Genomic DNA, 55750 nt, shown 5'->3' with positions numbered 1-55750 from the left:
GCGGCGTTTCGGGTCTTCGTTGCATGGCACAGGGCACGGGACACGGCGAGAATGGAGGTCGCGATAGATCGCCCGAGGAAGCTGCGCTTTCCGAACGGCTCGGAAATCTTGATCAGCGGTTGTCCGAATTTCGCGGCCGCCACGTCAAGACCGAGCAACCCGCAGGTGACGGTGAAGACAGAGCGGCCAGAGCCTCGGCGATGGCGCTTGGTTTCCGGTTATCGTCGGAGTTGGTCGCCGGGGTCGTTGTCGGAGCGGGGATTGGCTGGGGGTTCGACCGCTTACTGTCGACGTCGCCTTTCGGGTTTATCGTGTTCCTGCTGCTGGGCTTCGTCGCCGGCGTGGTGAATGTGGTGAGAACGGCGGGCGCGGGTCAAAACAGGCGCGGTGGTTCGTAAGCTGTCCCACCAGAACAGGAATGATCGTGCCGGCTTCGCCGGTACGGGCCGGCCCGGCCGGCAGACCGAGACCCGCCGGCATTGCCCGGCAGACCAAGAGATGCCGCGCTGATGAAAATCGACCCGATCCACCAGTTCAACATCGAGCCTCTCTTCACCCTGGGCCATATCGGCAATCATACGATCGCCTTCACCAATTCGTCGCTGTACATGCTGGTGGCGGTCGCGATCATCTCGCTCCTGATGCTTGCCAGCGGCACGCAGCTGGTCCCCGGGCGCCTCCAATCGGTCGCCGAGATCTCCTACGAGTTCGTCGCCTCGACCATCCGCTCGACCGCCGGCTCGGAAGGCATGAAGTTCTTCCCGCTGATCTTCTCGCTGTTCATGTTCATCTGCGTCTCGAACCTGGTCGGCATCATCCCCTACACCTTCACGATCTCGAGTCATCTGATCGTGACGGCAGCGCTTGCGCTCCTGGTCTTCTTCACCGTCCTGATCTACGGCGTCGCCAAGAACGGCCTGAAGTTCTTCTCGATCTTCGTGCCGCACGGGGTCCCAGGCTACATCCTGCCGCTGGTGATGTTCATCGAGATCCTGTCGTTCTTCCTGCGGCCGGTCTCCCACAGCGTCCGTCTGTTCGCCAACATGCTGGCCGGCCACATCGCGCTGAAGGTGTTCGCGGGCTTCGTCGCCATGCTCGGCTTCTCGCTCGGCGCCCTCGGCTGGGTCGGCGGCGTGCTGCCGCTGGCCCTCACGGTTGCGCTGTACGCGCTCGAGATTCTGGTCGCGTTCCTGCAAGCCTATGTGTTTGCGATCCTGACCTGCATCTACCTCAACGACGCCATTCATCCGGGACACTGAGCGGTCCGGGGAATTTCCACCCACAACCCAATCTTTCCTCCAAGGAGTCTAAAATGGATCCGGCAGCAGCAAAACTTATCGGCGCGGGCATCGCATGCATCGGCATGGGCGGCGCGGGCGTCGGCGTCGGCGTGATCTTCGGCAACTACCTCGCCGCAGCCGTTCGCAACCCCTCGGCAGCTCAGGGCCAGTTCGGCAATTTGATCTTCGGCTTCGCCGTGACCGAAGCGCTCGGCATTTTCTCGCTGCTGATCGCGCTGCTGCTGCTGTTCGTTCCGCTCTGAGGACGACGTTTTTCGCGCCGTTCCATCCCGATGGGGCGGCGCGTGTGACAGCAACAGGAGAACTCCGTGGCTGAAAGTCATGGCGGCGCAAAAGGTCCGGCGGCGGGCGCTCACACCGAGGCTGACGGTGGTCACCACGGTGGCGGGTTTCCGCCGTTCGAGAGCAGCAACTACGCTTCACAGCTGGTGTCGCTCGCGATCTTCTTCGTCCTGCTTTACGTGATCGTGTCCAAGCTCGCGCTGCCGAAGGTCGGCGGTGCGATCGAAGCACGTCAGAACAAGATCGAGGGAGACCTCGCCGAGGCGCAGAAGCTGAAGGACCAGTCCGAAGCTGCGCTGAAGGCCTATGAAACCGAGCTCGCTTCGGCGCGCACGCGTGCACAGGCGATCGGCAATGAATCCCGCGACAAGGCGAATGCGCAGGCGGAAGCCGAACGCAAGACGCTGGAAGAGCAATTGGCGGCCAAGCTCGCCGGGGCGGAAAAGACCATCGCCTCGACCCGCACCACCGCCATGAGCAACGTCCGCGGCATCGCGGCCGATGCGGCAGGCCAGATCGTGCAGCAGCTCACCGGCATCGTTCCGGATGCTGCGTCGGTCGGTGCTGCCGTCGACGCATCCTTGAAGGGTTAGTTCGAGATGTTCTTCGATCCTGAAACCTGGGTCGCCATCGCCTTCGTGATCCTGATGGTCGTGTTCGGCTATCTCGGGGTCTTCAAGTCGGCGATGACCGCGCTCGATCACCGCGCCGCCCGCATCAAGGCGGAGCTCGACGACGCAACGCGCCTCAAGCAGGAAGCGGCCAAGGTGCTCGCCGACTACAAGGCGCGCAGTGCCACTGCCGAGCGCGAAGCTGCCGACATCATCGCCAATGCCAAGGCCGAAGCCGAGCGCATCGCCGCCGACGCCAAGGCGAAGATGGAAGACTTCGTCGCCCGCCGGACCAAGACCGCGGAGAGCAAGATCGCGCTCGCCGAGGCCCAGGCGCTGGCCGATGTCCGCGCCGCAGCCGCGGAAGCCGCCGTCCAGGCCGCCTCCACGATCCTGTCGCAGTCGGTCAAGGGCCCGGTCGCCGACGATCTGCTCGCCAAGGGCATCACCGAAGTCAGGCAGAAGCTGAACTGAGCGGTTTCGCCTTCACCAATCAAAGGCCGGCGCGATGAGCGCCGGCTTTTTTGTTGGCCTGGAAGACTCTCGTGTCCCGGACGCGGCGCGGCATGAAATGACGCGCCGCTATGCGCTGCGCCGCGTCCGGGGCGCGAGCCTGCTACTTCTTCTTCCCTCGTCCCTTCGGCTCGGGCGAGAGCGCCTGCGGATCGAAGCCGACATAGAAGATGTAGGAATCGGCGGTCGCAGCTGACGGCACCGGATAGGACATATCCTCCACGACGAAGGTGAAGGGCACACTGCCGCCCTCGGTCATATCGACCATGGTCCGGTAGGCCTTCGAGGCAATCACCTTCTCGCCAACGCCGCCCTGCACGACGGCGATGCGCAGGGGCACCTCGACGGAGGCGGGCGCACCGGCCGGGCCGGCGATGACGCGGCCCTGGATGCCGATCCGCGCCGTGATGCCAGCGCTGCTGCGCGAACATTCGCGCGCCATCTTGGTGATCGAAGCCTGGAAGCGGATTTCATTGCCAACGGCCGGCTTGCCGCTCGCCCCAACCGCGTAGGTCGAAGCTCCCGCGCGCACCGTCACCTGCGGGCAATCGAGGTCGTCTTCGGCCGGCTGACCGGGCGCAGGCGCCGGCTTGGGCTCGGCCGGCGCGTCGGACTTGCCGCCGAACAGGCTCTTGAAGCGGTCGGTGAATGACTGCGCCGCGGCCGGCGAAACCGCTGCGAACGAGACCGACAATGCCACCGCGATCACCGGCATCCGCCGCAGCACATTCCACGATGACCGAAGCTGCTTCCCCATCAAAGCCCGTACTCCATGACAAAATTCCCGGCCGATCGCCGGCAGGCCCGCGGGTTATATCGTCAAAATCGGCGAACCCAAGGCAGCAAACGAAGCGGGACCAAAGAGACTTTGGTCACATGAACGAATGGGGCTCAGCCGCGGAAATCCTCGTGCAAGAGGCCGAACAGCAAATGGTCCTGCCAGATTCCGTTGATGCAGAGATAGCGGCGCGCCAGCCCCTCGCGGGAGAAGCCGCATTTCTCCAACACCCGGATCGACGGCGCATTGGTCGGGATGCAGGCCGCCTCGACGCGGTGCAGGTTGAGCTCGCCGAACAGCGTCGGCAGGAGGACCCGCAGCGCAGCCGTCATGTAGCCGCGATGGGCATGGGATTGCCCGACCCAATAGCCGATGGTGCCGGCCTGCACGATACCGCGCCGCACATTGGCCAGCGTGATGCCGCCGACCATGGCGCCGTCGAGCTCGCGGAAGACCAGAAAGGGATAGGAACGGTCCGCGGCGATGTCCTCGGAATAGCGGCGCAGACGGCGGCGGAAACCGGAGCGGGTGAGATCGTCCGACGGCCAGATCGGCTCCCAGGGCGTCAGGTAGTCGCGGCTGGACTCACGCAGATGCGCCCATTGCAGGAAATCGGACATCTGCGGCGCGCGCAACAACAGCCCGTTGCCGCGCGGCGCGAGGGCGGCGGGTCCACTGGACGGCAGGCGAAACAGGGCCATGGTGATGCTTCCCGGGGGCAGATCAGCCTGCGCGCGGCTCCTAATGCAACCGCGCCTTGGCGCGTGCCCGGGTCAATCCTTCCGCAAAAGACACCGCCGTGTCCAGACCCCTGCCACTGCCCAATGCGACAACCGCAGGGCGGCTCCGCGAAAGCAGCGCACGCGCCGCGTCCCGGGTCGATTCGACGCTGACGGCATCGATCCGGCCAACCAGTTCCTCGACGGTCTGCGGCCGCCCATAGGCCAGCACATGACGGGCGAGCTGCTCGGCGCGGGACGAGCAGCTTTCCAGCGCCATCAGCAGACCCGCCTTCATCTGTGCCTTGGCCCGCGCGATCTCGGCCTCGGTCAGGGTCTCCACCGAATCATTCATGATGTCGACCACGACCTCCATCATCTCCGGCGCATCGGCCGGATCGGTGCCGGTGTAGAGCCCGAAGAAGCCGGTGTCGGTATAGGGCGCGTGGAACGTGTAGATCGAGTAGCAGAGGCCGCGCTTCTCGCGCACCTCCTGGAACAGCCGCGACGACATTCCGCCGCCGAGGATGTTGGTGAAGACCTGAAGCGAGAACAGCGACAGATCGCTCTGCGGCACGCCTTCCAGCGCCAGCGTCAGATGCGCTTGCTCGAGCTCGCGATGCACCACCTTCGCGCCGCCCTTGCCGAACTGCGCGGTTTGCGGCTTCGGGCCGGGCGTCCCCTCGAAACTCGCAAAGCGCTTCTCGGCCTCGGCGACCACCTGCTTATGATCGACCGCGCCAGCCGCAGCCACGACCATGTCGGGCCCGCGATAATGCGTCGAGAGATAGTCGCGCAGCATGTCGCGGTTGAAGGCGCGTAGCGTCTTCGCCGTGCCGAGCAGCGAGCGGCCCATCGGCTGGTCGGGATAGCAGAGCTCGTTGAGATGCTCGAAGACGACGTCGTCCGGCGTATCCTGCGCGGCACCGATCTCCTGCACGATGACGTTCTTCTCGCGCTCCAGCTCGTCGGGCTCGAAGGCGGGATTGGCGAGGATGTCGGCGAGCACGTCGAGCGCCAGCGGCACGTCGGCCTTCAGCACCCGCGCATAATAAGACGTGGTCTCGGTCGAGGTGCCGGCGTTGAGGTCGCCGCCCACCGCTTCGATCTCCTCGACGATCTCGCGCGAGGAGCGCTTGGTCGTGCCCTTGAACGCCATGTGCTCGAGCAGATGCGAAATGCCATGCTCGTTCGGCTTCTCGTCGCGCCCACCGACGCCGGCCCAGACGCCGAGCGCCGCAGTCTCGAGGTGAGGCATCTTGTCGGTGACGACGGTCAGGCCGGAGGCAAGCTTGGAAATCTCGACACTCATCCGGCAACTCCCTGCTTTGCGGCGCGGCTGACCGACAGCACGAACCGCTCGATCTCGGCCAGGTCGTTCTTCACCACCTTCATGTGTTCGGATTTGGTCATCAATCCGTCGAGCCAGGCCGGCAATTGCGGCCGCTGGCCGCAGGCCGCCTCGACTGCGTCGGGGAATTTGGCCGGATGGGCGGTCGAGAGCACGATGCTCGGCACCCTGGTGTCGGTGGTGTCGCGGTCGGCGACAGCAAGCGCTACCGCGGTATGGGGATCGACCAGTTCGCCTGCCTCGCGCCAGCCGGCACGGATCGCAGCCGCGGTCTCGGTCTCGTCGGCGCGCCCGGCGTCGAACTCCTCGCGGATTGCGGCCAGCGTCGCATCGGGCAGCACGAAACGTCCTGACTGCTTCAGCGAATCCATCAGACGGCGCACGCCCGCCGCATCGCGCCGGCCGGCCTCGAACAGCAGCCGCTCGAAATTCGAGGAGATCTGGATGTCCATCGACGGCGACGCGGTCGCGTGCACCTCGCGTACCTCATAGATCCCCGTCTTCAGCGTGCGCGCCAGGATGTCGTTGACGTTGGCGGCGATGCGCAGGGTCCGCACCGGAAGACCCATGCGCTTGGCCACATAGCCGGCAAAGATGTCGCCGAAATTGCCGGTCGGCACGACGAAGTCCACCGCGCGCGCCGGTGCGCCGACGGCAACGGCAGAGGTGAAATAGTAGACGACCTGGGCGACGATGCGCGCCCAATTGATGGAATTGACGCCGGACAGCGAGGTCGCATCGCGGAAGCGATGGTTGTTGAACATTCCCTTCACGAGCGCCTGGCAGTCGTCGAAATTGCCCTCGACCGCGAGCGCATGGACATTGGCCGCGCCCGTCGAAGTCATCATCCGCCGCTGCACCTCCGAGATGCGGCCGTGCGGGAACAGCACGATGAGGTCCACGTTCGCGAGGCCGGCGAAGGCCTCGACCGCGGCGCCGCCGGTATCGCCTGACGTCGCGACCACGATGGTGGTGCGCTGGCCGCGCTTGGCGAGCACGTGGTCCATCAGCCGCGAGATCAGCTGCATTGCCACGTCCTTGAAGGCGAGCGTCGGGCCGTGGAACAGCTCCAGCACGAACTGGTTCGGCGAGATCTGGCGCAGCGGCACCACCGCCGGATGGCGGAAGGTCGCATAGGCTTCGTTTGCCATGCGGCCGAGTTCGGCGTCGGTGATCTCACCGCCCGCGAAGGGACGAATCACCTCGACCGCGACCTCCCAATAGGGACGGCCGAAGAAGCCGGCGATGGTCTCGGCGGAGAGCTGCGGCCAGGTGGTCGGCACATACAGGCCGCCGTCCCGGGCGAGCCCGGTCAGCATCACGTCGCAGAAGCCGAGTTCGGGGGCCTCGCCCCGGGTCGAGATATAACGAGTCAAACTGCCCTCCAAAGGCAGGCCGAGCCGAAGCGCGATCCGTAAGCCTTTGATTTCACGAAATTACTTATTAACAGCCAGAGGCTTTGGGCCACCATAAAGTGTTTTGTGGCATCGGGAAACCGCTTCCCTCCTGCACATCTGCCCAGCAAAAAAGGGCTGCGGTGGCGCCGCAGCCCTCTCTTGGAAGGTCTGTCGTTGATGTGTGCAGACCGGTTTGCCTCTTTCGGGCCGCCGCCCGTTGAACTTTGTCAGCCAAAGCTTTCGTCGCCCGTCACGAAATCGTCAAGGGCGAAAACAACAGAAGCAAGACAATGTTCCTGTTTTTCCCGAAGAGCCCGTGCTCTTTTGGGCTCGTTCTCGCGGATCCGCTCCGCCGATTGCCGTTTTGTCCCGATCCGTGCGGTGCCGGCGGCGTCAATCCATCCCGATTTCCACCGCGATCCTGATCAGGTCGGAATGGTTCTTGGCCCCTAACTTCTGCTTGAGCAGAGACGTGGTGTTGGCGACCGTCTTGTAGGAGATGCCGAGCGCCTCCGCGACCTCGACGATCTTGTCACCGCGTCCGAGCAGGCGGAGAATTTCGAGCTCCCGCGGCGTCATCTGCGAAGCCGGGTTGGCCTTGATCGCCGCGCCTGAGAACGTCACAGCTTCCGCGAGCTGCGGTGAGATGAAATTGTCGCCTGCGACCACCTTGCGCACCGCTTTCAGCAGGATTCTGGGATCGTCGCCTTTGGAGACATAGCCCTGCGCCCCGAGCTCGACTGCCCGCACCACGAAAGCCGGATCGTCGTTCATGCTGAACATGATGATCTTGGCCTCGGGATCGTCCTTGCGGATGCGCCGCATCAGCTCGAAGCCGGAGACATCGGGCAGGCTGATGTCGATCACGGTGACGTCGGGCCGCTTGCTGACATAGGCGCGATGCCCGGATTTGGCGTCCGTCGCCTCGTCGATACGGATTGAATGGTCCGAAGCGAACAGGGTGCGGCAACCGGACAGCACCACGGGATGGTCGTCGACGATCAGGACCCGGGTCCCCGGCTTGGCGGTATCTTGCATTCGCGCACTCGCTTTCTTTGACTCATAAACCGGCGGGAACAAATGGAAAGAGCAAATCCCGCCGATGCGCGTTAGAATTGACCTAATGTGGCAACGACTCTCGTTCAGAACCCAACTGTTTCTTCCGCTCGGGGCGAGCTTCCTGGCGGCCCTGATCCTGGGCGGCATATTGCTGCAGGTATTTGCGACCGGTCAGCTGGCCGACGAGAACGAGCCGGCTCGACGTTCGACCAGGATCATCTCAGCCGCGCTCAACAACACACTGAGCGCCTCGGACAATCCGCAGAAGACGCTGGACGCCTTCGTCCAGTCGCTGGATACCTCCTCCGATATCCAATTCCGTCGCGTCGAAGAGGGTCCTTCTCCCACTCCAATCGACGACCCGCGCAACCTTAAGCTGGTGCCACGCTGGTTCATCAACCTCCTGACCATACCGGACATGGATGCTGCCTCTCCCGTCGTCATCGATGGCAAGCACGTCGGCGATCTCGTGTTCCTGCCGGACCTCTCGGCCGACCTGTTCGAGAAGTGGATCGGCTTCCTTGCGCTGGCCAGTTTGGTCACCATGCTGATGGTGCTCACCGGTACCATTGCGTATCTGTTTGCGGGATCGGCCCTACGCCCGCTGCAGAATCTCGGGCAAGGGCTTACGCGGATGCGGCGCGGCGACTACGCGACGCCAATCCCCGTCGGAGGGCCGCCTGAGATCCGGCAAAGCTGCGAGGAAGCGAATGCTCTGGCCGCAACGCTCGCACAATTGAGCCAGGACAATCGCGACCTGTTGCACCGCCTGGTATCGCTCCAGGACGACGAGCGGCGCGATCTCGCCCGCGAATTGCATGACGAACTCGGACCGCTGCTGTTCAGCATCCGCGCCGGTACGATCGCGCTGATCGACGCTTCGCCGCCGGTGGGACATCTCGGCAATTCGGCCGAGCAGGTGCTGCAATCGGTCGAGGCGCTCCAGCAGACCAACCGCCGCATCCTGGATCGGCTGCGGCCGCTCTACATCGAGGAGCTGGGCCTTGCGACCAGCGTGCAGACGCTGCTCCGGAACTTTCGCAAGCAGGCACCGCATATTGTCCTGACGGATACGATCGATCCGGATCTCGACGTGATCGACGGGCCGATGGCTCGGACCATCTATCGGGTCATCCAGGAGGCACTGACAAACGTGCTGCGCCACGCCCATGCCAGCAGCGCCCATGTCCAGGCGACCGTCAGCGGCGAGGCGCTCGTGATCGAGATTTCCGACGACGGCGGCGGCTTTCCCGCCGACAATATGTTCGGCCGTGGCCTGACCGGCATGCATGAGCGCGTCCGCGCGCTCAGCGGATCGCTGTCACTGCTGCGCGTGGATGAGCGAACCTATGTCCGCTGTCGCCTTCCGGCCCAACCGGCGCGCGAGGTGCCGGTCGGCGGCTGATCGCGCTCGGGATCGTTGTTCGAGCATAATCTTTTCGGAAAACCGCTTCGCACTTTTCCGGATCATGCTTTAGCAGGCACAGCAACCATCATGCGCGTTCTGTCGCGCCGGCTCGCAAAGTGTGCTGCGGATCTTGCCTTCCGGGCTGAAGCGAAACGACGCGCGAATGCGCAGCGCGCCGGCGACGGAATATTCGAGATCGACGCCATGGGGCACTGGGCCGATCTCCTCCAGCCCGAAACCCGCCAGGGAGAAGGTGTTGAGCCGCGGCTGCCAATAGGCCTTGAGCTCGCTCCGGCCGCGATAGCACTGCGCGCCGTTACAGGTGCATTCGACCTGGGCATCGTCCGCATAGAGGTCGAGCAACGTCGCAAGGTCACCCTTCCGGCAGGCGTCCACCCAGTCGACGACAATCCCCATCTGATCGAAATCGCTCACGCCGCAATCCTGTCTACCGCGGGAAAACCACCAGCGGCTTAGGACCACACTCGTGAATGTGCGCTGAATAATAAACCCCGGGCGATACCGGGTTCCCCTCGGGGACCCTGGAGGAGCTCAGCTCTGCCGCCGGCCTTTTGCCCACACGGCGAAGGCGATCAGCAGGGCGCCCGCCAGCGTGAACCAGGTGATGGCATATTGCAGGTGATCGTCCTTCAGGTGCACGTCGAGCGGCCCCGGGCGTGGAATGCCGTTTTCGGGCGCTGGCTGCTCGAGGTCGACATAGAACGGCGCAACCGCGCCCCAGCCGAGCGCGCCTGCGATTGCCAGATGATCGCGCACGAACCAGAGCCGCTTGCCGCGGTTCTCCGCCGGGGTCAGCCAGCCGGGCGGCTCGGGAAAGCGCAGATAACCGGTGAGCGCGACCGGCTGCCCGGTGACGAGCTTCTTCACCGCGCGATCCTCGACGCTGCGGTCCTGCATGGTGTTCTCGACGAAGCCCGCATCGATCACGACCGTCTCACCGCTGGCAAGCCGCGCCGGCAGGAACGCCCAGGTGCCCGGGCCGGAGGCGTCCTTGCGCACTGCCGAGCCGGAGGAATAGACCATCGCATCGGGCAGGGCTGCGTAGGTCGCGGTGAAGCTGACGCGTCGGAATTCATCGCGCGCGGGATTGAGTGCAGCCCATTGCGCCGGCGGCGGCAGCGCGATGGGCGCCTCGGCCAGACGCTCGGTGAGCGCCGCGATCAGTTCGTGCTTGGCCGTTCGCCGCTGCAATTGCCAAACGCCGAGCGCGACGAAGACGGCCGTCAGGAACAGCGTGAACAGCGCGAAGCCGGCCACGCGGGGCTTGCGCGCAGGCTCGTTCATTTCGCGCGGTCGACCAACCGGCCCGGCGCCGCCTTGTGGTGGAATTGCAGCGCGATCAGCAGCGACTTCATCGCACGCAGCGGCAAGAGCGTGGTGGCCAGGATCAGCGGCAACCATAGCACCGCATGCAGCCAGTACGGCGGCTGGTATTTCACCTCGACGATGAGTGCGGCCGCAACGACGATCCCACCGGCCAGCATGATGATGAAGATCGCCGGACCGTCGCCGGCATCGATGAAGGCGTAGTCGAGACCGCAGCGGTCGCAGGCGGGCGCGAGCGTCAGGAAGCCCGCGTAGAGCTTGCCCTGGCCGCAACGCGGGCATCGGCAGGCAAGTCCGCGGAGCGCGCTTTGCAGGACGGTGGTTTCAGGCTCGGGCTTGCCGGCGGTGTCGGTCATGATGGCGGACTCTATCACAGTTTTCGCCGAAGCTTCCGGCGGCCCAAAATCGAAAGGGCGGCCCTGCGGCCGCCCTTCCTGATTTCATCGTCGCGGCTCAGTGCGCGCCGTGGGCCATTGTCTCGGCGCCGTGTCCCCACACGTAGATGCAGAGGAACAGGAACAGCCAGACCACGTCGACGAAGTGCCAGTACCAGGCCGCGAACTCGAAGCCGAGATGCTGCTTCGGCGTGAAGTGGCCCGCGTAGGCGCGGATCAGGCACACCAGCAGGAAAATGGTGCCGACCAGCACATGGAAGCCGTGGAAGCCGGTCGCCATGAAGAAGGTAGCGCCATAGACGTTACCGCCGAACGAGAACGCCGCGTGGCTGTACTCATAGGCCTGCACGCAGGTGAAGAGCGCGCCGAGCATGACGGTGAGGATCAGGCCGTATTTCAGGCCCTGACGGTCGTTCTCGAGCAGCGCGTGGTGCGCCCAGGTCACTGTCGTGCCCGAGGTGAGCAGGATCAGCGTGTTGAGGAGCGGCAGATGCCACGGATCGAACGTCTCGATGCCGTGCGGCGGCCAGGTACCCGGCACGGCGCAGGCGCCAGCCGCGGTACCGAGGCCGCAGCCGAACACGGCGTCGCGGGTGGCGTGGACGGCGTCGGCCGGAAACAGCGCAGCGTTGAAATAGGCCCAGAACCAGGCGACGAAGAACATCACCTCGGAGGCGATGAACAGGATCATGCCGTAGCGGTGATGCAGCTGCACGACGCGGGTGTGGTCGCCCTTGTACTGGGCTTCCTTGATCACGTCGCCCCACCAGCTCGCCATGGTGTAGAGCACGCCCACGGTGCCGACACCGAACACGATCGGCGCGGCCGAGAACATGTGATGCATCCAGGAGATCGCGCCGACCGCCATGATGAAGGCCGAGAGCGAACCGACGGCCGGCCACGGAGAGGGATCGACCAGGTGATAGTCGTGATGCTTGGTGTGCGCCGTTGCCATTTGCGGTCTGTCTCCTCAATCCGGTGCCTTGTCAGGCACCCTCGTTTCCGACCCTTCCGAGCGCGAGCCCGACGATCAGAGATTTCCCTTGCGCTTGTCGTCTTCGCCCGATGCCAGCGGCTTCACCACCGGATCCTTCACCGGATAGAAGGTGTAGGACAGCGTGATCGTGTTCAGCCCGTCGTTCTCGTGGTCGCTGGCGATCGACGGATCGACGTAGAACACGACCGGCATCTCGCGCTTCTCGCCGGGCGCCATGGTCTGCTCGGTGAAGCAGAAGCAGTTGATCTTCTGGAAATACGAACCGACCGTCAGCGGCGCGACATTGTAGGCGGCCTGCCCGGCCGTGGTGCGCGCGGCCTGGTTGGTCACGGTATAGAAGACGGTCGTGACCTCTCCGATATTGACCTCGATCTCGTTCTGCTCCGGCTCGAACTTCCAGGGCAGGCCGGGCGCGACGTTGGAATCGAAGCGCACCGAGATCTTCCGCGCGATCGGGCCGGTGGCCGGCGCGGAGGTCGCCACCTGGGTCGTGCCGTTGAAGCCGGTGGCACGGCAGAACCAGTTGTAGAACGGTACCGCCGCGTAGGAGGCACCGACCATCAGCACGACCACGCCGCCGCAGATCGAGGCGACCAGCGCGTCGCGGCCAAGGCCCTTTAAAGGCCAACGCCCCTTGCTGGCCGTCCGGCTCTGATCCCGCGATATGGTCGACCGGTGATCCATGTTTCCTACATCGGCCGCACGAGAACGGCCGGTCCCTTGACCATGGTGACGGCGAAGAACAGCACCACGAGCACGCCCAGTGCCAAAGCGATGGCAATGGAGCGCTGACGACGGCTCTTCTTCTGCGCCTCGGTGAGGACGATTCCGTCTGTCTCAGGTTTGTCGGCCATCGCTGTGATCATGCGCCCCCAACCATAGGAGCCAGTGCCCGGAACACGACCTCGGCCAGCAGGGTGGCGAACAGCACGAACAGATAGAGGATCGAGAAGGCAAACAGCTTGCGGGTCGCGCGCAGCGATTGGCTGCGCTCACGGCGTACATAGACGTTGATCGCGAGCGCCAGCATGCCGGCCCCCAGGATCAGCGAGACGATACCGTAGACCGCGTCGAAATAACCGAGCGCCCAGGGCGCGGCGGCGACCGCGATCAGCACGATGGTGTAGAGCAGGATCTGCAGGCGCGTCGCATCGGGACCGGCGACGTTGGGCAGCATCGGAATGCCGGCGCGCGCATAATCGTCGGAGCGGAACAGCGCCAGCGCCCAGAAGTGCGGCGGCGTCCAGAAGAAGATGATGGCGAACAGCAGCAGCGGCTCGACGTCGACGGTGCCCGTCACGGCGGCCCAGGCCACCACCGGCGGCAGCGCGCCGGCGGCGCCGCCGATCACGATGTTCTGCGCGGTCCAGCGCTTCAGGCCCATCGTGTAGATCACGACGTAGAAGAAGATGGTGAAGGCGAGCAGCGCGCCCGCAATCCAGTTGACGAGGATGCCGAGCGTCATCACCGAGAAGAAGGAAAGCGTCATGCCGAACGCTATCGCCTCGGGTCGGGTGATGCGGCCGCGCGGAATCGGCCGGTTCTGCGTGCGCGACATCTTGGAGTCGATGTCGCCTTCGAGCGCCATGTTGAGCGCGCCGGAGGCGCCGGCGCCGACGGCGATGCAGAGCAGCGAGGTGAACGCGAGCACGGGGTGGAAGTGTCCCGGCGCCATCGCCATCCCGACCAGCGCGGTGAAGATCACCAGCGACATCACCCGCGGCTTCAACAGCGCGATATAGTCGCCGACCTCCGCCTCGGAGATGCGGGGACTGATGTCGAGGGCGTTGTGGTCGAGGACGGACACTAAATTCAACTCGCTTCGTTATAGAGCCGCGGCGCCCGTCATGGGCGCCGCGGGAGATTGCTTACTGCACGCGGGGCAACACTTCGAACTGGTGGAACGGCGGCGGCGAGGGCAGCGTCCATTCCAGCGTGGTCGCGCCCGCACCCCAGGGGTTGTCGCCCGCCGGCACCTTTTTCGCGAAGGCTTCAATCACGCAGTAGAGGAAGATCAGCACGCCGAAGCCCGAGATGTAGGAGCCGACCGACGAGATCAGGTTCCAGCCCGCGAACGCGTCGGGGTAATCGACATAGCGGCGCGGCATGCCCGACAGGCCGAGGAAGTGCTGCGGGAAGAACACCAGGTTGACGCCGATAAAGGTGACCCAGAAGTGCGCTTTCGCGAGCCACTCATTGTACATGTAGCCCGACATCTTCGGGAACCAATAGTACCAGCCGGCGAAAATCCCGAACACCGCGCCGAGCGACAGCACATAGTGGAAGTGGGCAACGACGTAGTAGGTCTCCTGGAGAACGCGGTCGACGCCGGCATTCGCCAGCACGACGCCGGTGACGCCGCCGACGGTGAACAGGAAGATGAATCCCACCGCCCAGATCATCGGTGCCCGGAACTCGATCGAGCCGCCCCACATGGTGGCGATCCACGAGAAGATCTTCACGCCGGTCGGAACCGCGATGACCATCGTCGCGGCGACGAAATAGGCCTGCGTCGCCGAGGACATGCCGACGGTGTACATGTGGTGCGCCCACACCACGAAGCCGATGCCGCCGATCGCGACCATGGCGTAGGCCATGCCGAGATAGCCGAACACGGGCTTGCGCGAGAAGGTCGAGACGATCTGGCTGACCATGCCAAAGGCGGGCAGGATCAGGATGTACACTTCGGGGTGACCGAAGAACCAGAACAAATGCTGGAACAGCACGGGATCGCCGCCGCCGTCGGGGGTGAAGAACGTCGTGTGGAAATTACGGTCGGTGAGCAGCATGGTGATCGCACCGGCGAGCACCGGCAGCGAGAGCAGCAGCAGGAACACCGTCACCAGGATCGACCACACGAACAGCGGCATCTTGTGCAGGGTCATGCCCGGCGCGCGCATGTTGAAGATCGTGGTGATGAAGTTGATGGCGCCGAGGATCGAGGAGGCGCCCGCCAGATGGAGCGACAGAATCGCGAAGTCGACAGCGGGGCCCGGATGGCCGGAGCTCGACAGCGGCACGTACATGGTCCAGCCGGCGCCGACACCGTTGGCGCCCGGCTCGCCCTCGACGAAGGTCGACATCAGCAGCAGAGCGAACGAGGCCGGCAGCAGCCAGAACGAGACGTTGTTCATGCGCGGGAACGCCATGTCGGGCGCGCCGATCATCAGCGGCACGAACCAGTTGCCGAAGCCGCCGATCATCGCCGGCATGACCATGAAGAAGATCATGATCAGGCCGTGAGAGGTGACGAACACGTTATAGGTGTGCGTCTCGTGGAAGATCTGCACGCCCGGATACATCAGCTCGGCACGGATCGCGATCGACATCGCGGCGCCAATGACGCCGGCGATGACCGCGAAGACCAGGTACATCGTGCCGATGTCCTTGTGGTTGGTCGAATAGACGTAGCGGCGCCATCCGGTCGGATGGGCATGCTCGTCATGTCCGTGGGCGTGATCGCCGTGTGCCGCTGCGCTCGTTGCCATTTTCAAATCCTGCCTTGCGTCCCGTTCGGACCCTGGAAGGTCCGGCCTTTATGTCGCTTTCAATCTCTCAAGCCACGCCCCGACGCTTATTGCGTCGGGCCGGCCGCGGAGGCGTAGGTGCTGGCGCCGCCGCTCGCATATTTCTTCTTCGCCGTCTCGACCCAGGAGGCGAACTCCTGGTCCTCCACGACGCGAATCGCGATTGGCATGAAGGCGTGGTCCTTGCCGCAAAGCTCCGAGCACTGGCCGTAGAACATGCCGGTCTTGGTGGCCTTGAACCACGTCTCGTTCAGCCGCCCCGGAATGGCGTCGATCTTGACGCCGAAAGCCGGCAGCGCGAAGGCGTGGATGACGTCGGCGCCGGTGACCTGGACACGAATGACCTTGTTGACGGGCACCACCATTTCATTGTCGACGCCGAGCAGGCGGGGCTGCTTGTCCTGAGCCATCAGCGAGTCGAACTCGAACTTGCCGTTGTCGGGATAGGCATAGGACCAGTACCACTGCTTGCCGGTCGCCTTGATGGTGATGTCCGCCTTCGGCACGTCGAGCTCGAGGAACAGAAGCCGGAACGACGGCACCGAGATGCCGACCAGGATCAGCACCGGAACGAGCGTCCAGGCCACCTCGATCAGCGTATTGTGCGTGGTCCGCGACGGTACCGGATTGGCCCGCGCGTTGAACTTGACGACTACGATCACGAGCAGCGCCAGAACGAACAGCGTGATCAGCGTGATCAGCACGAACAGGAAATTGTGGAACCAGACGATGTTGTCCATCACCGGGGAAGCAGACTGCTGAAGCGTCCACTCCCACGGCGCCGGTTGCCCGAGCTCGGCGAATGCCGCACCGCCCGTGGCCAGCGTCAGACCCGCCACGGCCAATCCCAGCAACTGCCGGCCCATCGGGCCCATCGACATCCTCATGCCGTTCGCGCTCCCCTTACGAAATCACCCCGAGTGCGCCGCCCTATGTCCGGGAAACGCTTGTTCGATCCGCCCGCCTGACAAACCGCCGCGCAAGAATACCTCTAAGAGGAATTGGGGCCAGATCGCTAGAACGCCGAAATCAAGCCTCTCAAACCATAATTCTTGATCTATCGCAATGCAGTCTTGAGCCTGATCTGCCGGCGATCACCCGCAGGATATTTCCTAGCAAGATCAGACAAAAATGCCGTTTCCCGGGATGCTGCCGCTTGACAGCGGAATTGCCCGCGGTAGGCACTGGCAGATGGCCGTGCAGGAACCTGATTCGTGCGGGCGGCGGCGGCGTGGAATTTGCTTGGGAATCGCCTTCAAGACGCCGTCATTCCCGTATCAGTCCGCCAGACCAGTCCGCCGAGCGCGAGCGACCCAGGCGAGCAGAGGGACCGACCCGATGGGGCTTTCGAAATCCATGGCATGGCCGGCTACAAGGCAGGCTAACCGCCTCCCGGCGTTGGCCGCCCTGCTGGCTGCGCTCGCCCTCCTGGCACTTCCTGGCCATGCCCATGCGCAGGGCGCGGTCCGCTCCGTGCATGGCGACTGGCAGATTCGCTGCGACACGCCACCGGGCGCCCAGACCGAGCAATGCGCCCTGATCCAGAGCGTGGTCGCCGAAGACCGCTCCAATGCCGGCCTGACCGTCATCGTGCTCAAGACCGCCGACCAGAAGAGCCGGCTGATGCGCGTGGTCGCCCCCCTGGGGGTCCTGCTGCCCTCCGGGCTGGGGCTGAAGCTCGACAACCAGGACGTCGGCCGTGCCGGATTCGTCCGCTGCCTGCCCAACGGCTGCGTCGCCGAGGTCGTCATGGACGACAAGCTGCTCGGCCAGCTCCGCGCCGCCAAGACCGCGACCTTCATCATCTTCGAGACGCCGGAAGAAGGCATCGGCTTCCCACTCAGCCTGAATGGGCTCGGCGAGGGGTACGACAAGTTGCCGTAGGGCGGGACGGACCTAATAAATCTCCAGACATGCCGCGTTATTATCGACCTCGAAGGCCTGAATGGTCTGGACGTGTCGACGAAGCAGATCGGCAATCGCCGCCGTCGATTGATTGCCACTCCGGAGCCAAATGACCTTGGGAGGAGAGCCCAACAGACCTGCCATCCCGGCGAAATCGACGTCCTGGGTCACAATCAGAAAGTCATTTGCCTTTGCAAACTCCCAAAGCACACGATCAGTCGCTTCGGAGAGTCCGTGAGACCGGGGCATGAGCGGAATCCGGAAAAAGATCGGCCATCATCTGGCAAAGTCTGAAGCTGAGATTCTGATCGAACAGCAGCCTCATATCCGGGCGGTCACCAATCGCCTCTCGCGGTCAGCGGCATAAGCCAGGCAAGCGCGGATATCGTCCTCGGTCAATTCAGGGAAATCATCGAGGATCTGAGCATGGGACTGACCGGCAGCCAGCCAGCCGAGCACATCCGCCACGGTGATCCGCATGTGGCGGATGCACGGTCGCCCTCCACGCTTACCGGGTTCAATCGAGATGATGTCTCGGTAATCCATGGATATAGGGTAGCATCGATCCGCACCGGATGCAGCACCCCCCTCGACGCCTCATCCCATCCTATCGTTTCGGTAATGTGACGCCCCGCCCCCTCGCGGAACCGGCTGGAAACCATTATCTTGCCCCACATCTTCCGCTAATGGACGGACGCATGACCAATCCTGCCACGACCTCCCTGCTCGACCGTGCCAATCTCGACCGCGACCAGATTCGCAACGAGGTGGCGCGCGGGCTTGCCGGCGCCGACGACGGTGAGCTGTTCCTGGAATACAGCCAGACCGAAGCGCTGATGTTCGACAACGGGCGTCTGAAGCAGGCGACCTACGACACCTCGCAAGGCTTTGGCCTGCGCGCGGTCAAGGACGATGCGGTCGGCTACGCGCATTCCTCCGACGTGTCGCTGCCCGCGCTGATTCGCGCTGCGGACGCGGTCGCGGCCGTGCGCGGCGGCTATTCCGGCAGCTTTGCGGCGCCACCCCCACGTACCAATGTGCGCCTCTATGGCGACGACAATCCGCTGGACGCGCCGGGTTTCGAGACAAAAGTAAAGCTGCTCGCCGAGATCGACGCTTACCTGCGCGACAAGGATCCGCGGGTGCGGCAGGTCAGCGTGAGCCTCGGCGCAACCTGGCAGGTGGTCGAGATCCTGCGGCCCGACGGCGAGAGCTATCGCGACATCCGCCCGCTCGTGCGCGTCAACGTCTCCGTTGTCGCCGGCCAGGGCGATCGCCAGGAGAGCGGCAGCAAGGGTTATGGCGGCCGCGCCGGCTATGCCGAATTCATCGAGAGCAAGAATTGGCGCGGTGCTGCCGATGGCGCACTGCGCGAGGCGCTGGTCAATCTGGAATCGATCCCCGCTCCCGCCGGCGAGATGGACGTCGTGTTAGGAGCCGGCTGGCCCGGCGTGATGCTGCATGAAGCCGTCGGCCATGGCCTCGAGGGCGACTTCAACCGCAAAAAGACGTCGGCATTTGCCGGCCTGATGGGGCAGCAGGTTGCGGCCAAGGGCGTCACCGTGGTCGACGACGGCACCATTGCCTCACGCCGCGGCTCGCTGTCGATCGACGACGAGGGCACGCCGACCAATCGCACCGTGCTGATCGAGGACGGCATCCTGGTCGGCTACATGCAGGATCGCCAGAACGCGCGCCTGATGAACATGAAGCCGACCGGCAACGGGCGCCGCCAGGGCTATGCCCATGTGCCGATGCCGCGCATGACCAACACCTACATGCTCGCGCGCGACCGCGATCCGGCCGAGATCCTCGCCTCGGTGAAGAATGGCGTCTTCGCCGCGAATTTCGGCGGCGGCCAGGTCGACATCACCTCGGGCAAATACGTGTTCCAGTGCACCGAGGCCTACAAGATCGAGAACGGCAAGCTGGGCGCGCCGCTGAAGGGCGCCATGCTGATCGGCAACGGGCCGACCGACCTGCACCGCATCCGCATGATCGGCAACGACCTTGCGCTCGATACCGGCATCGGCACCTGCGGCAAGAACGGCCAGGGCGTGCCGGTCGGCGTCGGCCAGCCGTCGCTGCTGATGGAACGCATCACGGTGGGTGGAACGGGCGCATGAGCGTTGAAGAAAATGTCACTGTCACCGCCACGCGGAAAAGCAGCGGCTGGGGCGGGCAGCTGGTTCAGCTCGCCGGTATCGTCGCCGCCGTCTTCATCGCCAAGGGCGCGCTCGCCGAGCCGTTCTACGTGCCGTCGGGCTCGATGGAGCCGACACTGCTGATCGGCGATGCGCTGCTCGCCTCGAAATTCCCCTATGGCTACGGCACCTCGTCACTGCCGATTCAGATCAGCCTGCCCGAGAGCGGCCGCGTGTTCGCGGAGACGCCGAAGCTCGGCGACGTCGTGGTGTTTCGCTGGCCCGGCGATCGTTCGCAAGCCTGGGTCAAGCGCGTCGTGGGTCTGCCCGGCGATCGCATCCAGATGCGACAGGGCCAGCTCTTCATCAACGACCGCCCGGCCGAGCTCAAGCCGGACGGCGTCGGTGCGGCCGAAGACGACAATGGCGGCAGCGAGCCCGCCTACCGTTATGTCGAGAAGCTGCCGAACGGCGTCTCGCACCTGATCTTCAAGATGCGCGACAACGGTCCGCTCGACAATACACAGGAAGTGACGGTGCCGGCCGGCCATCTCTTCGTGCTCGGCGACAACCGCGACAACTCCGCCGACAGCCGCGTGCCGCTGCGGTCCGGCGGCGTCGGCCTGTTGCCGATCGACAATCTGATCGGCCGTGCGGATGCGGTGCTCGGCTCCTGGGATCTCGGCATGCGCGGCCAGCCGGTGTGGACCTGGCTCTCCGGTTTCAGGATGGCACGGTTCTTCACCGCGGTGCATTGAGGCTCCTCGCCGAACGATGGATCGTGACGAATTCCTCGCGCTCGCGCTGAGAAATCCCGCCAACGCCACGATCATCGACGAGCTGGCACGGCTTGCGTTGCCCGACGCATGGCTGGTCGCAGGTTGCCTGGTGCAGACCGTGTGGAATGTGCTCACCGGTCGTGCGATCAGTCACGGCATCGCCGACTACGACGTGTTCTATTTCGATCCCGATACCTCCTGGGAGGCGGAAGACGCAGTGATCCGCAGGCTGCATGAACAGCTTGCGGGCCTCGACGCCAAGGTCGAGATCCGCAACCAGGCGCGTGTGCATCTGTGGTATCCCGGCAAGCACGGCCTGCCCTATCCACCCCTGACGCGCTCGACAGACGGTATCGACCGCTTTCTCACGGAGAATACGCAACTGGGCATCCGACCCGCGGGTGGGGATTTCGACGTCTATGCGCCGCACGGATACGACGACGTCGAGAGTGATCGTGCGGCCGAATCGGGCGCAGAATTTTTCCATCCCTAACTACGAGGCGAAGGCGGCGCGATGGAAGGCGCTGTGGCCGGAGATCACGGTGATTGCGGCGGAGTGATATCTCGACCTTACCTACGGCACCTTGGCTACCGCACCACGCCTGACGTGAACCCCGCTTTCCGGCGCGGCGGCTTGATTTCCTTTTTCAGGAAGCAGCGCGCTTCGCGCCCGGTGTAGCCGGGGCGGGCATAGGTGAAGGCGCGGCATTTGTTGTCGGCGGTGCATGCAGCCCTGCAGGCCTCGACGCCGTCCCCCTCCTTCAGTTCGAAATTGCGCAGATCACCGCCGGGACGGTCGATCGACGTCTCCACGCCCTCGACCCGCGGCTCGATCACGCCGGCGCCGCGCACACCGGAGATGCAGCAACTGCCCGGCACGCGCGTCGGCACGGTGTTCTTCAGCCAGCACACCGCCGAGCCGCCCTCGACGTCGGGATAGCTGAAGCTCCACGAGCGGCAGCGGCGATCACGCTCGCACAGCAGCGCGCAATCCTCGGGATCGCCTGAGGCGACCGGTGCGCTGAAATAGTCGCCGCCGGGCCGATCGAACGCAGTCTGGGCGCGCACCGGCACGCTCGCACATGCGAGCGAAAGCAGCGCGGCACATGCCACGACGCTGGCCATGACGGCCCCGGACAGGTGGCCCTTCCACATCGGAACGCTTTCGAGTTATTGACGACGCTCAGGTTTTTCCAGCCGGTCATTTGATCGCCGCAAACCTGTATGGGCGATGAACGGCTGCAACCCGGTCGGCTACCGGCCTAAAGCATGATCCGGAAACGTGCGCAGCGGTTTTCCGAAAAGATCGTGCTTAAACAACAGCCTAAAGCGCGATGGCGATTCATCCTGATCGCATCGCGCTTTAGAACGCGTATTCCGCGTAGGCCGGTTCCACCGAGCCCTTCCAGGGGCCGTTGAACTTGTCCAACATTTCCTCGGCAGGCGTCCGCCCGCAATCGATGATGCGGTCGAGCGGCTCCAGATGCCGCGTTTCGTCGCGGCCGAGTTGATCGATCCGGCCGCGCCGGCGCAGGCCCGCATGTGCCAGAACAAGGCATTCCCTGGCGATTTCGAACAGATAACGGTCCTTGATCCGCGCCTTGAAGCCGAAGCGCGGCACGTCGTCGCGCAGGGCCTGACGCTCAGCCGCGCTCCAGTGCTTGACGATCTCCCAGGCGGCATCGAGTGCGACATCATCATAGAGCAGCCCGACCCAGAACGCCGGCAGCGCCGGCAACCGGCCCCACGGACCGCCGTCGGAGCCACGCATCTCGAGATAACGCTTGAGCCGCACCTCCGGGAAGATCGTCGAGAGATGGTTGGCCCAGTCCGACAGGGTCGGACGCTCGCCGGGAAGGTTGTTGTTGCGGCCGTCGAAAAACGCGCGGAAGGAGGAGCCCGACACGTCGATGTACTCCTCGCCGCGCTTGACGAAATACATGGGCACGTCGAGCGCGTAGTCGACATAACGCTCGAACCCCATGCCGTCCTCGAATGCCCACGGCATCATGCCCGACCGCGCATTGTCGGTGTCGCGCCATATCTCGGAGCGGAAGGAGAGGAAGCCGTTCGGCTTGCCTTCGGTGAACGGCGAATTGGCGAACAGCGCGGTTGCGACCGGCTGGAGCGCGAGCGAAACGCGCAGCTTCTTGACCATGTCGGCTTCGGAGGAGAAGTCGAGATTGGTCTGCACTGTGCAGGTCCGGTACATCATGTCGAGGCCGTACTGGCCGACCTTCGGCATGTAATTGGTCATGATCTTGTAGCGGCCCTTGGGCATCATCGGGATGTCCGCGCGCGACCAGGACGGCGTCATGCCGAGACCGAGGAAGCCGATGCCGAGCGGCGTTGCGATCTCGCGCACCTGCGCCAGATGCGCCATCACCTCGCTTTGGGTCTGGTGCACATTCTCCACCGGCGCGCCGGAGAGCTCGAACTGTCCGCCGGGCTCGAGCGAGATCGCACCGCCGCCGGTGACGTCGTAGAGGCCGATGATGTTGCCCTGCTCCATGATCGGCTCCCAGCCGAGCAGAAGCTTCATGCCTTCGAGCAACGCACCGATGCCGCGCGCGCCTTCGTAAGGCACCGGACGGTGGCCATCGAGCGTGAACGGCGTCTTCTCGTGCTCGGTGCCCATGCGCCATTCAGATGGCGGCTTGCATCCTTCCTCGAACCACGAAACGAGCTCGTCGCGCGATTGCAGCGGCGTCATATCGATCTGGTCTCGCGCCATATCAAACTCTAATCAAAGGCGCTTCGACCGAACGCGCGCGGGGGTGATGGGATCGTCCGCGAGCCACCGCGGGCGCAGACGTGCTGGTTTGCCGCGCGGTCATCGCGACGACGTGCTTTCGTTGACGTTGGCGACGGGGGGCAGTTTCATCTCGCCGCACGAGCAGCCCAAGCGGTCAAGCAGTCCGCTGAGCTTGACGGCATCGGCATCGGACAGTTTGGAACCGACGTATTTCTCGATCGCGGCCGAATAGGCGCCCCACATCCGCTTCTGCAACTCGCGGCCGGCTTCCGTGATCTCGACGAACTGGCCGCGCTTGTCGATCTTGCATTCGCGCCGCGAGGCGAGGCCCTCGTCGACCAGGCGGTCGATCAGGCGCGAGGTGGAATATTGCGGGATCAGCATCTGCCGTTCAAGCTCGACCGGCCGCAGCTCGCCCGAGGGTGCCCGCGACAATTCGAGCAGCGCGTCATACCAGGCCAACGGCGGGAAGCCGGCCTTCTTCAGGTCCTGCTCGACGCAATCGAGCACGCGGCTCTGCACCCGCATCAGGCGGATCCAGGCGGAGGTCGCCTCGGTCGATGGTTTGCGTTTCATGGTCCCGCTCAAGCTCGTTGCCTGTCTCTTACCTCATTTGATGCAGCTGCATCAATCTTGACTATTCCAAGCAGATGCATGTAATCGCTGTTTCGGCCGAACCAAGCTTCAGAGAAGGAAATTCCATGAAACTGTATTATTCGCCCGGCGCCTGCTCGCTGTCCCCCCACATCGCGCTCCTGGAAGCCGGCCTGCCCTATGAGCTGGTCAAGGTCGATCTCCGGGCCAAGAAGCTGGAAAATGGTGAGGATTATCTGAAGCTGAACCCCAAGGGCCAGGTCCCTGCGCTGGGCCTCGACAGCGGTGAGATCGTGACCGAAGGTCCGGTGATTGTCCAGATGATCGCCGACCAGGCACCAGCCAAGGCGCTGGCGCCGGCCCACGGCAGTTCCGAGCGCTACAAGCTGCTGGAGTGGCTGAATTTCCTCACGTCCGAGGTGCACAAGAGCTTTGGTCCGCTGTTCGCGCCGGCCCTGAACGACGAAGCCAAGGCCTTCTTCAAGGATCGCGTCATGGGCAAGCTGAAATATATCGACAGCCAGCTTGCCGGCCGCGACTACCTCATGGGCAAGCAGTTCACGGTGGCCGACGGCTACCTCTTCACGATGCTCACCTGGGGCGAGCGGATGAAGTTCGACCTCTCGGCCATGCCTGATCTTGCCGCCTACCAAGCCCGCGTCGCGGCCCGCCCGCAGGTGCAGGAAGCACTGAAGAAGGAAGGACTGGCACAGGCGAAGTGATTATTCTTCGTTGTTCCGGGGCGTCGCGACGCGGCGACCCCGGAACCTCGCGGTTGTTGAACGACGGATCGAAACCGATCGAGATTCCGGATCAGTCCGCGTTGCGGACTGTCCGGAATGACGTGTTGTGTCAGGCCGCGGCCTTGTTCGGCGCGAAGCGGCCGTAGAAGGTTTCGCCCTTTGCCGCCATCTCCTCGAGCAGCTTCGGCGGCGTAAAGCGCGAGCCGTATTTCGCCTCCAGCTTGTGGCAGAGCTCGACGAAAGTCTTCGTGCCCATGAAGTCGATATAGGACAGCGTGCCGCCGGTGAACGGCGCGAAGCCGAAGCCGAGGATGGAGCCGACATCCGCCTCGCGCGGATCGGTGATGACGTGGTCCTCGACCGTGCGCGCGGCTTCCACGGCCTGCACCACCAGGAAGCGTTGCTTCAGCTCCTCGATGTCGAGCGTGTCAGGATCGAGCTGCTTCGGCTGCAAGGCCGAGAGGCCCGGCCACAGGCTCTTCTGGCCCTTGCCCTTCTCGGGATAATCATAGAAGCCCTTGCTGTTCTTGCGGCCGAGCCGGCCCTGCTTCTCGACCATCTCCACCATCAGCTTCTTCTGATCGGGGTTGATGGCGTTGGGACCGAGATCAGCTTCCGTCGCCTTCATGATCTTGAGGCCGAGGTCGAGCGCGACTTCATCCGACAGCGAGAGCGGGCCGACCGGCATGCCGGCCATCTTGGCGCAGTTCTCGATCATCGCCGGCGGCACGCCTTCGAGGAACATCTCGTTGCCTTCGGCGACGTAGCGGCCGACGCAGCGGTTGGCGAAGAAGCCGCGGCTGTCGTTGACGACGATCGGCGTCTTGCCGATCTGCCGGACGTAGTCGAGCGCGGTCGCAAGCGCGACATCGCCGGTGTTCTTGCCGAGGATGATCTCGACCAGCATCATCTTCTCGACCGGCGAGAAGAAGTGAATGCCGACGAACTTGCCCTGGTCCTTGAAGCTTTCGGCCAGCGAGGTGATCGGCAGCGTCGAGGTGTTGGACGCGAAGACCACGTCCGGCTTCAGATATTGCTGCGCCTTGGCAAACGTCTCGGCCTTGACCTTGCGGTCCTCGAACACGGCCTCGATAACGAGATCGACGTCCTTCAGCGCGGCATAGTCCGCGGTCGGCGTGATGCGCGCGAGCAGCGCTTCGGCATCCGCGGGCTTGGCGCGGCCCTTCTTGATCTGTTCCTCGATCACTTTCTGCGCATGCGCCTTGCCCTTGTCGGCGCTCTCCTGGTCGCGGTCGATCAGGACGACCTCGAGGCCGGCACGCGCCGAGACGTAGCCGACGCTCGCGCCCATGAAGCCGGCGCCGATCACGGCGATCTTCTTCGCCTTGGTCGGCGGCACGTCCTTCGGGCGGCGCGCGCCCTTGTTCAGCTCCTGCATCGACAGGAACAGGCTGCGGATCATCGCGGCCGCTTCCTTCGAGCGCAGCACGGAGGTGAAGTAGCGCGACTCGACGCGTAGCGCGGCGTCGATCGGCAGCTGCAGGCCTTCATAGACGCAGCTCATGATGGCGCGCGCGGCCGGATAATTGTCGTAGGTCTCGCGGCGATAGATCGCGTTGCCGGCGGGGAACATCATCATGCCGGCCTTGGAGAACACCGGGCCGCCGGGCAGCTTGAAGCCCTTCTCGTCCCAGGGCGCGACGGCCTTGCCGCCGCCCTTGATCCAGTCCTTCGCCGCCTTGATGAGATCCGCGGCAGGAACGATGGCATGGATCAGGTTCAGCGCCTTGGCCTTCTCCACCGTGACAGGATCGCCCTTGAGCAGGATCGTCATCGCGTCCTGCGGCGGCACCAGGCGCGGCACGCGCTGCGTGCCGCCGGCGCCCGGGAACAGGCCGACCTTGACCTCGGGCAGACCGAGGCGGGTCTTGGGATTGTCCGCGGCGACGCGATAGTGGCAGCATAGCGTGATCTCGAAGCCGCCGCCGAGCGCGAGGCCGTTGATCGCAGCCGCCCACGGCTTGCCGGAGGTTTCGATCGAGCGCAGCACCTGCGAGAAACGACGGCTCTGGTCGAACAGCATCTGGTTCGCGGCCGTTTCGCCCTGCTCTTTGAACACCTTGGCATAGGCCTGGTTCATGCCTTCGAGCATCGACAAATCCGCGCCGGCGCAGAAGGCCTCCTTGGCGGAGGTGATGACGACGCCCTTCACCGCGGCATCCGCCGTGGTCGCCTTGACGATCGCGTCGAGCTCGCTGGTCGAGGTCTCGTCGAGCACGTTCATCGAACGGCCCGGGATGTCCCAGGTCACGAGCGCGATGCCGTCTGCGTCGGTCTCGACCCTGAAGTTCTTGTACGACATATTGGTTGCTCCTCGGTGCCGCAGCCGATGCCAGGCGCGGCGGGTGATGGTGATCTCGCAGGGTGGGTTAGCCGAAGGCGTAACCCACCCTACGGCAGCTCGTTACACGCGCTCGATGATGGTCGCGGTGCCCATGCCGCCGCCAATGCACAGCGTGACGAGAGCGGTGGATTTGTTGGTGCGCTCGAGCTCGTCGAGCACGGTGCCGAGGATCATCGCACCGGTGGCACCAAGCGGATGGCCGAGCGCGATGGCGCCGCCATTGACGTTGATCTTGGCGTTGTCGATGTCGAACGCCTGGATGTAGCGCAGCACGACCGACGCGAAGGCCTCGTTGAGCTCGAACAGGTCGATGTCCGACTTCTTCATGCCGGAACGCGCGAACAGCTTTTCGGTGACGTCGACCGGGCCGGTCAGCATCATCGCCGGCTCCGACCCGATATTGGCAAACGCACGGATCTTTGCGCGCGGCTTCAAGCCGTATTTCGCAGCCGCCTCCTTGCTGCCGAGCAGCACGGCGCCGGCGCCGTCGACGATGCCTGAGGAGTTACCGGCATGGTGCACGTAATTGACCCGCTCGATCTCCGGATGCGACTGCACCGCGACACCGTCGAAGCCGCCCATCTGCGCCATCATCGTGAACGAGGGCTGGAGCTGCGCCAACGACTGCATCGTCGTCGAGGGACGCATGTGCTCGTCCTTGGCGAGAATGGTGAGCCCGTTGATGTCCTTCACCGGGACGATCGACTTGTCGAAGCGGCCTTCGTCCCAGGACTTCGCCGCGCGCTGCTGGCTCTGCACGGCGTAGGCGTCGACGTCGTCGCGGGAGAAGCCGTATTTGGTGGCGATCAGATCGGCCGACACGCCCTGCGGCATGAAATAGGCCGGCACCGCCATCGAGGGGTCCATCGGCCAGGCGCCGCCGGAAGCGCCGATGCCGACGCGGCTCATGGATTCGGCACCGCCGCCGATCACCAGCTCGTGCTGGCCGCTCATCACCTGCGCGGCGGCAAAGTTCACGGCATCGAGGCCGGAGGCGCAGAAGCGGCTGATCTGGACGCCGGGCACGGCTTCGCCGAGACCGGCCTTCAGCGCGGCGAAGCGCGCGATGTCGGAGCCGGCCTCGCCGACCGGATCGACCACGCCGAGCACGACGTCATCGACGGAATCCTCAGGCAGGTTGTTGCGGTCCTTCAGCGCCTTCAGCGGCACGGTCGCAAGCGCAAGCGCCGTGACTTCGTGCAGCGCACCGTCGGCCTTGCCGCGGCCGCGGGGGGTGCGAACGTGGTCGTAGATGAATGCCTCAGGCATGACGCCCTCCTGATGTGATGTTCGATACGATTGGGAGCAGGCAGCGGAAGCAGGCTCAGAACGCTTCCGCCGGCAATTCCATGATGGTGGCGCAGCCGGCCTGGATGCGCGCGAGATTGGCCGCGGTCTCCGGCAGCATCCGCTCCATGAAGAAGCGGCCGGTGACGAGCTTGGTGGAGAGATAGGGCGTCGCCCCGCTCTCGGCAATCTTGGCATTGGTCACCTTCGCCATCTTCGCCCACATGTAGCCGAGCGCGACAAAGCCGAAGAGGTGCAGGTAGTCGGTTGCGGCAGCACCCGCATTGTCCGGCTTCGCCATCGCGTTCTGCATCAGCCAGGTGGTGGCCTGCTGGAGATGGCCGAGCGAGGCCGAGAGCGGGGTGATAAAGGGCTTCAGCGCCTCGTCGCTGCCGTTCTCCTTGGCGAAGGCCATGACCTCGCCGAAGAAGGCCATGATGGCGCGGCCGCCGTCGCGCGGCAGCTTGCGGCCCACGAGGTCGAGCGCCTGGATGCCGTTGGCGCCCTCATAGATCATCGCAATACGCGCATCGCGCACGAACTGCTCCATGCCCTGCTCGGCGATGTAGCCGTGGCCGCCATACATCTGCTGCGCCTGCACCGCGTTGGCGAAGCCGTACTCGGTGAGGAAGCCCTTCAGCACCGGGGTCATCAGGCCCATGTGATCATCGGCAGCCTGGCGGTCCTTCGGGTCTTCCGAGCGATGGGCGACGTCGCTCTTCAGCGCGGTCCACATCACGAAGGCGCGCGCGGCCTCGTTGAAGGCGCGGATCGAGAGCAACGTGCGGCGCACGTCGGGATGCACGATGATCGGGTCGGCCTGCTTGTCCGGCGCCTTGGCACCGGTGAGCGAACGGCCCTGGATGCGATCCCGGGCATAAGCGACCGCGTTCTGATAGGCCACTTCCGACTGCGCGAGGCCCTGCACGGCGACGCCGAGCCTGGCCTCGTTCATCATCACGAACATGCCCTGCATGCCCTTGTTCTCTTCGCCGATCAGCCAGCCGGTGGCGTTGTCGTAGTTCATCACGCAGGTCGAATTGCCGTGGATTCCCATCTTGTGCTCGATCGAGCCGCAGACGACGCCGTTGCGCTGCCCCACCGAACCGTCGGCATTGACCAGGAATTTCGGCACCACGAACAGCGACACGCCCTTGATGCCGGCGGGCGCACCCTCGACGCGGGCGAGCACCAGGTGGATGATGTTGTCGGCCAGATCGTGCTCGCCGGCCGAGATGAAGATCTTGGTGCCCGTGATCTTGAAGCTGCCGTCGGCCTGACGCACCGCCTTGGTGCGGAGCATGCCGAGATCGGTGCCGCAATGCGGCTCGGTCAGGTTCATGGTGCCGGTCCATTCGCCCGCCACCATCTTCGGCACATAGGTCTTCTTCTGCTCGGGCGAGCCATGAACGATCAGCGCCGCGGTCGCACCCATGGTGAGGCCGCCATACATCGAGAACGCCATGTTGGCCGAGATCTGGAATTCATTGACGGCCTGACTCAGCGTCACCGGCAGGCCCTGGCCGCCGAACTCGGTCGGCGCCGACAGACCGAGCCAGCCGCCCTCGACGACCTGCTTGAAGGCCTCCTTGAACCCCTTCGGCGTGGTCACGCTGCCGTCGTCCGCGCGCTTGCAGCCTTCGAGATCGCCCACGCGATTGAGCGGCTGCAGCACCTCTTCGGCAAGCTTGGCGGCTTCGCCGAGGATGGCTTCGCGCACGTCGCTCGACGCATCGGAGAAGCCGGCCAGATTGTCGTAGCGGTCGATCTGGAAGACGTCGTTGAGCAGGAAGTTCACGTCTTCGACGGGGGCTTTGTAGATCGGCATGGTGGTCTCCCGGCATGGGGCTTGAAGTGATATGGCGCGGTGCTGAGGCGCAGCCCTTGCCCGCGAGCTTAGCGGGCTAGGCAACCTCAGGGCAGGGTCATGATTGGGCGGCGAGCTGCTCCGCCATCAGGCGGTGCAGCATGTTGATTGCCTTGAGCGGACGCACCATCACCTTGAAATGCGTGATGCGTCCCTCGCTGTCGAAGCTGATGATGTCGACGCCGTTGATCTCGATGCCGTCGATCATGGTCTTGAATTCGAGCACGGCGCCGCGCTCGTTCTTCCATTCGCCGACATAGGTGAAGCCGGGGCCGCCGAGGACCTGCTCGGCGCCGGAGAGGTATTTGAAGGTGATGTCGCGGCCACGCTGCGGCGAATGCACGACGGGGCTTTCGAACACGGCATCGGGGTGCAGGAGGTCCCAGAGCGCGGCGCCGTCATGGGACTTCATGTAGGCGTACCAGGAATCGAGGCCGGTCATGCGCGGTGCCTCCCTTAAGGCCTGACAAAAACGCGAAAACAACCCCATGCACAGTAGCGAGATGGTTGATTCCGCTGGGTTTTCGGGTCGGGACTTTGGCCCGGCCTCGAGCCCGCCTCATATGCACATTGACGCATATGCGCCGATGCGCATAAAGTCAAGCTGGTTGCTGGACTCGAAGAAAGAAGAAGGAGGCCGGCCATGGCGCTGGGCGACGCAATCCTCGCATGCCTGACCGAACGTCCCATGACGGGTTACGAGCTCGCCAAGACGTTCGATTCCTCGATCGGCTTCTTCTGGAAGGCCGACCACCAGCAGATCTACCGCGAACTCTCCAAGCTGCGCGACCGCGCCCACATCCAGGGCCGGGAGGTCGTGCAATCAGGCAAGCCCAACAAGCTGGTTTATACGCTTACTCCGGAGGGCCGAACAGCGCTGCGGCACTGGGCCGCGCGGCCAAGCACGCCGCCCTCGATCAAGGACGACCTGCTGGTACGGCTGCATGCGCTCGACAGCATCGACCTCGAGCCGATGCGCACCGACCTGATGGCCCGGCTAGAGCACCACCGCGATCGCCACGAGAACTACGAGCGCATTCTGAAGAAGCGCTTTCCGGACGGCACGGCGGAAGGCCGGCTCGACCTCGGCAACCTGCTCCTGCTCCGCCTGGGGGCCCGCCACGAGCAGATGGTGGCCGACTTCTGCGAAGAGGCACTTGCCGCGCTCTCGGCGATGAGCGGCAAGGCCACGGTGGTGCCGCTGGACGAGGGCAAGCGCGAGGGGAAGGGATGAGGGCCGGTTCGGGAGCCTGTCCCGCACTTGAAAATTGGCGCGACACTTGTCATATTGAGAACGACATTTGGCGAGATCGCCCATGAATGAACTTGCTCAATCCCCTGACGTAGCCCGGCTGGCGGCGGTCGCTCGACTTCTCGGAGGGACCGCCACCTTCAGGAAGATGCCCCGGAGCCCGCTGGAGGCTCACGAAATTCTGGTGAACGGTCTTCCCTCCAAAGCGCTGGTGTATCTGGTCGCGAACTTCGCGTTTATCCGCTGGGACGATTCGTTCGCGAGGGCGATCGGAATGAGCCATCGAACGTACCAGCGCCATACGGCCGAAGATATTCGACAACTCAGCGCCGAGCAGAGCGGCCGCGCCTGGAAGCTCGCGGAGATATTGGCCAAGGCGACTTCAGTTTTCGGATCGAAGGAAGAAGCCGAACATTGGCTGGATCGTCCAGCGATCGGCCTGGATCAGCGCAAACCGATCGATCTGTTGGCGACGCCCGCCGGGGTCGAACTCGTGGAAGACCTTCTCGCCCGGCTGGAATACGGCGTTTACGCGTGACGCCCCTTCCCGCGGCGCTCGGAGGCGCCGAACTGGTGGCCTGGCGTCTCGATCAATCCAAATATGCGGCGACTTGGGACAACGGCGAGGGCGCGTTCCTCGTCGGCGGCCGCTGGAACAGCAGGGGCGTTCGCGCGGTGTACTGCTCGATCGATCCCGCGACGGCGATTCTGGAAGTCGCCGTCCATAAGGGATTTCGGTCGCTGGACATGGTGCCCCATGTCATGACGGCAGCAACCATCGATCCGGCCGACATCTGCGTGGTCGAGCCCGGTACCGTTCCAAACCCCAATTGGCTGAGGCCTGGGATCCCGAGTGCCGGCCAGCAGGCGTTCGGGGATGAGTTGCTGGCAAGACACCCCTTCGTGGTGCTTCCGAGCGTGGTTTCAACGGCGAGTTGGAACCTGATCTTCATCGCAGCCAAAGCCGCAGGATCGTACCAGCTTAGGTCCCAGGAGCCATTCGCGCTGGATACGCGATTGCATCCGCCGGCCCGCTAAAGCCGCGGTCGAGGCGCTCTCGCCCCGGACAAGCCCGCACAGGACGAGCAGCGCAGGTCCCCCGCCGCCCAACTTTAAGACACCGTCAACGCGTTCCTTAACCCGTTATTTACCGTAACGGACAAAAGTCGGATTTCGAGGCAGACGACCCGCGCCGAATTCGGTTGTGTTTGCAACTGGCACGCGTGGGGAGGCTGGAGGCGCCGGGTGGGGCGCCGGAGTCGGAACCGGACAGAGTCATGAATTCGCGCGTATCGTGGAGTGTTGACGGCATCGACCCATCCGTCCGGGAGCGGGCCGAAGCTGCTGCGCGCCGCGCCGGCATGTCCCTCAATGATTGGCTGAACTCCACGCTCGGCGAGACCGCCCCGCCAGATTTTCGCGGACCTTATGACCAGCGTCCGCACCAGATGCCGCAAGCACCGAGTCAGGAAAGCCGCGAAGTCGCCGACATCCACCAGCGGCTCGACGCGATCACCCAGCAGATCGAACGCATTTCGAAGCCCGCGCAGCGCGCGGACGCTTCAAGGCAGGATTCGTCAAGACAGGACGCTTCAAGACAGGACTCGTCGCGCCAGGATCCGTCACGACCAGACGTCTCGCGCGAGCAGGGCGTCGCGCGTCAGCTCAACGATGCGATCTCGCGGCTCGATGCGCGGTTGTCGCAAATCTCCAAACCGCAGCAGCCTCAGGCGCCGCGGCCGGCACCTTCAGCTTCTCCTTCAGCTGCGCCGTCTCCGGTCGAGACGCGCCAGCGCCAGACCGATGCGGTCGAGCGTGCGGCAGCGCAGGTCTATCGCAGCTCCCCTCCCCTGAGCCCCGCGTCGTTCGACGTCGCCGTTGCCGAGATCACCGCGCGACAAAGCGAACTCGACGGCTTTACGCCCAGGCAGATGCCGCCGCGCGCCGCGCCCTCCATTGCGCCCCATGCAGCTGCCTTCGCGCCCCCCATGACACCCATGGCGCCGCATGCGCCTGCCTACGCGCCGCCGCCACCGCAGGCGGGGCCGGATTTTTCGTCGCTCGAGCGCCATGTGCTCAAGATCACGAGCCAGATCGAGTCGCTCCAGCGCCCCGACAATACCGAGCAGGCGATCAACGCCTTTCGCAGCGAGCTTGCCGAGATCCGCACCGCCATCACCGAGGCGATGCCGCGGCGCGCGATCGAATCGATCGAGAACGAGATCCGTTCGCTGCATCGGCGCATCGACGAGACGCGCTCCAACGGTACCGACGGCCAGGTCCTGTCGGGCATCGAGCACGCGCTGTCCGACATCAAGCAGGTGCTGCGCACGCTGACGCCGGCCGAGCAGCTCACCGGTTATGACGAGGCGATCCGCAATCTCGGCGCCAAGCTCGATCTGATCCTGCGCGCCAATGACGATCCCTCGACGGTGCATCAGCTCGAAAGCGCGATCACCGCGCTGCGCGGCATCGTCTCGAACGTCGCGTCCAACGAAGCGCTGGCACGCCTGTCCGAAGACGTGCAGCTGCTGTCGTCCAAGGTCGACCAGGTCACCCGCGCCTCCGGCCAGGGCGACAGCTTTGCCGTGCTTGAGCAACGCATTGCGGCGCTCACCGCGGCGCTGGAAACGCGCGAGCGGCCCCAGCCATCCGAAAGCACCGAGCATCTCGAATCCGCGATCCGCGCGCTGTCGGACCGCTTCGACCGCATGCAGGTCGGCAACGATTCGGCCTCGACCTTCGCGCATCTCGAACAGCGCGTCTCTTACCTCCTGGAGCGGATCGAAGCCGCCTCCGATCCGCGCAACGGTAACTTAAGCCGCGTCGAGGACGGCCTGCACGACATCCTGCGGCACCTGGAGCGGCAGCAGGCGACTTACTCCGCGCTGGCGGAGAGCCGCAGTTCCGCGCCACCGGCCGATTCCGGCATGGTCGATCTCGTCAAGCGCGAGCTGTCCGACATCCGATTCAGCCAGACCGAGACCAACCGCAGCACCCAGGACTCGCTCGACGCCGTCCATAGCGCGCTCGGCCATGTCGTCGATCGCCTCTCCATGATCGAGGGCGATCTGCGCGCGGTGCGGACCGCGCCGCCTGCCCCTGCGCCGCAGCCGATGCCCATGCCGATGGCCGCTCCCCTCGAGTCCGCGCCAGTCGCGCGCGAGCCGCGGCCGCAAGCACAGCAGCCGAAATACGATCCCAAGCCCGAGCTTCCGAATCCCGCCGCGCAGCAACAGGCACAATCCGCCTTCGCCGCCGCATCGCGCGAATTCCACGCCGCTGCCCCCGCCGCGCCGCCGCAGGTGCCGGCACCGATGGCGTCGCAAGTCGCACCACCCTTGCCGCCGCGCGCGATCAGCGAAATCCTGGAGCCGCACACGGCACCCCCGCGCGCTGCGCTCGCCCCCGAATTGCCGCCGGATCATCCGCTCGAGCCGGGCACACGGCCGGGCGGACGCGCCGCATCGCCCTCCGAACGCATCGCCGCCTCCGAGAGCGCGATCAGCGGCATCCCCGCTGCTGCGAAGGAGCCGGTCTCGTCGTCGAGCTTCATCGCGGCCGCCCGCCGCGCCGCCCAGGCCGCCGCCGCGCAGCCGGAAAAGCCGGCTCGCGGTGCCAAAGCTGGTGGTGCCGATCGCGCCAAGGACAAGGGCAACGACGGCGGTTCGACCATCACCTCGAAAATCCGCTCCCTGCTGGTCGGCGCGAGCGTGGTCGTGATCGTGCTCGGCACCTTCAAGATGGCGATGAATCTGCTCGAAGGCAGCAGCGCGCCGCCGGCGCCGCAGGCGATGGAGAATACGCCCAGCCAGCCCGCGCCGCCGGCGCCGCCGCGGGTGATCGAGAACAAGCCCGAGCAGGTCACGCCATCGATGACTTCGCCGACGCCGATCGGACGGCAATCCCAGAACAATGCCGCGCCGGCCGCTCCTGCGGCCAACTCGGCTTCGGTTGAAATTCCGACTGCGCCAGCCACGACGCCGGCCGCAGCTGCGACCAACAGCGACATTACCGGTGCGCTGTCGGGCACGAGCCGCGCCAAGCTCAGTCATATCCAGGTGCCGCCGAGCGAAAAGCTGCCTGACGGCATCGGCGGCCCGGGCCTGCGCACCGCCGCGATGAAGGGCGATGCGACCGCGGCCTACGAGATCGGCCTGCGCTTTGCCGAGGGCAAGGGTGTTGCGACGAATTACGACGAAGCCGCCAAATGGTACGACCGCGCGGCGCAGGCCGGCGTCGTGCCCGCGACTTTCCGCCTCGGCACGCTCTACGAAAAGGGCCTTGGCGTGAAGAAGGACGCCGACATCGCCCGCCGCTACTACACCCAGGCCGCCGAGCGCGGCAACGCCAAGGCGATGCACAATCTCGCCGTGCTCGACGCCGACGGCGGTGGACGCGGCGCCAACTACAAGAGCGCGGCGCAATGGTTCCGCAAGGCCGCCGACCGCGGCGTCGCCGACAGCCAGTTCAACCTCGGCATCCTCTATGCCCGCGGCATCGGCGTCGAGCAGAACCTCGCCGAGTCCTATAAATGGTTCAGCCTGGCAGCCGCGCAGGGCGATGCGGATGCCTCCGGCAAGCGCGACGACGTCGCAAAACGTCTCGACCCGCAATCGCTCGCTGCCGCCAAGCTCGCGATCCAGACCTTCAGCGCCGAGCCGCAGCCCGACGACGCAGTCAACGTCATGGCGCCCGCCGGCGGCTGGGACAGCGCGCCGCAGGCGAATGCAAAGCCGGCTGCGAAGGCGGTCGCGACCAAGAAGTCGGCTTCCGCAGCGCATTGAACGCGGTCCAGTTGAATTCAGGCGGGGGTGCCGCTTCACCTCTCCCCAGCGGGGAGAGGTCGGATTGCGCCTGGCGATGCGAAGCATCGTCCGGTGCAATCCGGGTGAGGGGCCGCGGCACTCACTGACACCTTAATCCCTCACCCGAAACGCATCTTCGATGCATTTCGACCTCTCCCCCAGGGAGAGGTGATCCGAGGCCTTGGCTCGCACCGGTTCAAACAAGCTCCCTCGCCCATTCACCACGCCGGAAAATTCCTGGTCCCGCCCGGCGGCGAATTCCGCTATTGAGGGACGCGGCTATCGTTCCGACCTTCCGCGAGCATTCCGCCGCAATCGATCCGTCTCGCCGGCGTATGGTCCTTCGATGCAGCTCTACCTTCCGATCGCCGATCTTCCGGTCAACGTCTTTCTGGTGCTCGCCATGGGGGCTGCGGTCGGCTTCGTCTCGGGCATGTTCGGGATCGGCGGCGGCTTCCTGATGACGCCGCTTCTGATCTTCATCGGCATCACGCCGGCGGTCGCGGTCGCCTCCGTCACGAGCCACATCGCGGCCTCCTCCTTTTCCGGCGCGCTCTCTTATTGGCGGCGACGGGCGATCGATCCGGCACTGGCGAGCGTCCTGCTCTGCGGCGGCGTGACCGGGACAGCGCTGGGCGTGTGGACCTTCACGCAGCTTCGCGCGCTCGGCCAGCTCGATCTGATGATCGCGCTCTCTTACGTCGTGCTGCTCACCACCGTCGGCAGCCTGATGTTCTCCGAAGGCCTGCGCGCCCTGATGCGGACCCGGCGCGGGGCGCTGCCGCCGCGGCGCACGCACAACTGGATCCACGGCCTGCCGCTGAAGATGCGGTTCAAGCGCTCGAAGATCTATCTCTCGGTCATCCCCGTGGTGATCGTCGGCATCATGATCGGCTTCATCGGCGCCATCATGGGGATCGGCGGCGGGTTCATCCTGGTGCCGATCATGATCTATCTCTTGCGGGTGCCGACTTCGACGGTGATCGGGACCTCGATGGTCCTGACCCTCGTCACGATGCTGTTCGCGACCATGCTGCATGCGGTGACCAACCACCTCGTAGACGCGGTGCTGGCGCTGATCCTGATGGTCGGCGGCGTCACCGGCGCGCAGTTCGGTGTCCGTGCCGGGCAGAAGATCCGCGGCGAGCAGCTGCGCCTGCTGCTCGGCCTTCTGATCCTGTCGGTCGGCATGCGCTTCGCGATCGAGCTCGGGATCCAACCTGCGGACCTCTTCACCATCCGTGAGCTCGGAGCGAGCTGATGATGCGTGCAGCTCTCGCACTCCTGCTGGTCGTGCTGCTCGGCTCGGCCGCGCGCGCCGATCGGCTGATCGTGTCGGTCTCCAACCACCGCGTCACGGTGACACCGAACTATTCCGGCGAGGAGCTGGTGCTGTTCGGTTCGGTCGAGAAGGATACGACCACGCCCGCGGATCGCACGGCCTATGATCTCGTGGTCACTGTGATGGGCCCGCGCGCCGACATGGTGACGCGGCGCAAGGAGCGGACCTTCGGGATCTGGATCAACACCGATTATCGGCAGTTCCTGCAGGTGCCGAGCTATCTGGCGCTGTTCGCCAACCGTCCCTTCGACGCGATCACCTCGCCCGAGATCGCGCGGCGGCAGCAGGTCGGGCTCAACAACGTGCTGCTGACGCAGCGGGTCGGCGGCGACTATGCCGACGTGGTGCCGAACGATGCGTTCCGCTCGGCCTTCATCCGCCTGCGCACCCAACGCGGCCTCTATCGCGAGGATCCGAGCGCGGTGACGTTCCTGACGCCGACCCTGTTCCGCACCGGCATTCCCTTGCCGGCCGAGGTGCCGATCGGCACCTACGAGGTCGAGATCAAGCTGTTTGCGAACGGCGCCTTCATCGGCAAGACCGAGACCGCGTTCGAGATCGTCAAGGTCGGCTTCGAGCAGTTCGTCGCCACCACCGCCAGGCAGAACGGCCTGATCTACGGCCTCGTCACCGCCGCGATGGCGCTGATGACGGGCTGGATGGCCTCAATCGTGTTCCGGAAGGATTGAGGGGGCGCACTGCCGCTCACCGTCATGCCCGGGCTTGTCCCGGGCATCCACGCCCTTGAGCGTGGTGACAAAGACGTGGATGGCCGGGTCAAGCCCGGCCATGACGACGAGGAAGAATGCGCGCGCTTCGTCAGGGCGCCTGCACCACCGTCGGCACACCCGGCTCCAGCAGCCGCAACCGCGTCCCGAAGCCGAGCACGTCAAAGGTCTTGCGCAGATCCTCGCTGTTCTGGCGGAAATGCGCCCAGCCTTCGGTATGCACCGGCACGATCATCGCATCGGGGAAGGCGCGTGCGGTCTCGATGGTGTCGTTGGTATCCATGGTGAGATGGAACGGGCCGCGCGTTTGCGCGGCGCCGGCAAAGGGCAGCACAACGCCGCATTTGAAGCGGCGCGCGACTTCGGCGACGCCGTCGAACCAGGTGGTATCGCCGCTGATATAGATCGCGCTGGTGTCCTTCCGGTTTGAGGACACCACGAAGCCGATGACGTCGCCCGACAGCGGCTCGATGCCGGCCGGACCGTGACGCGCCGGCGTTGCGGTGATGGTCAGCGAATTGCCGTCGCGGTCCTTGATGTGGGCGGTGGCCCAGGGCGCTAGGTCCTCGGCGTGACCACCGAGACGTTTGGCACCGGCCTCGGTGGTCAGCACGCGTTTGGCATGCGTCAGGAATTCGCGCCCCGAATTGTCGAGATTGTCCGAATGCTGGTCGTGGCTGAGCAGCACGGCATCGACCGGGCCGATCGCATCGGGCCTCACGGCGGGACCGATGGTCTTCTCCAGCTTCACGTGCGGCAGCTGGTAGGCGCCGGGCGCATCGAAGGTCGGATCGGTGAGCAGGCGGAAGCCGTCGATCTCGATCAGGGCGGTGGGGCCGCCGATCAGGGTGATGGAAATGGGCATTGATGCACTCCTGTTACGACACGGACTTTGCCGGCCGCGTCACCAGATAAATGCCGAGCGCGACCGGGATGATGCCGAGGAGGTCGCGGGCCTCCACGTGCTCGCCGAGGACGAGATACGCGAACAGCATGCCGAGCGGCGGCATCAGGAAATGATAGGCGCTGGCGGCGGTGGCGCCGCACACTTTCAGGAGATGGAACCAGAGCCAGTAGGCCAGGATCGAGCCGCCCAGCACCAGGAAGGCAAAGGCGCCGATCAGGCTCGGCGTGACATCGATCGCGTGACTATCGGCGAAGGTGAGCGCGACGGGCGTCAGCACGATGCCGGCAGCGAGGTTCTGCACGCCGTTGCCGATCCACAGGCTCCCCTTCGGTGCGAGCAGCTTGAACAGGATCGTGCCGGTGACGAGCGAAGCCAGCGAGGCCAGCGTGAACATAATCCCATGCAGGGAATCGGCGCCGACCGACAGGCGGTGCCAAACGATCGCGATCACGCCGATGACGCCGAGCAGGAGGCCGGTTGCCTTGCGCCAGGTCATGCCTTCGCCGAGCAGCAGGACCGCCAACGCGGCGGTGAAGACCGGATTGGCCGACACGATCAGGCCGCCGAGGCCCGCGGAGACGGATTGCAGGCCGGTGTAGCCGAGGCCGAGATAGAGCGCGTTGTTGGCGACGCCGAGCACGGCGAAGATCGCGGCATCGCGCCAGGATAGCGACCAGGCCTCGCCACGGATCAGCGTGGCGCCCAGGATCAAAATGCCGGCGAGCGAAAAGCGGGCGGCGAGCAGGATCAGCGGCGGGCAATGGGTGACGCCGATCTTGCCGGCGACGAAGGCGTAGCTCCAGAGCAGGCAGAACAGGCCGATGGCCAGCGGCAGCGTATTGAAGCGGCGGCTGGGAACCGGAATCGAGGGGGCGAGCGACATGAGGGCATTCTCCTGACGCTCGATCTAGGGAGGCGGCTTGTCATTTGGAAATTAAATGATTAACTCGCTGTCAGTGGTTTTTCTAATGGAGGCAGCCGATGCTCGACCTCGAGCTGCTGCGCAGCTTCGTCTCGGTGGTCGAGGCCGGCGGCTTCACCCGCGCCGGCGAACGCGTCCACCGCACGCAATCGACCGTGAGCCAGCAGATCAAGCGGCTGGAGGAAGACGTCGGCCAGGTGCTGCTGCATCGCGACGGCAAGAACGTGCGCCCGACCGAGGCCGGCGAGCGGTTGCTCTCCTATGCGCGGCGGCTGCTCTCGCTGGCCGAGGAGGCGCGCGACGTACTGCGCCAGCCTGATGCCGAAGGCGCGATCCGGCTCGGCATTCCCGAGGATTTCGCGGCGTATCGCCTGACCAAACTTTTGGGCGCATTCTCGCGCTCGCATCCTGGCCTGCGGCTCGACGTGCGTGCCGACCAGAGCAAGTACCTCGCGCGCGATCTCGATCGCGGCGAGCTCGACCTTGCGCTGTTCAAGCGTGCGGCCGGCGAGAAGGGTGCGATCGCGGTGTGGCCGGAGCGGGTGCACTGGGTCTCCAGCAAGAGCCATCCGGTCGATGTCCACGCCGCGTCCGTGCCGCTGATCGGTTTTCCGACCGGCTGTCTCTATCGGGCTGGTGCCATCCACGCATTGGAAAGCGTCGGCCGTGCCTGGCACATGGCCTATTCCTCATCGAGCCTCTCCGGTATCCAGGCCGCGGTCGCCGCCGGCATGGGCCTCAGCATCCTGTCGGAGATGTCGATCCAGTCCGACCACCGCGTGCTGACGGCGAAGGAAGGTTTTGCACCGATCAACAAGACGGAGGTCGCACTGATGGCTTCACCGGATGCGAGTCCGGCGACGCTGCGGCTTGCGGATCGTCTCGCCGAGTTCTGCGATTCGGTGCAGGCCAAAGCGGCTTGAAGCCGCTTGGGTTCGCGAGGGTTGCCGCCCGCCGCTCAATTCGCCGCGGACATCAGCCTGTCGCCGCACGCATTCGCATAAAATTTGCCGCCGCATTGGCGCTTGATGGCGGCGCAGCGGGCCGCGGGCGACGCATTCTGCGGGACCGTGAAGCCGCAACTCAGGCCGTCGGCGCTGCGCCCGGGCTTGCCGGCGGCAAACGCGGCGCTGGTGGCGGTGATGCAGACGACGAGCAGGGCCGCTGCGGCGATTTCAATCAGCAGTTTCACGGGAATGTTCCTCCACACTGATGGCTGAATTGATCCGCAATCTAGCACGGAAATCCCGGTTTCTCCGTGCTCCTCCGGGTTCCCAAAGCGGCCCATTCCTTGCATAAATTAACGCCAGCGCAGTGCACGGCGGCACCAGTGACGATACCGGTGCAGGGGCAAGACGCGTAGGGTGAGTAGTGTTCTTCGACCAGGAAATGGCAGCTTTGCAAGATCAATCGTTCCAGCCCAGCTTTCCCGCCCCCGGGCAGCCCATCGACGAACTCGCGCTGGTTGAGATCAAGGGCGCGATCCTGGCGAAGCTGCGGCTTGCCATCGGCAAGGATGCCGGCATGGCAACCCGGCACGACTGGTATCAGGCCGCGGCGCTCGCGCTGCGCGACCGCATCGTGCATCGCTGGCTCACCGCGGAGAAGCACAGCTACGACGCGGGGCGCAAGCGCGTCTATTATCTCTCGCTCGAATTCCTGATCGGCCGCCTCTTCAGCGATGCGCTCAACAATATGGGCCTTTTGAAGATCTTCGAGGTCGCGCTCGGCGATCTCGGCGTGTCGCTGCCGGAGCTGCGCAAATGCGAGCCGGACGCCGCGCTCGGCAATGGCGGCCTGGGGCGGCTTGCCGCCTGCTTCATGGAGAGCATGGCGACGCTGTCGATCCCCGCGATCGGCTACGGCATCCGCTACGATTTCGGCCTGTTCCGGCAGATCATCAATCAGGGCTGGCAGCAGGAATATCCGGACGAATGGCTGAGCTTCGGCAACCCCTGGGAATTGCAGCGGCCCGAGGTGATCTACGACATCAGTTTCGGCGGCAGCGTCGAGCATGTCGACGAGAAGGGCCGCGACCGCGCGATCTGGCGTCCGACCGAGACCGTGCAGGCGATCGCCTATGACACGCCGATCGTCGGCTGGCGCGGCCAGCACGTCAACGCGCTTCGCCTGTGGTCGGCGCGCTCGCCCGATCCGCTCAAGCTCGACGCCTTCAACAAGGGCGACTATGTCAGCGCCAGCGCCGAGCAGTCGCGCGCCGAGGCGATCTGCAAATTCCTCTATCCGAACGACGAGAGCCCGGCGGGACGCGAGCTGCGGCTGCGCCAGGAATATTTCTTCGTGTCGGCCTCGCTTCAGGATCTCATCAAGCGGCACCTGGCATCCGACGGCCAGCTGCGCAGCCTGTCGTCCAAGGTTGCGGTGCAGCTCAACGACACCCATCCGAGCCTCGCCGTCACCGAGCTGATGCGCATCCTCGTCGACCTCCACAATTTCCGCTGGGACGAGGCCTGGAAGGTCACGGTCGCCACGCTCTCCTACACCAACCACACGCTGCTCCCCGAGGCGCTGGAGACCTGGCCGGTCGAGCTGTTCGAGCGGCTGTTGCCGCGACATCTGGAGATCATCTACCGCATCAACGTGCAGCATCTGGCGCTCGCAGAGGCGCGCTGCCCCGGCGACATCGACTTCCGTGCCTCGGTCTCGTTGATCGACGAGAAGAGCGGACGCCGCGTGCGCATGGGCCAGCTCGCCTTCGTCGGCTCGCACCGCATCAACGGCGTCTCGGGAATGCATTCGGACCTGATGCGCGAGACCGTGTTCCACGATCTCAATCATCTCTATCCCGGCCGCATCACCAACAAGACCAACGGCATCACCTTCCGCCGCTGGCTGATGCTGGCGAACCCGAAGCTGACCGATCTGTTGCGCGAGACCTGCGGCGAGGCCGTGCTCGACGATCCGACCCAACTCTCTCTGATCGAGGCCCGTGCCAGCGACGTCGAATTCCAGAAGAAATTCCGCGCCGTCAAGCTCCACAACAAGACCGCGCTGGCGCGCCTGATCGGCGAGCGGCTCGGCATCAAGGTCGATCCGACCGCGCTGTTCGACGTGCAGATCAAGCGCATCCACGAATACAAGCGCCAGCTCCTCAATGTCATCGAGACGGTCGCGCTGTATCAGGCGATCAAGGACGACCCCAACGGCAATTGGGTGCCGCGGGTGAAGATCTTCGCCGGCAAGGCGGCGGCGAGCTACCGCTACGCCAAGCTGATCATCAAGCTGATCAACGACGTCGCGGAAGTCGTCAACAACGATCCCGCGGTCGGCGGCAAGCTCAAGGTCGTGTTCCTGCCCGACTACAATGTCAGCCTGGCCGAGGTGATCATTCCCGCGGCCGATCTCTCGGAGCAGATCTCGACGGCCGGCATGGAGGCCTCCGGCACCGGCAACATGAAGCTGGCGCTCAACGGCGCCATCACCATCGGCACGCTCGACGGCGCCAATATCGAGATCCGCGACCATGTCGGGGCCGAGAACATCGCGATCTTCGGCATGGAGGCCGGCGACGTGATGATCCGGCGCAAGCAGGGGCTGGACGCCTCCGACGTGATCCACAACTCGCCGAAGCTGCAGCGGGCCATCAATGCGATCGGCGCCGGCGAGTTCTCACCCGGCGATCCCGGCCGCTTCGAATCCATCGCGCATGCGCTGCGCTATCTCGACCATTACATGGTCAGCGCCGATTTCGATTCCTATTACGAAGCGCAGCGCAGCGTCGATGCGCGCTGGCAGGTGACGCCGGCATGGACCCGCGCCTCCATCCTCAACGTCGCGCGCATGGCGTGGTTCTCCTCGGACCGCACCATCCGCGAATACGCCGAGGAGATCTGGAACGTGCCGGTCAATCCGACCACGCCGCAGCTGCCGAACTTACGCGACGTCGCAGGCTGATTTTCCGCGGCGTGAAATCGGCGTTACGCCATAGGTAATTGCACAGCGAAGCAATGACTGTGATATGACGGCCGTCATTCCGGGGCGGGCTCGCAGAGCCGAACCCGGAATCTCGAGCTTTCGGGTTCGATGCTTCGCATCGCCCCGGAATGACAGACGGAAAGCGAAAATGCACGCCAGGCTCCCGCACCCCTTCGACGACGCGACGCGTGTCACCGCCGGTGACTCCAGCTGGCAAGGGCACACCAGCGAGGATTACTGGGCCTTTGTCGGCCCGTTCGGCGGCGTCACTGCCGCAACCATTTTGCGCGCGCTGATCGACCATCCGGAACGGAGCGGCGATCCGCTGGCGCTGACCGTCAATTACTGCGCGCCGATCGCCAAGGGCCCGTTCGAGCTCGACGTGCGGCTGGTGAAGGCCAATCGCTCCAGCCAGCACTGGAGCGTCGAACTCAGCCAAGGCGGCGGCGAGGTCGCAACACTCGCCACCGCGGTGTTCGCCGAGCGCCGGCCCTCCTGGGAGCACCGGGTGGCGCAATATCCCGAGGCCAAGCCGTTCGAACAGACGCTGCCGTTCCCGAAGATCGCGGCGTCCTGGGCCAATCAGTATGAATTCCGCTTCGTCGAGGGCGAGATGCGGATCGGCCCGCCGCAGGCCGAGCCGGCCAGCACCTATTCGAAGCTCTGGATCGGCGATCGCACGCCGCGCAAGCTCGACATGCTGTCGCTGATGTCGATGTCGGACGCCTTCTTCGGCCGCATCTTCCACGCCAGGCGCGCGCTGGTGCCGTTCGGCACGGTGTCGCTGACGACCTATTTCCACACCGATGCCGAAGAACTCGCGACCGAAGACATCACGCGCGTGCTCGCGACGGCAGACGCAAAGATCTTCCACAAGAGCTATGGCGACCAGAACGCCGAGCTGTGGTCGCCGAACGGACGGCTGCTCGCGACCACGACGCAGATTGCATATTTCAAGGCTTAGCCGCTTTTTCCCTCGCCCCTTGTGGGAGAGGGTGGCTCGCCGCGTAGCGGCGAGACGGGGTGAGGGGTTCTCTCCGCGCGTCATTCTCTTCGGGTTTGCGGAGAGAATCCCTCATCCGGCGCTTCGCGCCACCTTCTCCCACAAGGGGAGAAGGAAGAAACAAAAAGGGCGGCCTCGCGGCCGCCCTTTTGTAATTCAAGTGATCAGCCCTACTCCGCCGCGAGCTTCACGTCCGGGGCGGCAGCGCGGACCTCGGCGTCGACCTGGGCCTCGAACTTGGCGAAGTTCTTCTGAAACATGCCGACCAGGGCGCGGGCGGTCTTGTCGAACTCGTCCTTGTCCTTCCAGGTGTTGACCGGATTGAGGATCTCGGCCGGCACGCCCGGCAGCGCGGTCGGGACCGCGAAGCCGAAATATTTGTCGGTGCGGAATTCGACGTTGCGAAGCGAGCCGTCGAGCGCAGCGGTGAGCAGCGCGCGCGTCACCTTGATCGGCATGCGCGAGCCAACACCATACTTGCCACCGGTCCATCCGGTGTTGACCAGCCAGCAATCGACATTGTGCTGGGCAATGAGGTCACGCAGCATGTTGCCGTAGACGGAGGGGTCGAGCGGCAGGAAGGGCGAGCCGAAGCAGGTCGAGAATTCCGGCTGCGGCTCGTTGCCGAGACCGCGCTCGGTGCCGGCGACCTTGGCGGTGTAGCCGGACAGGAAGTGATACATCGCCTGCGCCGGCGAGAGCTTGGCGATCGGCGGCAGCACGCCGAAGGCGTCGGCGGCAAGCATCACCACGTTCTTCGGCTGCGGCGCGCGGCCGGTGCGCGAAGCATTCGGGATGAAGTCGAGCGGGTACGCAGAGCGCGTGTTCTCGGTCTTGGAGCCGTCGTCGAAATCCACCACGCGGGTGTCTTCGTCGAGCACGCAGTTCTCAAGCACAGCGCCGAAGCGCGTCGATGCCGCGTAGATCTCGGGCTCGGCCTCCTGCGACAGCTTGATGCACTTGGCATAGCAGCCGCCCTCGAAATTGAAGACGCCGTTCGGACCCCAGCCGTGCTCGTCGTCGCCGATCAGCGTGCGGTTGGGATCGGCCGACAGCGTGGTCTTGCCGGTGCCGGAGAGCCCGAAGAAGATCGCCGCGTCGCCCTTGGCGCCGACATTGGCCGAGCAGTGCATCGGCATCACGCCGCGTTCGGGCAGATAGTAGTTCAGCGTGGTGAAGACCGACTTCTTCATCTCGCCGGCATAATAAGACCCCCCGATCAGGACGATCTTGCGGGCGAAATCGATCGCGACGACGTTCTCCGAACGGCAGCCGTGACGTTTGGGATCGGCGCGGAAGCTCGGCATGTCGATGATGGTGAGCTCCGGCACGAAGCTCGGCAGCTCGATCGCCTCGGGGCGGATCAAGAGCGTGCGGATGAACAGCGAGTGCCAGGCGAGCTCGGTGAAGACGCGCGTCTTGATCCGGTAGGCCGGATCGGCGCCACCGTAGAGATCCTGCGCGAACAGCTTCTTGCCTTCGGCGTGCTTGAGGAAATCCTGATAGAGCGTCTCGAACTGCTCCGCGGTGATCGACTGGTTGCCGGCCCACCACATCTTCGTCTCGGTGGTGGCGTCACGCACCGTGAACTTGTCCTTCGGGCTGCGGCCGGTGAACTCGCCGGTGTCGGCGCAGAGTGCGCCGTCGGCGGACAGCACCGCCTCACCCGCGGAGAGCGAGTATTGATAGAGTTGCGGCGCACCGAGGTTCCAGTGAACCTGCTCGAGATTCTTTAAGCCGAATTTGTCGGCGCCGAAGGCACCGTTGCGCACGCCCGTCTCTTGCACGAAAAAATCCTCCTAGAACCCGCGACACTCAACGCGACCATGGTTTGGACGCCATCGCGGTCACCGTGATGATGGGCCATTCGGCCTCGGCAAAACGACCTAATAATGATGAACGCTGGCGTTGCCAAGCTGATCCCGCAGGATTTGGTTTATTCAAGGACCGCGCCAAACGTCGCGCATGTCAGCTCTGAGCAGGTGAACCAAGAAATAGCGAATGGTCGCGCAACCAAATGCAGGTTTGAGCGTTACGTCCGGTTGTTGCGACGCACAATCCCTGCTGCGTCTTCCTATCTTACCTCACCTTCGCCGATCAGTGCGAACGGCCCCACATCGCAGGGTGGCGTTGCGCGGCGACGAGGTGTCATCGAGAAAGGTTAACATCGCGCGGCGCAACGCTTCGGCACGACCGAGCTTTGGCTCGTTCTTGAGCCGCTCGAAGGTCGATGTGGTCAGGCGGGGGAGGTACCAACAGCTATGTCAAACCTTCATCAGGAATATTGAGAACAGCGCCGCATGCTTTGCAATGCACGGCATCGCTCTCATGCCGCTGCAGTCCGCAAGTTGGGCAAGGAAACCGGACCTTGTGGGGACTCAACAATGCGCGCGCCAGATTGAAGAACAAGGTTACGCCGAAAATCATGATCACGACGGTTATCAAACGACCTATTGTGCCTGGCAAGGTAATGTCGCCAAAGCCAGTCGTCGTCAGCGCGGTAACAGTGAAATACAGGGCGTCAGCATAATTCCGAATCTGATCGTTACGAAACTTCTGGGTCTCGTAAACTATTCCTGTCATGACAAATATGAAAACAGCAAGGTTCGTGACCGCAAAGATGACCTCCTCGTTGCGACGGAAGAATGAGGAATCCATGCGCAACCTAACGAGCATCTGGTAGTCACGAAGCAGTCCCAACGTCCGCAAAATCCGCAGAAAGCCACCCGCCTCGCCAGCAAGGGGCGCCAGGAACGAAACGATGGCGACTATGTCAGCCCATGTCGAGAGGCGGGCGAACTTTCGAAGCGGGTGCCGGTGGGCGAGCAGCCGTGCGGAAAAATCGGCCAATATCATTGCGCCGAATAGCAGGTCGAACGTTTCGATGATCTCACTGGGGTGCAGGAACGACGTTGCGATGATGAACAGTATGGTTACAATATCAAACGCCAGCAAAGCATAGCGGAAACCAACGGCACTGGGCGTTGTACCCTCGTAAAGGCGGCGGACGCGGCTTCTCAGGAAGATGCGGTTCACAGCTGCCATGCTCGCAGTTTGCACAGATGATTGCAGCTGGGACAACCCTAGCGCCATGTAAGATCAAAATCAGTGCGACAAGTTCGATTCCGCAGCACCAGAGCTGGCAGGGCGCATACTCATCAAAACAGCCGCAATCGTGTCGCCGGCGTACATTTGCCTACGTCGCCGGAAGCCACCTGAGCCGGTTGGTCATCTCAGCCACTATCGGGTCCCGGTTGGCCTGCTTGAGGCTCCTCAACGGAAACGCAGCGGCGGCCTGCTGTATACATTCACCCTTTTTGTTTCTCCTTCGCGCTTCTGCCATCGGAGCTTTTAGAGCGTTCTTCGAAGCGATCAGCGCCCTTGGCTAAATCGTGTCCCGTCTTGCTCTCGTTTTTCGCTTCTTCCTTAGCAGTCGCCTCGCGCAAGCCTTCAGCGGCCCGTTCCCCAGCGTTTGATGATTTTCGCTCGTCATCCATGTGAAGCACCTTCCCTGATAAACAACTCGCTTCTCCAGGAATACTCGGTGACTATCCCGGCTGAGCCGTAACAAGCGTCAATCAGATCGATTGGAGATTGTTCCAGTTCGGCGAAGCTACTCCGTCGACTGGCGCAAAGCTGGCCTCACACGAGCCGGTCGGCGTCCGGTTTATCAGCGACAGCGGACGTTACGGCGACTGAACCGATCTTCAGCTTAGGGCCAGGGCGGACTTCGTCCACCTCGCAGCTTCACTTGCCTCCCAAAGCGACACAGGCAATTCCGGCAATGGCTCCGGGCAAACTTCCGAGTAAAATTCCCGGGTTATTAAGACCGAGCGGGAGAGTAACGAAATAAAACAGAGCTGCCGAGAGCACGCCACCCAAGAGCAGACAAGCGATGCTCCTCGACCAGAGAGGCAATGATCTATCTATCATCTCGCGATCAACGCAATAGATGAGGACCGCAAGGGGAAGCCCAAACAGATAGATGAACGGCCAACCGACCAAGGTGCCGATCACTAGCAAGCCCGGCTTTCCGAGCACGACACAAAGAACGATCCATCCGATCAGCGGCCCAGCCAGTGCGAAGATGTATTGTCGGCGAACTTGTCCAGCATCGATCATGAAGGCGACGGTACTCGCGTTGCACCAAACGTGCCCTTTTCTCATCCGCTGGAAACGCCCGGTCTGAATTAGGACATTGGCAACCACATATGACCCGCGTCGGGTCAAAGGCCACGTTACTTCGGCTTTGGGTCAACTGCACCATTCGAACGACCTGTTGGCCGTTTCCGGTTCAGCTGCATAATCAGACAACGCGCCAAGCCGCTCGGATTTCACATCCGGGCCATTAGCGGACTAAGTGGTCCTTCGGTATCAGCACGAGACCGAGCAACGGATCGTCCTGAACATGGCCGAGAATAATGCCGCGGCCTCCGGCCGCGCGTGGGCAGCCTTCGTGCAAAAGTATCTTCACAGCGCTTGTTTTGATTGATCCCTTGATCACGCGGTCAACGCGTGCGCTCAAGAGTTCCCCTTGCAAACCTCGCGTGTCGCTGACCTGCTTGCGATCGTAGATGCTTGCTTCGATGATCTCGGATGCATCGATGTCGGCCGGGACCTGCTCGAACATGATGCTTCGTGGTACCACGATGGCGCAGGCAGTCGCGCCGATGCACGTCATGCAATAGATCCCCAATGAGAGCGACCATGTACGTATGTCGGCAGGCAGTTCGTTTAACATCGCACGAGAATGCCAACTCTCCGCGAAGTCCGCAACGGGTCAGAAGCGGCCTCAGGCGGCATCGCCGTGAAGGTCAGCTACGGGCCAAAAAGCTGAATCAGGTGATTAGCGTCATCTCGTACTTCATGCCCGTGTCCCCAACGGCCGAAAAGCCGAATCTTTCGTAAAGTCGCCTTGCGGGATTATTTTTGAGAACGGTCAAAAAAACCGGTTTTGCCGTCGCTCTCCAAGCCGCCAGTAGCTCTCGAAGGACTTCCGTGCCGATGCCCTTACCTTGCCGATCCGGTGCAATAAAGAATTGAAGCAGACGGACCTCTGTAGAGCTTTCTTGAACTTGAAGCCAACCGACCTCTATTCCATCAACCGCCACGATCCTGACCTCTGACAAGTTCCATAGCGCGGCAAAACTGGCCCGTTGCTTGCCGTCATCCCATATCATGAGTTCTTGGGTGTAAGGCCGCATAGTCGACAGATACAGTTCGAGCGCGAACTGGTAGTGCGCTGCGGTCGCTACATATAGATGGATGGTTCTTTCCATGTTCGGCAGCCTACCACTTGCTTGCGGCCAATGGCAGCTTCGGGGCCAACAAGCGACATTCGCGCCACAGGTACCTTAGTGTACTTCAGAATCTTTCGGAGCCTAAAGCCGTGGCTTGTCGCCGCTACCGTTCGGAGACTGCTCTATCGCAGTCCTAGGCCGCTGCAATACCATGCCATATCTTCGTGCCTCCAACCGCGCTTGACGCCTGATTCCTTGCATTCATTGTAGGTCTTGAAGTTGGCTCCGTTTCGGCAGCCTGATGGGTAGGTCCCGAAGCCACCGCCCGAAGTGGAGCATGCGACAGAGCTAACCTTCGTTGCGGGTGTCGGGGCAGCAGCATTCTGGGCGGCGTTGGCTGACGTGAGCGACAACATCGTCAGGCCGGCCAGGAGACAAACTGAAGCTTTCACCACCTTCTCCGAAATGGGGGGAGAGCGCATTGCTATCCCAAGCTGCATATTAGCATGAGATGCAACCATTGCCAGTGTGCACGTTAACTGACGCTTGGCACCTCTCGGGTGGGCGCTGCCAATGACAGGAGGAACAATAAGCATCGGGGGCGAAAGGATGCTCAGCGGCCGCAGCTCGCTGGACGACTTACGACAGGCAGTCGGGATGCGCCGCGTTTAGCTTCCGCTCTGGGTCACAAAGCGAAGAACTCAACCTGAGCAGATCTAGTCCGCCGTGCCTCATTAAGCAGACCTCAACGAGGTGCGTCGGCTACTTCTCTGATGGGCCAAATGGCGACATTCCTTGTTGGGTCTGATAATCTACTCGCCAGCGGAGACCATCGATACAAACCATGAATGGCATCAAGCAGGGATTGCTAGTTGCAGCCTTAGTCGCGGCGCTGATCATCGTCGCGTTCGGCACGTATTTCCTTTTCGCGCATCCTAGTCTCATCTCGGTCATTACCTTCTTCTCAGTCGTGCCGGTGTTCCTAATCGTGGGGTTAGGCTTCTTCAGAACCGCGAGAAGCCGGAACTAGGCGCTGTGAGACTGCTGGGGGTCAAATGCGAAGAACTCAACGTGAGCAAATCTGGTCCGCCATGCCTCAGTGAGCAGACCCCAAGGAGGCGGGTCGCTACTTCGCTGATGGGCAGACATTAACGCGCGATGCGCGCCGGGTGCTCCGGATTGCGGCGTGTGAATTCCTCAACGTCCCGCAGTCGCTCTGGCAATGGTTGCGCGCCGGCGTAGTGCCAAAGCGGCAGCCTGCTGACCAGAGGGCCTGCACCTTCAGCCATTGCTCGGCATCGGCTCGCTTAGGAGCTTTGAACGCGCGGCCCATCTCATGAAGGCAAGAGCCGCAATGCGGACAAACGGCCTTCGTCCGATCAAGTCATCGGGACTGCCGGTTTACCCCCAACTGCGGACATGGCCCTGCAATGCGCTCGCCGAAGCCCACAAGCGGCTCCGGGGCCTCGCCTAGAGGTTGTAATGATCGAGTCTTAATGGCAAAATTGGCATCATGCAAATTCGGGATGCCAAAATAGAGGACGCAGAAGCCGCTTGTCTCGTTATGAGCCGGTCGATCGCGGAACTTTGCGTTGCTGATCACAAGAACGATGCTGCCATTCTGGCACGCTGGTTGGGAAACAAGACTCCCGAGATATTCATCGCCTGCATTCGGCAGCCGGAAAATTCTCTCCTCGTTGCCACCGAAGACGACAACATTCTTGCTGTAGGGTCGGTTACTGATGCCGGCCAAATCACTCTGAATTATGTTTCGCCTGATGCCAGGTTCCGAGGCATCAGTCGCGCCTTGCTGCGCGCTCTCGAAACAAGGGCTGTGGAGCGAGGGGTCAAACGATGCACCCTCACCAGCACGGAAACCGCCCTGCGGTTTTATCAAGCCAACGGCTATGCCGCAGATGGACCGCCAGTTGGCAACTTCGGTACCAGCTCTGGATACCCAATGTCGAAATCGCTCACCCAGGAATGAAACGGCTATGACCATCACGCGGACGAGGACAGAAGCTGGGTCTCTAAAAATCGGCTGGGAAGCTGAGGCCAGCCAATGGATAACGTGGGCGCGCACTCCCGGTCACGATAGCTACTGGCGATTTCACCGAGACCAATTTCTTAGCCTATTGCCTTCCCCGGGACGGCAAACGCTGGATATCGGCTGTGGCGAAGGACGGCTCGCGCGAGACTTAAAGGAGCTTGGGCACCGTGTTGTTGCGATCGACAGTTCGCGGTCAATGTTGAAGCCGCACGGGAGTTCGACCCATCGATGGACGTGCGCTTGGCGGATGCCAGCGCGCTTCCGCTTGACGACGCCTGCGCGGATTTGGCGATCGCCTTCATGTCTCTCCAAGACATCGGCGATATGCCTGCCGCCATCCGAGAAGCAGCGCGTGTCCTTGAGCCAAGAGGCAGGCTCTGCATGGCCATTGTTCATCCGATCAATTCCGCCGGCAGCTTCGAACAAGCAAGTTCCGATGGGCGCTTCATCATCCAGGGAGACTATCTTGGTGCCTTCCAATATGCCGACGCCGTCGAGCGCGAAGGTTTAGCGATGACTTTCCACAGTGAGCATCGCCCTCTAGAAACCTATTTCCTAGCATTAGAACAGGCGGGACTTTTGGTCGAAGCGCTTCGAGAGCCGGCCCTCCCAGAGCATGCGGTCGTTTCCAATGCAGCCCGTCGCTGGCAGCGCATACCTTACTTCCTGCATTTGCGCGCCGTCCGCCCTTAAAACGGTTGTCTGCTTCGGGTCACAAGCGTCGGTTTGGCCGCGACCGCGCGACGTCCGGTCTGGCCCCCATTGCGGTCGTGCTGAATGTGCCTCCATCTTCACCTACGTGCCACTTCCAGACATCACCGATGGGTATAAGGGATCACCGTCCACCCCGGAGAACAGCAAGTGGCGCGAATAGAAACCTTCGTATGGATCGTAACGACTTTCACAATCATTATGGCCGCCAACCCACCACGCGCTCTAGCAACGTCAGAGGCGTCTGCATGCGGGTACCTCACTGGTCTAATCGATAAGGCGCCGCCAGGGCCATTGTTCTTGCCCAGCTATCCGACCGTGGAATCGGGGCCTCTCCACGGCGCCGCATATCTTTATGACAATGCGGTGGCCGCCATCGCATTAGTCGGTTGCGGTGAGCGACACAAAGCAAGTCGGATCGGCGCGGCGATTCTCTGGGCCATCGAAAACGACCGGACCTGGCATGATGGACGGCTCCGGAACGCTTACGCCGCGGGTGTAGTGGCGAGTGGCTCCGCCAAACTTCCGGGTTGGTGGGACAATACTCAGAACAAGTGGTTGGAAGATCGGTATCAGGTGGGCAGCGATAATGGCAACGTTGCATGGGCAATGTTGGCTTTGCTGTCGATTGACGATGTGAGCGCCAGCTCTGGGTTCCGCGATGGTGCGGCACGGCTTGGCACCTGGGTCGCACAATGGACGGATACGCGCGGTACTGGCGGTTTCACGGGGGGTACTTTTGGGCACGAACCGACGCCCGACGTACGGACATGGAAATCGACTGAACACAATACTGACCTCGCCGCCGCGTTTGGCCTTCTTGCAACCCGCACAGGCGGTTCGCGCTGGCGCGATTTGGCAACAGCTGCTGAGCACTTCGTAGATACGATGTGGGATCCGGCGTGCGCCTGTTTCGCCGCAGGCACAGCCGAAGACGGCGTCACGCGCAATCCGATCTTAGCGCTGGATGCTCAAATCTGGCCCTTGTTAGCGCTCCCCGGAGCGGCCAAGAAATTTGCATCGGCAATTACTACCGCCGAGCAGCGAATGAGTGTCGACAAGGGATTTTCTTACGGTGAAGACCGAGATGGTGTGTGGACCGAAGGGACGGGCCAAATGGCTCTCTTGCTGGAATTGCTCGGCAGGACTGCGGAGGCAAAATCGTTGGTCGCTGTAATCGAATCCCAGAGATCGCCGGATGGCGGGTTCTATGCCACGAGTGTCCGAGGGCTACCGACGGGGTTCATGCTGGATACCGATCCGGCCAAGCCACGACTCTATTTCCGGTTGCCACATCTTGGCGCCGCTTCGTGGGCTGCTCTTGCAGAACGGGGGTTCAATCCCTTTACGGCGACAAGAGGACTTCCGTAGGCCGCAGTGGCGCCCGTCTCAGCCCTACCGTTCCATCGAAGCTAAGTGCCTTTCCGATTTCGACATGTCCGAATTGGGTCATCAGCAGTCATGCTCCAGCCGATAGAAAACTTCCGCTCGGCGCTCAGAGCCGACCTCAATTTCAGGAATACACGCCCTAGTCGTCCACCTTCATGCGCGCTTCGCCGGCGAGACGAACCAGCATCTTGCGCAGCGACGTGCCGTCGGTCACCCGCTCCGGGAAATCCAGCCGCAGCGCGGTCTGGCCGTCCTGCATGTCGAGACCTTCCGGATCGCAGCCGGTGCAGCGCCAATCGCCCGCGGTCGCGCCCAGGAGCTTCGTCGCATAGAGGCTCAAGGCGTCACGATGGTCGGCGTTCATATGCTCGACTGCCCCCTCCTCCGCTGCCAGCAGGTCCTCGGCGCCGGCGAGATCCGTAAGGAACTGCGCGGGCGTGAGATCGACGATGCGGCCGAAGCCGGCGACCAGATGGGTTCCCGTGGGACGGATCCGGAAGAAAGAGAAATCCTTAAAGGAAACAAAGCCTTCCGCCGACGGATGAGCGTTGAGATATCGCCGCTCGAGCAGATCCTTCTCGGCGGCGGCGGCCTGTTCGGCCCGGCCGGACAGCATGATCCGGGCGCCTTCCAGCGGATCGCCGGCCACCCGCTCATCCAGCATCAACGAGACCCTGCTATCGGCAAGGATATTGCGCGTATGCACCGCAAGCCGCGAGATCAGCAGAATCGGCGAGCCATCAGGATGGCTGGCCAGATTGACCAGGGAACAATAGGGATCGCCGCTGCCGGCCATGAGCGTTGCGAGCGCCCCCTGTCGCGAACGCCGCAGCAGGGATTTGGCGAGCTTTCCAGGGTCGAAATCAGGGGTCGGTTGCATCGGCTTTCTCGGCTCAGGTGGTTGCAAGGGAGGCCTTTTTTCGGGTAAACGAGGGCCCGGTTATGGGTCGACATGCGGCGAATCTGCCGTGTTTCGTGGAACTTGGTCACACTTCAGCCCAGCTTGCATTGCTCGGTGACAAGGTTCGAATGCCGACTTCGGCACCCATGTATGCGGCGCATCAGTGGATTGCTCGCCGTTTCAAGCCACGACCCAAACGGAAAGCAGAAAGCAGAGGCTCATGCCCACAATCGCTTTGGTCGACGACGACCGCAACATTCTCACATCCGTCTCGATCGCGCTGGAGGCCGAAGGCTACCGCATCATGACCTACACCGACGGCGCCTCCGCGCTTGACGGTTTCCGCACCACCCAACCCGATCTCGCCATCCTCGACATCAAGATGCCGCGCATGGACGGCATGGAGACGCTGCGCCGTCTCAGGCAGAAGTCCGACC

At 63.7% G+C, this 55750-nt stretch carries 56 protein-coding genes and 2 pseudogenes (1 of these 58 cut by a window edge); 25 read left to right on the top strand and 33 right to left on the bottom strand.

Annotated elements, in window-relative coordinates:
• The first annotated feature begins 23 nt into the window (after positions 1-23).
• From IVB28_RS22055 to IVB28_RS22035, 5 genes are all read left to right on the top strand, one after another.
• The gene (locus IVB28_RS22055) at positions 24-398 is read left to right on the top strand and encodes an AtpZ/AtpI family protein (protein ID WP_247529000.1); all 375 of its coding nucleotides are present in this window, start codon (positions 24-26) and stop codon (positions 396-398) included.
• Positions 399-509: 111 nt separating this feature from the next.
• Positions 510-1259, top strand: coding sequence for a F0F1 ATP synthase subunit A (locus IVB28_RS22050; protein ID WP_247528999.1), 750 nt, complete (start codon positions 510-512; stop codon positions 1257-1259).
• A 53-nt stretch (positions 1260-1312) separates the two neighbouring features.
• Positions 1313-1543, top strand: a complete 231-nt coding sequence (locus IVB28_RS22045) for a F0F1 ATP synthase subunit C (protein WP_007599451.1) — start codon at positions 1313-1315, stop codon at positions 1541-1543.
• A 66-nt stretch (positions 1544-1609) separates the two neighbouring features.
• Positions 1610-2176: a F0F1 ATP synthase subunit B' gene (locus IVB28_RS22040; RefSeq protein WP_247528997.1), complete on the top strand. Its 567-nt coding sequence runs from the start codon at positions 1610-1612 to the stop codon at positions 2174-2176.
• Between the two features lie 6 nt (positions 2177-2182).
• Complete coding sequence (locus IVB28_RS22035) at positions 2183-2668, top strand: ATP F0F1 synthase subunit B (RefSeq protein WP_247528996.1); 486 nt, start codon at positions 2183-2185, stop codon at positions 2666-2668.
• Positions 2669-2810: 142 nt separating this feature from the next.
• Here the strand turns inward: IVB28_RS22035 and IVB28_RS22030 are convergent, their stop codons facing one another.
• From IVB28_RS22030 to IVB28_RS22010, 5 genes are all read right to left on the bottom strand, one after another.
• A complete protein-coding gene (locus IVB28_RS22030) occupies positions 2811-3464 on the bottom strand; it encodes a hypothetical protein (protein WP_247528995.1) in 654 nt (217 codons plus the stop codon).
• Between the two features lie 134 nt (positions 3465-3598).
• On the bottom strand, positions 3599-4186 hold the full coding sequence (locus tag IVB28_RS22025; protein ID WP_247528994.1) for a GNAT family protein: 588 nt from the start codon (positions 4184-4186) through the stop codon (positions 3599-3601).
• A gap of 40 nt (positions 4187-4226) precedes the next feature.
• A complete protein-coding gene (locus tag IVB28_RS22020) occupies positions 4227-5516 on the bottom strand; it encodes a pitrilysin family protein (RefSeq protein ID WP_247528993.1) in 1290 nt (429 codons plus the stop codon).
• Positions 5513-6931 (bottom strand): threonine synthase, encoded by a 1419-nt coding sequence (thrC, locus tag IVB28_RS22015; RefSeq protein WP_247528992.1) that lies wholly within the window; start codon positions 6929-6931, stop codon positions 5513-5515. The genes IVB28_RS22020 and thrC overlap by 4 nt, the downstream gene beginning before the upstream one ends.
• A 414-nt stretch (positions 6932-7345) precedes the next feature.
• The gene (locus tag IVB28_RS22010) at positions 7346-7990 is read right to left on the bottom strand and encodes a response regulator transcription factor (protein ID WP_247528991.1); all 645 of its coding nucleotides are present in this window, start codon (positions 7988-7990) and stop codon (positions 7346-7348) included.
• A gap of 85 nt (positions 7991-8075) precedes the next feature.
• Here IVB28_RS22010 and IVB28_RS22005 point away from each other — a divergent pair, with 85 nt between their 5' ends.
• On the top strand, positions 8076-9416 hold the full coding sequence (locus IVB28_RS22005) for an ATP-binding protein (protein ID WP_247528990.1): 1341 nt from the start codon (positions 8076-8078) through the stop codon (positions 9414-9416).
• Positions 9417-9485: 69 nt separating this feature from the next.
• Here the strand turns inward: IVB28_RS22005 and IVB28_RS22000 are convergent, their stop codons facing one another.
• The 9 genes from IVB28_RS22000 to coxB all read right to left on the bottom strand — a co-directional run bounded on the left by IVB28_RS22000 (position 9486) and on the right by coxB (position 16572).
• On the bottom strand, positions 9486-9854 hold the full coding sequence (locus IVB28_RS22000; RefSeq protein WP_247528989.1) for a nuclear transport factor 2 family protein: 369 nt from the start codon (positions 9852-9854) through the stop codon (positions 9486-9488).
• A 117-nt stretch (positions 9855-9971) separates the two neighbouring features.
• Positions 9972-10724, bottom strand: a complete 753-nt coding sequence (locus IVB28_RS21995; RefSeq protein WP_247528988.1) for an SURF1 family cytochrome oxidase biogenesis protein — start codon at positions 10722-10724, stop codon at positions 9972-9974.
• Positions 10721-11122: a DUF983 domain-containing protein gene (locus tag IVB28_RS21990; protein WP_247528987.1), complete on the bottom strand. Its 402-nt coding sequence runs from the start codon at positions 11120-11122 to the stop codon at positions 10721-10723. Before IVB28_RS21990 ends, IVB28_RS21995 begins: the two co-directional genes overlap by 4 nt.
• Before the next feature lie 97 nt (positions 11123-11219).
• The gene (locus IVB28_RS21985; RefSeq protein WP_247528986.1) at positions 11220-12116 is read right to left on the bottom strand and encodes a cytochrome c oxidase subunit 3; all 897 of its coding nucleotides are present in this window, start codon (positions 12114-12116) and stop codon (positions 11220-11222) included.
• A gap of 75 nt (positions 12117-12191) precedes the next feature.
• Positions 12192-12842, bottom strand: a complete 651-nt coding sequence (locus tag IVB28_RS21980; RefSeq protein WP_247528985.1) for a cytochrome c oxidase assembly protein — start codon at positions 12840-12842, stop codon at positions 12192-12194.
• A 5-nt stretch (positions 12843-12847) separates the two neighbouring features.
• A complete protein-coding gene (locus IVB28_RS21975) occupies positions 12848-13024 on the bottom strand; it encodes a hypothetical protein (RefSeq protein WP_063197888.1) in 177 nt (58 codons plus the stop codon).
• Positions 13021-13965: a heme o synthase gene (locus IVB28_RS21970; protein ID WP_247528984.1), complete on the bottom strand. Its 945-nt coding sequence runs from the start codon at positions 13963-13965 to the stop codon at positions 13021-13023. Before IVB28_RS21970 ends, IVB28_RS21975 begins: the two co-directional genes overlap by 4 nt.
• A 61-nt stretch (positions 13966-14026) precedes the next feature.
• Positions 14027-15646, bottom strand: a complete 1620-nt coding sequence (gene ctaD, locus IVB28_RS21965; protein WP_247528983.1) for a cytochrome c oxidase subunit I — start codon at positions 15644-15646, stop codon at positions 14027-14029.
• Between the two features lie 86 nt (positions 15647-15732).
• On the bottom strand, positions 15733-16572 hold the full coding sequence (gene coxB, locus IVB28_RS21960) for a cytochrome c oxidase subunit II (RefSeq protein WP_247528982.1): 840 nt from the start codon (positions 16570-16572) through the stop codon (positions 15733-15735).
• A 451-nt stretch (positions 16573-17023) separates the two neighbouring features.
• Here coxB and IVB28_RS21955 point away from each other — a divergent pair, with 451 nt between their 5' ends.
• Positions 17024-17569, top strand: a complete 546-nt coding sequence (locus tag IVB28_RS21955; RefSeq protein WP_247528981.1) for an invasion associated locus B family protein — start codon at positions 17024-17026, stop codon at positions 17567-17569.
• A gap of 12 nt (positions 17570-17581) precedes the next feature.
• Here the strand turns inward: IVB28_RS21955 and IVB28_RS21950 are convergent, their stop codons facing one another.
• Together IVB28_RS21950 and IVB28_RS21945 are read right to left on the bottom strand one after the other, a co-directional pair.
• The gene (locus IVB28_RS21950; protein WP_247528979.1) at positions 17582-17839 is read right to left on the bottom strand and encodes a DUF5615 family PIN-like protein; all 258 of its coding nucleotides are present in this window, start codon (positions 17837-17839) and stop codon (positions 17582-17584) included.
• A 72-nt stretch (positions 17840-17911) separates the two neighbouring features.
• Complete coding sequence (locus IVB28_RS21945; protein WP_247528977.1) at positions 17912-18136, bottom strand: DUF433 domain-containing protein; 225 nt, start codon at positions 18134-18136, stop codon at positions 17912-17914.
• Positions 18137-18288: 152 nt separating this feature from the next.
• On the opposite strand from IVB28_RS21945, the gene tldD reads away from it, so the two are divergent.
• The 3 genes and pseudogenes from tldD to IVB28_RS21930 all read left to right on the top strand — a co-directional run bounded on the left by tldD (position 18289) and on the right by IVB28_RS21930 (position 21073).
• Complete coding sequence (gene tldD, locus IVB28_RS21940) at positions 18289-19716, top strand: metalloprotease TldD (RefSeq protein ID WP_247528975.1); 1428 nt, start codon at positions 18289-18291, stop codon at positions 19714-19716.
• Positions 19713-20492, top strand: coding sequence for a signal peptidase I (gene lepB / locus IVB28_RS21935; RefSeq protein WP_247528973.1), 780 nt, complete (start codon positions 19713-19715; stop codon positions 20490-20492). Before tldD ends, lepB begins: the two co-directional genes overlap by 4 nt.
• A gap of 16 nt (positions 20493-20508) precedes the next feature.
• Positions 20509-21073: pseudogene (locus tag IVB28_RS21930) on the top strand (nucleotidyltransferase family protein).
• A gap of 28 nt (positions 21074-21101) precedes the next feature.
• Here the strand turns inward: IVB28_RS21930 and IVB28_RS21925 are convergent.
• The 3 genes from IVB28_RS21925 to IVB28_RS21915 form a co-directional block, all read right to left on the bottom strand.
• Positions 21102-21668 carry a PAN domain-containing protein gene (locus IVB28_RS21925; protein WP_247528972.1) on the bottom strand — a complete coding sequence of 189 codons (567 nt, stop codon included), beginning with the start codon at positions 21666-21668 and terminating at the stop codon, positions 21102-21104.
• Between the two features lie 208 nt (positions 21669-21876).
• Positions 21877-23247 (bottom strand): glutamate--cysteine ligase, encoded by a 1371-nt coding sequence (locus IVB28_RS21920; protein WP_247528970.1) that lies wholly within the window; start codon positions 23245-23247, stop codon positions 21877-21879.
• Between the two features lie 99 nt (positions 23248-23346).
• Positions 23347-23844: a MarR family winged helix-turn-helix transcriptional regulator gene (locus IVB28_RS21915; protein ID WP_247528968.1), complete on the bottom strand. Its 498-nt coding sequence runs from the start codon at positions 23842-23844 to the stop codon at positions 23347-23349.
• Positions 23845-23969: 125 nt separating this feature from the next.
• On the opposite strand from IVB28_RS21915, the gene gstA reads away from it, so the two are divergent.
• On the top strand, positions 23970-24584 hold the full coding sequence (gstA, locus tag IVB28_RS21910; protein WP_247528966.1) for a glutathione transferase GstA: 615 nt from the start codon (positions 23970-23972) through the stop codon (positions 24582-24584).
• Between the two features lie 130 nt (positions 24585-24714).
• Here gstA and IVB28_RS21905 read toward each other — a convergent pair whose 3' ends face one another.
• The 4 genes from IVB28_RS21905 to IVB28_RS21890 all read right to left on the bottom strand — a co-directional run bounded on the left by IVB28_RS21905 (position 24715) and on the right by IVB28_RS21890 (position 30566).
• Entirely contained in the window at positions 24715-26928 is a 2214-nt protein-coding gene (locus IVB28_RS21905; RefSeq protein ID WP_247528964.1) for an FAD-dependent oxidoreductase, read from the bottom strand.
• 102 nt (positions 26929-27030) lie between these two features.
• Positions 27031-28239, bottom strand: coding sequence for an acetyl-CoA C-acetyltransferase (locus IVB28_RS21900; RefSeq protein WP_247528962.1), 1209 nt, complete (start codon positions 28237-28239; stop codon positions 27031-27033).
• Between the two features lie 55 nt (positions 28240-28294).
• On the bottom strand, positions 28295-30085 hold the full coding sequence (locus tag IVB28_RS21895; RefSeq protein ID WP_247528960.1) for an acyl-CoA dehydrogenase C-terminal domain-containing protein: 1791 nt from the start codon (positions 30083-30085) through the stop codon (positions 28295-28297).
• A 97-nt stretch (positions 30086-30182) separates the two neighbouring features.
• Positions 30183-30566 (bottom strand): nuclear transport factor 2 family protein, encoded by a 384-nt coding sequence (locus IVB28_RS21890; protein WP_247528958.1) that lies wholly within the window; start codon positions 30564-30566, stop codon positions 30183-30185.
• A gap of 201 nt (positions 30567-30767) precedes the next feature.
• Here IVB28_RS21890 and IVB28_RS21885 point away from each other — a divergent pair, with 201 nt between their 5' ends.
• The 6 genes from IVB28_RS21885 (at position 30768) to IVB28_RS21860 (ending at position 38215) form a co-directional block, all read left to right on the top strand.
• On the top strand, positions 30768-31358 hold the full coding sequence (locus IVB28_RS21885; protein ID WP_247528957.1) for a PadR family transcriptional regulator: 591 nt from the start codon (positions 30768-30770) through the stop codon (positions 31356-31358).
• Positions 31359-31440: 82 nt separating this feature from the next.
• Positions 31441-31914 carry an antitoxin Xre/MbcA/ParS toxin-binding domain-containing protein gene (locus tag IVB28_RS21880; protein WP_247528956.1) on the top strand — a complete coding sequence of 158 codons (474 nt, stop codon included), beginning with the start codon at positions 31441-31443 and terminating at the stop codon, positions 31912-31914.
• Positions 31911-32414: an RES domain-containing protein gene (locus IVB28_RS21875; protein ID WP_247528955.1), complete on the top strand. Its 504-nt coding sequence runs from the start codon at positions 31911-31913 to the stop codon at positions 32412-32414. Before IVB28_RS21880 ends, IVB28_RS21875 begins: the two co-directional genes overlap by 4 nt.
• A 239-nt stretch (positions 32415-32653) precedes the next feature.
• A complete protein-coding gene (locus IVB28_RS21870) occupies positions 32654-36163 on the top strand; it encodes a tetratricopeptide repeat protein (protein ID WP_247528954.1) in 3510 nt (1169 codons plus the stop codon).
• Between the two features lie 367 nt (positions 36164-36530).
• On the top strand, positions 36531-37445 hold the full coding sequence (locus IVB28_RS21865) for a sulfite exporter TauE/SafE family protein (RefSeq protein WP_247528953.1): 915 nt from the start codon (positions 36531-36533) through the stop codon (positions 37443-37445).
• The gene (locus IVB28_RS21860) at positions 37445-38215 is read left to right on the top strand and encodes a TIGR02186 family protein (RefSeq protein ID WP_247528952.1); all 771 of its coding nucleotides are present in this window, start codon (positions 37445-37447) and stop codon (positions 38213-38215) included. The genes IVB28_RS21865 and IVB28_RS21860 overlap by 1 nt, the downstream gene beginning before the upstream one ends.
• Positions 38216-38345: 130 nt before the next feature.
• Here IVB28_RS21860 and IVB28_RS21855 read toward each other — a convergent pair whose 3' ends face one another.
• The gene (locus IVB28_RS21855; protein ID WP_247528951.1) at positions 38346-39119 is read right to left on the bottom strand and encodes an MBL fold metallo-hydrolase; all 774 of its coding nucleotides are present in this window, start codon (positions 39117-39119) and stop codon (positions 38346-38348) included.
• A gap of 13 nt (positions 39120-39132) precedes the next feature.
• A complete protein-coding gene (locus IVB28_RS21850) occupies positions 39133-40044 on the bottom strand; it encodes a DMT family transporter (RefSeq protein WP_247528950.1) in 912 nt (303 codons plus the stop codon).
• 98 nt (positions 40045-40142) lie between these two features.
• Here IVB28_RS21850 and IVB28_RS21845 point away from each other — a divergent pair, with 98 nt between their 5' ends.
• Complete coding sequence (locus IVB28_RS21845) at positions 40143-41006, top strand: LysR substrate-binding domain-containing protein (protein WP_247528948.1); 864 nt, start codon at positions 40143-40145, stop codon at positions 41004-41006.
• Between the two features lie 35 nt (positions 41007-41041).
• Here the strand turns inward: IVB28_RS21845 and IVB28_RS21840 are convergent, their stop codons facing one another.
• Positions 41042-41275, bottom strand: coding sequence for a hypothetical protein (locus IVB28_RS21840; protein WP_247528946.1), 234 nt, complete (start codon positions 41273-41275; stop codon positions 41042-41044).
• Between the two features lie 206 nt (positions 41276-41481).
• On the opposite strand from IVB28_RS21840, the gene IVB28_RS21835 reads away from it, so the two are divergent.
• On the top strand, positions 41482-43998 hold the full coding sequence (locus IVB28_RS21835; RefSeq protein ID WP_247529125.1) for a glycogen/starch/alpha-glucan phosphorylase: 2517 nt from the start codon (positions 41482-41484) through the stop codon (positions 43996-43998).
• A gap of 169 nt (positions 43999-44167) precedes the next feature.
• Complete coding sequence (locus tag IVB28_RS21830; protein ID WP_247528945.1) at positions 44168-44983, top strand: thioesterase family protein; 816 nt, start codon at positions 44168-44170, stop codon at positions 44981-44983.
• 209 nt (positions 44984-45192) lie between these two features.
• Here the strand turns inward: IVB28_RS21830 and IVB28_RS21825 are convergent, their stop codons facing one another.
• From IVB28_RS21825 to IVB28_RS21800, 6 genes are all read right to left on the bottom strand, one after another.
• Positions 45193-46809: a phosphoenolpyruvate carboxykinase gene (locus tag IVB28_RS21825; protein ID WP_247528943.1), complete on the bottom strand. Its 1617-nt coding sequence runs from the start codon at positions 46807-46809 to the stop codon at positions 45193-45195.
• Positions 46810-47281: 472 nt separating this feature from the next.
• Positions 47282-48067, bottom strand: a complete 786-nt coding sequence (locus IVB28_RS21820) for a potassium channel family protein (RefSeq protein ID WP_247528941.1) — start codon at positions 48065-48067, stop codon at positions 47282-47284.
• Between the two features lie 263 nt (positions 48068-48330).
• Positions 48331-48519, bottom strand: coding sequence for a hypothetical protein (locus IVB28_RS21815; protein WP_247528939.1), 189 nt, complete (start codon positions 48517-48519; stop codon positions 48331-48333).
• A gap of 250 nt (positions 48520-48769) precedes the next feature.
• Positions 48770-49231, bottom strand: coding sequence for a hypothetical protein (locus tag IVB28_RS21810; RefSeq protein ID WP_247528938.1), 462 nt, complete (start codon positions 49229-49231; stop codon positions 48770-48772).
• A gap of 139 nt (positions 49232-49370) precedes the next feature.
• The gene (locus tag IVB28_RS21805; RefSeq protein WP_247528937.1) at positions 49371-49703 is read right to left on the bottom strand and encodes a hypothetical protein; all 333 of its coding nucleotides are present in this window, start codon (positions 49701-49703) and stop codon (positions 49371-49373) included.
• Positions 49704-49860: 157 nt separating this feature from the next.
• Positions 49861-50301 (bottom strand): GNAT family N-acetyltransferase, encoded by a 441-nt coding sequence (locus IVB28_RS21800; RefSeq protein WP_247528936.1) that lies wholly within the window; start codon positions 50299-50301, stop codon positions 49861-49863.
• A gap of 805 nt (positions 50302-51106) precedes the next feature.
• Here IVB28_RS21800 and IVB28_RS21795 point away from each other — a divergent pair.
• From IVB28_RS21795 to IVB28_RS21780, 4 genes and pseudogenes are all read left to right on the top strand, one after another.
• Complete coding sequence (locus IVB28_RS21795) at positions 51107-51292, top strand: hypothetical protein (RefSeq protein ID WP_247528935.1); 186 nt, start codon at positions 51107-51109, stop codon at positions 51290-51292.
• A 483-nt stretch (positions 51293-51775) separates the two neighbouring features.
• Positions 51776-52249 carry a GNAT family N-acetyltransferase gene (locus IVB28_RS21790; protein ID WP_247528934.1) on the top strand — a complete coding sequence of 158 codons (474 nt, stop codon included), beginning with the start codon at positions 51776-51778 and terminating at the stop codon, positions 52247-52249.
• Positions 52170-53005: pseudogene (locus IVB28_RS29520) on the top strand (class I SAM-dependent methyltransferase). Before IVB28_RS21790 ends, IVB28_RS29520 begins: the two are co-directional and overlap by 80 nt.
• Positions 53006-53323: 318 nt before the next feature.
• Positions 53324-54394, top strand: coding sequence for a hypothetical protein (locus IVB28_RS21780; RefSeq protein WP_247528932.1), 1071 nt, complete (start codon positions 53324-53326; stop codon positions 54392-54394).
• 157 nt (positions 54395-54551) lie between these two features.
• Here IVB28_RS21780 and IVB28_RS21775 read toward each other — a convergent pair whose 3' ends face one another.
• Positions 54552-55292, bottom strand: coding sequence for a DUF2470 domain-containing protein (locus tag IVB28_RS21775; RefSeq protein ID WP_247528930.1), 741 nt, complete (start codon positions 55290-55292; stop codon positions 54552-54554).
• 241 nt (positions 55293-55533) lie between these two features.
• Here IVB28_RS21775 and IVB28_RS21770 point away from each other — a divergent pair, with 241 nt between their 5' ends.
• Positions 55534-55750, top strand: partial view of a response regulator transcription factor gene (locus IVB28_RS21770; protein WP_027535781.1) — the beginning only. It continues 485 nt past the right edge of the window; only the first 217 of its 702 coding nucleotides appear in the window; it begins with the start codon at positions 55534-55536; its stop codon lies off the right edge, out of view.

The organism is Bradyrhizobium sp. 199, from assembly GCF_023073355.1.
Classification (GTDB): domain Bacteria; phylum Pseudomonadota; class Alphaproteobacteria; order Rhizobiales; family Xanthobacteraceae; genus Bradyrhizobium.
This window is presented reverse-complemented; position numbering and strand designations above follow the sequence as displayed.

Excerpts from the sequence above, each read along its gene's own strand:
- IVB28_RS21985 (WP_247528986.1), bottom strand. The coding sequence starts at position 12,116 with ATGGCAACGGCGCACACCAAGCATCACGACTATCACCTGGTCGATCCC.
- IVB28_RS21975 (WP_063197888.1), bottom strand. The coding sequence starts at position 13,024 with ATGATCACAGCGATGGCCGACAAACCTGAGACAGACGGAATCGTCCTC.
- IVB28_RS21865 (WP_247528953.1), top strand. The coding sequence starts at position 36,531 with ATGCAGCTCTACCTTCCGATCGCCGATCTTCCGGTCAACGTCTTTCTG.
- IVB28_RS22030 (WP_247528995.1), bottom strand. The coding sequence starts at position 3,464 with ATGGGGAAGCAGCTTCGGTCATCGTGGAATGTGCTGCGGCGGATGCCG.
- IVB28_RS21855 (WP_247528951.1), bottom strand. The coding sequence starts at position 39,119 with ATGCCCATTTCCATCACCCTGATCGGCGGCCCCACCGCCCTGATCGAG.
- lepB (WP_247528973.1), top strand. The coding sequence starts at position 19,713 with ATGAGCGTTGAAGAAAATGTCACTGTCACCGCCACGCGGAAAAGCAGC.
- IVB28_RS21955 (WP_247528981.1), top strand. The coding sequence starts at position 17,024 with ATGGGGCTTTCGAAATCCATGGCATGGCCGGCTACAAGGCAGGCTAAC.
- IVB28_RS21895 (WP_247528960.1), bottom strand. The coding sequence starts at position 30,085 with ATGCCGATCTACAAAGCCCCCGTCGAAGACGTGAACTTCCTGCTCAAC.
- IVB28_RS21925 (WP_247528972.1), bottom strand. The coding sequence starts at position 21,668 with ATGTGGAAGGGCCACCTGTCCGGGGCCGTCATGGCCAGCGTCGTGGCA.
- IVB28_RS22050 (WP_247528999.1), top strand. The coding sequence starts at position 510 with ATGAAAATCGACCCGATCCACCAGTTCAACATCGAGCCTCTCTTCACC.
- ctaD (WP_247528983.1), bottom strand. The coding sequence starts at position 15,646 with ATGGCAACGAGCGCAGCGGCACACGGCGATCACGCCCACGGACATGAC.
- IVB28_RS21860 (WP_247528952.1), top strand. The coding sequence starts at position 37,445 with ATGATGCGTGCAGCTCTCGCACTCCTGCTGGTCGTGCTGCTCGGCTCG.
- IVB28_RS22025 (WP_247528994.1), bottom strand. The coding sequence starts at position 4,186 with ATGGCCCTGTTTCGCCTGCCGTCCAGTGGACCCGCCGCCCTCGCGCCG.
- coxB (WP_247528982.1), bottom strand. The coding sequence starts at position 16,572 with ATGAGGATGTCGATGGGCCCGATGGGCCGGCAGTTGCTGGGATTGGCC.
- IVB28_RS21845 (WP_247528948.1), top strand. The coding sequence starts at position 40,143 with ATGCTCGACCTCGAGCTGCTGCGCAGCTTCGTCTCGGTGGTCGAGGCC.
- IVB28_RS21995 (WP_247528988.1), bottom strand. The coding sequence starts at position 10,724 with ATGAACGAGCCTGCGCGCAAGCCCCGCGTGGCCGGCTTCGCGCTGTTC.
- IVB28_RS21795 (WP_247528935.1), top strand. The coding sequence starts at position 51,107 with ATGAATGGCATCAAGCAGGGATTGCTAGTTGCAGCCTTAGTCGCGGCG.
- gstA (WP_247528966.1), top strand. The coding sequence starts at position 23,970 with ATGAAACTGTATTATTCGCCCGGCGCCTGCTCGCTGTCCCCCCACATC.
- IVB28_RS21805 (WP_247528937.1), bottom strand. The coding sequence starts at position 49,703 with ATGACGTGCATCGGCGCGACTGCCTGCGCCATCGTGGTACCACGAAGC.
- IVB28_RS22010 (WP_247528991.1), bottom strand. The coding sequence starts at position 7,990 with ATGCAAGATACCGCCAAGCCGGGGACCCGGGTCCTGATCGTCGACGAC.
- IVB28_RS21880 (WP_247528956.1), top strand. The coding sequence starts at position 31,441 with ATGAATGAACTTGCTCAATCCCCTGACGTAGCCCGGCTGGCGGCGGTC.
- IVB28_RS22035 (WP_247528996.1), top strand. The coding sequence starts at position 2,183 with ATGTTCTTCGATCCTGAAACCTGGGTCGCCATCGCCTTCGTGATCCTG.
- IVB28_RS21950 (WP_247528979.1), bottom strand. The coding sequence starts at position 17,839 with ATGCCCCGGTCTCACGGACTCTCCGAAGCGACTGATCGTGTGCTTTGG.
- IVB28_RS21820 (WP_247528941.1), bottom strand. The coding sequence starts at position 48,067 with ATGGCAGCTGTGAACCGCATCTTCCTGAGAAGCCGCGTCCGCCGCCTT.
- IVB28_RS22020 (WP_247528993.1), bottom strand. The coding sequence starts at position 5,516 with ATGAGTGTCGAGATTTCCAAGCTTGCCTCCGGCCTGACCGTCGTCACC.
- IVB28_RS22005 (WP_247528990.1), top strand. The coding sequence starts at position 8,076 with ATGTGGCAACGACTCTCGTTCAGAACCCAACTGTTTCTTCCGCTCGGG.
- IVB28_RS21945 (WP_247528977.1), bottom strand. The coding sequence starts at position 18,136 with ATGGATTACCGAGACATCATCTCGATTGAACCCGGTAAGCGTGGAGGG.
- IVB28_RS21915 (WP_247528968.1), bottom strand. The coding sequence starts at position 23,844 with ATGAAACGCAAACCATCGACCGAGGCGACCTCCGCCTGGATCCGCCTG.
- IVB28_RS21885 (WP_247528957.1), top strand. The coding sequence starts at position 30,768 with ATGGCGCTGGGCGACGCAATCCTCGCATGCCTGACCGAACGTCCCATG.
- IVB28_RS21775 (WP_247528930.1), bottom strand. The coding sequence starts at position 55,292 with ATGCAACCGACCCCTGATTTCGACCCTGGAAAGCTCGCCAAATCCCTG.
- IVB28_RS21980 (WP_247528985.1), bottom strand. The coding sequence starts at position 12,842 with ATGGATCACCGGTCGACCATATCGCGGGATCAGAGCCGGACGGCCAGC.
- IVB28_RS21815 (WP_247528939.1), bottom strand. The coding sequence starts at position 48,519 with ATGGATGACGAGCGAAAATCATCAAACGCTGGGGAACGGGCCGCTGAA.
- IVB28_RS21905 (WP_247528964.1), bottom strand. The coding sequence starts at position 26,928 with ATGTCGTACAAGAACTTCAGGGTCGAGACCGACGCAGACGGCATCGCG.
- IVB28_RS21890 (WP_247528958.1), bottom strand. The coding sequence starts at position 30,566 with ATGACCGGCCTCGATTCCTGGTACGCCTACATGAAGTCCCATGACGGC.
- IVB28_RS21990 (WP_247528987.1), bottom strand. The coding sequence starts at position 11,122 with ATGACCGACACCGCCGGCAAGCCCGAGCCTGAAACCACCGTCCTGCAA.
- IVB28_RS21900 (WP_247528962.1), bottom strand. The coding sequence starts at position 28,239 with ATGCCTGAGGCATTCATCTACGACCACGTTCGCACCCCCCGCGGCCGC.
- IVB28_RS21850 (WP_247528950.1), bottom strand. The coding sequence starts at position 40,044 with ATGTCGCTCGCCCCCTCGATTCCGGTTCCCAGCCGCCGCTTCAATACG.
- IVB28_RS22045 (WP_007599451.1), top strand. The coding sequence starts at position 1,313 with ATGGATCCGGCAGCAGCAAAACTTATCGGCGCGGGCATCGCATGCATC.
- tldD (WP_247528975.1), top strand. The coding sequence starts at position 18,289 with ATGACCAATCCTGCCACGACCTCCCTGCTCGACCGTGCCAATCTCGAC.
- IVB28_RS21870 (WP_247528954.1), top strand. The coding sequence starts at position 32,654 with ATGAATTCGCGCGTATCGTGGAGTGTTGACGGCATCGACCCATCCGTC.
- IVB28_RS21920 (WP_247528970.1), bottom strand. The coding sequence starts at position 23,247 with ATGGCGCGAGACCAGATCGATATGACGCCGCTGCAATCGCGCGACGAG.
- IVB28_RS22055 (WP_247529000.1), top strand. The coding sequence starts at position 24 with ATGGCACAGGGCACGGGACACGGCGAGAATGGAGGTCGCGATAGATCG.
- IVB28_RS21830 (WP_247528945.1), top strand. The coding sequence starts at position 44,168 with ATGCACGCCAGGCTCCCGCACCCCTTCGACGACGCGACGCGTGTCACC.
- IVB28_RS21800 (WP_247528936.1), bottom strand. The coding sequence starts at position 50,301 with ATGGAAAGAACCATCCATCTATATGTAGCGACCGCAGCGCACTACCAG.
- IVB28_RS21790 (WP_247528934.1), top strand. The coding sequence starts at position 51,776 with ATGCAAATTCGGGATGCCAAAATAGAGGACGCAGAAGCCGCTTGTCTC.